Here is a 56061-nt window from a genome sequence, read left to right as displayed (position 1 = left end):
GCACCGGCCCTCCGACCTGATGCGGCTCCTCGTGGGCGTGCTGGGCATCGTGCTGCTGCTCGCGATCGCCGCGTTCGCGCACGGCACCACCTCGGGCCTCGAACAGGACATCAACAAGGGCACCGGCCAGGCGCCCGACGTGTTCAGCAAGATGGCCGGGCTCGTGTCCAGCATCGCGATCCTCCTGGTACCCGTCGCCTTCGCGATCGAGCGGCTCATCAAGCGCGACGGGCTTCGGATCGCCGACGGCGTCCTCGCGGCCGTGCTCGCGCACGGGGTGACGCTCGCCACCGACCTGTGGGTCGCGCGGGCCGCCCCGGAGTCCATCCGGGACGCCCTCACCCAGCCCTCGCCCGGCGACATCGGCTCCCTCACCGACCCGGTGCACGGGTATCTCGCACCGGTCATCGCGTACATGACGGCCGTGGGCATGTCCCGTAGACCCCGCTGGCGTGCGGTCCTCTGGGCGGTTCTGGTCCTGTACGCCTTCTCCATGCTGGTGACCGGCTACACCACGCCGTTCTCGATCCTCCTGACGCTGCTGATCGGCTGGGCCGTCGCCTACGGCACGCTGTACGCGGTCGGCTCGCCGAACGTCCGTCCCACCGGACGGACGCTGATGGCGGGCCTCCGGCACGTCGGCTTCCGCCCGGTGAGCGCGGCCCGTGAGGAGATCTCCGACACACAGGAGACCGGGGACCGCGGCCGGCGCTACTTCGTCACCCTTGAGGACGGTCCGCCGCTCGACGTGACGGTGGTCGACCGGGAGCAGCAGGCGCAGGGCTTCTTCTATCGCGCGTGGCGCAATCTGACGCTGCGCGGCTTCGCCACCCGAAGCAGCCTCCAGTCGCTGCGCCAGGCCCTGGAACAGGAGGCGCTGCTCGCCTACGCGGCCATCGCGGCCGGCGCCAACGCACCCAAGCTGATCGCCACCTCCGAGCTCGGCCCGGACGCCGTCATGCTGGTCTACGAGCACACCGGCGGCCACACCCTGGACTCGCTGTCGGACGAGGAGATCACCGACGAGCTGCTGCGCGACACCTGGCTCCAGGTCAAGGCGCTGCAGTCCCGGCGCATCGCCCACCGCAGGCTGGTGGGTGACGCGATTCTGGTGGATCGTTCCGGCAAGGTGATCATCACCGACCTGCGTATCGGCGAGATCGCGGCGAACAATCTGCTGTTGCGCATGGACATCTCCCAGCTGCTGGTGACCCTCGGCCTGCGCGTGGGCGCCGAGCGCGCCGCGGCCTCCGCGGTGAGCGTGCTCGGCCCCGACGCGGTGGCCGACTGCCTGCCGATGCTCCAGCCCATCGCCCTGAGCCGCTCCACGCGCGCGACGCTGCGCAAACTCGCCAGGGAACGGGCCCAGCGCGAACGCGAGGCGGTGTTGGAGGCGTCCAAGCACGCGAAACAGGCCCGCAGCGAGGAAGCCCCGAGCGACACCGAGTCGGTATTGGACAAGCCCGATACCCCAGGTAAGGCAGATAGGCCGGACAAGCCGGACAAGCCGGACAAGAAGACCGTACGGGCGCAGGCGCGGGCCGAGAAGCGGGCCATCGACGAGGCTCTGGACGAGGCGCGTGAGGAGGATCTGCTCACCCAGATCCGCCACGAGGTGCTGCGGATCAGGCCGCAGGCACCGGTCGAACCGGCCCGACTCGAGCGGGTTCGGCCGCGCACGCTGATCAGCTTCATCGCCGGCGCCATCGCCGCGTACTTCCTGCTGACGCAGCTCACGCACATCGAGTTCGGCCCGCTCATCGCCAACGCCCAGTGGGGCTGGGTCGCCGCCGCCGTGCTGTTCTCGGCGGCCAGCTACTTCGCGGCGGCGATGGCGCTGCTCGGGTTCGTGCCCGAGCGGGTGCCGTTCCGGCGGACGGTGGCCGCGCAGGTCGCCGGGTCGTTCGTGAAGATCGTCGCACCGGCCGCGGTCGGCGGGGTCGCCCTGAACACACGCTTCCTGCAGCGCGCGGGAGTGCGTCCGGGGCTCGCGGTGGCGAGCGTCGGCGCGTCGCAGCTGTTCGGGCTCGGCTGCCACATCCTGATGCTGCTGGCCTTCGGCTATCTGACCGGCACCGAGAAGACGCCGTCGCTTTCGCCGTCCCGAACGGTCATCGCGGGGCTGCTGACGGTGGCGGTGCTGGTGCTCGTGGTGACCTCGGTGCCGTTCCTGCGGAAATTCGTCGTCACGCGCGTGAGGTCGCTGTTCGCGGGTGTCGTGCCGCGCATGCTCGACGTGCTGCAGCGGCCGCAGAAGCTGGTCACCGGCATCGGCGGCATGCTGCTGCTGACCGCCTGCTTCGTGATGTGTCTGGACGCTTCGATCCGGGCGTTCGGCAGCGAGGGGACCTCCCTCAGCATCGCCAGCGTGGCCGTCGTCTTCCTGGCGGGCAACGCGCTCGGCTCGGCGGCCCCGACCCCGGGCGGCGTGGGCGCCGTGGATGTGACCCTGACCGTCGGTCTGATCGCCGTGGGCCTGCCCAGCGAGGTCGCCGCACCCTCGGTGCTGCTCTTCCGAATGCTGACGCTGTGGCTGCCGGTGCTACCGGGCTGGCTGGCCTTCAACCACCTGACCCGCAAGGGCGCGCTGTAGCGCGCCGACGAGCGGCGAGCCCTCGTCCTGTGGTGCGCGGAGCATGGCGTCGTACGTTGTAAGGGCACGGAACAGGCACGGAACAGGCACGGAGCGGGTGAGGCGCCGCCGTACCTCGTACGGCTCGCGCCCCGAGCGCCCCACCACGTACGACCGCAGGATGGGATCATGCCGAACCCGCCCCGGATGCGTGCTGCTGCCCTGACCGCCGCTGCCCTGCTGCTGTCCTCCTTGCTGGCGGGCTGTAGCGCCGACGACTCCGGGAACGAGGATCTGACGGCCCAGAAGCTGAGCTGGAAGGACTGCCCGGCCCCCTCCCAGGCGCAGGGCGGCGCGGGCAGCCCGTCGCCTCTGCCGGACGGCGGGTCATGGCAGTGCGCCACGATGAAGGCGCCCCGCGACTGGGACGCCCCCAAGGGCGACACGATCGACATCGAGCTGATCCGGGCGAGGACCAGTGGCGACGTGAACCGGCGGATCGGCTCGCTGATCTTCAACTTCGGCGGGCCCGGCGCCTCGGGCGTCACCACACTGCCCTCCTTCGGCGACGGGTACGAGAAGTTGCGCACCCGCTATGACCTCGTGAGCTTCGACCCGCGCGGGGTCGGCCGCAGCGCGCCTGTGCTGTGCGAGAACGACCAGCAGCTCGACGCCTACTTCCAGCAGGACACCTCGCCGGACGACGCCACCGAGCGGACCGAACTGCTGGACAACACCAAGGAGTTCAACGAGGCATGCGAGGAGAACTCCGAAGGGATGCTGCCGCATGTGCGCACCACCGACGCGGCCCGTGACCTGGATCTGATGCGCCAGGTCCTCGGCGACGACAGACTGCACTACTTCGGCATCTCGTACGGCACCGAACTCGGCGGCGTCTACGCCCACCTGTTCCCCGAGAAGGTGGGCCGCGCGGTCTTCGACGCGGTGGTCGACCCCACGCTGAACTCCGAACAGGGCTCGCTCGGACAGGTCAAGGGCTTTCAGGTCGCGCTCGACAACTTCGCCGAGGACTGCACGTCCAAGACCGAGGACTGCCCGATCGGCGACACCGCCCAGGACGTCAAGGACCGTATGGCGAAGCTGCTGAAGGACCTCGACAGCAAGCCGATCCAGGGCATCTTCCCGCGCGAGCTGACACAGAGCGCCGCGACCAACGGCATCGTGCAGGCGCTGTACTCGCAGGACCTCTGGCAGTACCTCACCGAGGGTCTGGAGCAGGCGTACGACGGTGACGGCAGGATCCTGATGCTGCTCTCCGACTCGTTGAACGGGCGCGGCGAGAACGGCGAGTACAGCAACATCACCGCCGCCAACATCTCGATCAACTGCGCCGACGACAAACCGCGGTACACCCCGGAATTCGTCGAGCAGAAGCTGCCCGAGTTCCGATCCGCCTCGCCCCTGTTCGGCGACACCTTCGCCTGGGCCATGCTCAGCTGCACCGACTGGCCCGTGGCGGGTGCTGCCGACCATCCCGACGTCAGCGCGCCCGGCTCCGCGCCGATCCTCGTCGTGGGCAACACGGGCGACCCGGCCACACCGTACGAGGGCGCGCGGCGGATGGTGGAGGCACTGGGCGAAGGGGTGGGCGTCGAGCTGACGTACAGGGGTCAGGGGCACGGGGCCTACAACAGCAAGAACAAGTGCGTGCAGGACGCGGTGAACGGATATCTGCTGGACGGCAAGGTGCCGACGGCCGGCACGGTCTGCTCCTGAGATGGCTGCGGGAAGCGGACGCACGGAAAGCGGACCAGCACGGAAAGCGGAACCAGCACGCGAAGCGGATCACCTCGGGAAAGCAGACCACCACGGAAGCGAATATTCGCAGGTCAGAGAGTTATCCACAGGCCGCAACGGCCTATTCGCAATCTGCCTACTATGGCCTGACCGCCATCCGCGGCACGGTGCGGACGGCCTGCGAGGGGGGAAGTGACATGGCGCGTCTCGTACGGTGGGCTGCACTGGCAGCGGCAGCTGCCCTGTTGGCGACGGGCTGCACCGGCGGCTCGTCGGACAGCGCGGATGCCGAGGGAGAGACGAACGGCACGAGTTCATCGGCCGATCCCGCCGGCTCGGCGACCCCACTGCCGTCCTCACTGACCTCGCAAAAACTCGACTGGGGGCGCTGCAAGGCCACCAGGGACTCCCCCGCGCCGGGCGACGAGTGGCGGTGCGCGACGCTCGAAACGCCGCTGGACTGGGCGAAACCGGCGGGCAGGACGATCGACCTCGCGTTGATCCGCTCCAAGGCCACGGGCGACGACCGCATCGGCTCGCTCCTGTTCAACTTCGGCGGCCCCGGCAGCTCGGGGACGTCCACGCTGCCGTGGTACGCCACCAGCGCGTCCGAGCTGGGCGAGCGGTACGACCTGGTGAGCTGGGACCCGCGCGGGGTCGGCGCCAGTGAGGGCGTCCGCTGCCGCGGCAACAAGGAGATCCAGGCCTCCGAGTCCGTGGACATCACGCCGGACACCCCGGCCGAGGAGACGGCGTACTTCCGGGACGCCGCCGCCTTCGGCAAGGGCTGCCAGGAGTCCGAGGGTGCCCTGTTGGCACATGTGTCGACCACCGACACCGCTCGCGACATGGATCTGATGCGCCAGGTCCTCGGCGACACGAAGACGCACTACTTCGGCATCTCCTACGGCACCGAACTCGGCGGCGTCTACGCCCACCTGTTCCCGAAGAACGTCGGACGGCTGATCCTTGACGCGGTCGCCGACCCGAGCGCCGACACCGCGGGGCACGCCGAGAACCAGACCCGAGGCTTCCAACGCGCGCTGAACAACTACCTCCGGTCCACCGGCCAGGGCCCGGAAGAGGGCACTCAGAAGATCGTGAACCTGCTGAAGCGGATCGATGCCGCTCCGCTGTCGACGTCGTCCGAGCGAAAGCTCACGGAGACACTCGCACTGACCGGCTTGATCCGGCCGCTGTACAGCAAGGCGAGCTGGCCGACGCTGACCAGCGCCCTGGAGGCGGCCGAGCAGGGCGACGGCTCGGAACTCCTGGCGCTCGCCGACAGCTACAACGAGCGCGACGCGTCGGGCCGCTACGGCACGGGGTCCCACTCGCAACGGGTCATATCGTGCCTGGACGACAAGCAGCGGCCGACGGTCGAGGAGACGAAGAAGCTGCTGCCGCGGTTCGAGAAGGTCTCGCCCGTGTTCGGCCCGATGCTGGGCTGGGACATCGGGGGCTGGTGTCACGACTGGCCGGTGGCCGGGCAGTACGACACCCCGGAGGTGAGCGCGCCGGGTGCGGCACCGATCCTGGTGGTCGGCACCACCGGCGACCCGGCAACGCCCTACGAGGGCGCGCGGAGGATGGCGACCGAACTGGGCAAGGGCGTCGGCGTGATGCTCACGTGGAAGGGCGAGGGCCATGGCGCGTACGGCAAGGGGAGCGGAGGCGGGGGGGGGGGCCCCCCCCCCCGGGGCAGGCCGCAACCCCCCGCCGTTGGAGCCGAGTTCGCCTTACCGGCGAGGCCGTCCGCTCAGTAGACCGGCAAGTCAGGCCACTTACGGCCTGACCTGCACGTTCACCCGATCCTCAAGCCGCCTGGGCCGCCGTGGGGCCGTCATCGGCATCCGTGCCGCCGTCGAAGGCCCGATTCACCGCCTCCCGCGTCCGCTTCTCACTGCTCGGCATCAGGTGCGTGTACGTCCGCAGCGTGAAGCCGGGGTCGTAGTGCCCCAAGTACTCAGACAGAGCTTTGACGCTCTCCCCTGCGTCCAGCAACACGGAGGCATAGAAGTGCCGGAGCGCGTGCATGCCGTTCTCACGGCCGCGTGGCACGCCTGCCGAGTCCAGAGCCGGGCGCCATGCTGAGCGGTTGAAGTCGTTGCGGTTCACCGCAGTTCCCTGTCCACCCTGAAAGAGCAGGGTTGCGGTGACCGGTGGGCCGTCGACGGCCCTCCACGGCAGCGTCACGGCGGCGGGCGGGTGCTGGGTGATGTGTTCCTCAAGCGACCGGGCAACAGCCTCCGGCAACGGGACGGTGCGCGTCTTGCTGCCCTTGGGTAGCGCGAACACGGGGCGGTTGCGGATCAACTTGACCTGTCGGACCACATGCACCACACCCTCGATGAAGTCCAGGTCGTCGACCGCCAGTCCGAGCACTTCGCCCTGCCGCATGCCGCACCCGCCGGCCAAGTCCACCATGGTCTGGTACTGCTCCGGCAGAGCCGATCGCACCGCGAATACACGCTCACGCTGCCACGGGATGATCCGGCGGGGGTCCAGCTTGGGCGCTTTCACGGACGACGACCGGCACGGATTGTGTGGGATCAGACGGTCATCGACAGCGGCCGTGAGCATGGTGCACAGGTTCGCGAAGATGACACGCTGATAGGTGGGGGCCACTCCCCCATCCTGGAGCTTCCGCAGCCACTCGCGAATGTGAACCGGCCTCAGCGAGCCGAGCGTGCGACTCCCCAGGTGCGGCAGCACGTGCAGGCGAATGCGTTGCTCGGTGCCTACGAACGTGCCGGGGTCCATGGTGAGGGACGCCAGCCACCGTTCCCCGTGCTGCCGGACCGTTAGGCGACCGGCGCTCGGGTCGATGTACTCCCCGCGCGTCATGTCCGCCTCGATCCCAGACAGCCACTTCTCTGCGATGCGCTTCTGTCCGTCGGGGAAGCTCTTCGACTTCTCGGTGCCGTCAGGGCCGACGTACCGGGCTCGATAGCGCAGGCCGGTGCCGTGGCGGTCGGACTTGACGCGGACGGTCTTGCCAGCGGAGTTGGTCTCGGTCTTGAACCAGCGGTCTTGGATGTGGCCTGCCATGTGGGGCGTGGTCCCTTCTGGACATGGGGCGGGGAGGGCCACGGTCGTGGCCCTCCCCGGTGGGTTGGGTGGTGCGGGGTGCGGCAGGCTCAGGCCGCGTCGTCGAGGGCGGTGCGTTCGGCCTCCCACGCCTGTACGGCGGCGGGGTTGAAGCGGATGTAGCGGCCGACGCGGAAACCGGGCGGACCGATGCGCTTGCGTCGCCACTGGTAGACGGTTTCAACGCTCGGGAGCTTGAACATGACGACCAGGTCTTCGGGGGTGAGATAGCAGTCCGGGAGGCCACCGCGTAGGAGGGCGCGCGGGTCGGTCGGCTCTTTGCTGGCCATGGTGGGGTGACTCCTCATGTCCGTAGTGGGGTGGGGTGAGGTGTCCTGCGGCGGGGTTCGGGTGCCGGGGCGAGGGCCGGTGGGGCGTGCGTCTGTCCGAGGCTCGGATTTCTGCGTCATCGCGTCACACCCGTCATTTAGGGCTCTGACCTGCGTCTATGTGGTGACGCGGGCAGTTGGGGGCGTGTCACAGGGCGGCGCGGGGCTCTGTCACCTGTGACACAGATGACGGGCCGTGACGCTGGGGTGGGCCGTCTGCGTCACGGCCGTAACCGCTGGTCAGCAACCGGAAGCAGGTGGCTGGTGACGTGAGTGACGCAGAGACTCTTCTCTTAGGAAAACGGGAGGGGTGGTGTCTGTGGTCGTGCGCGGCTCAGAACGTGAATGCGGAGCCGCGCAGCGGCACGACTAGCGGCGGCTGCCGCCAAACAGCAAGAGGAGCACCATGCGCCGCGCGGGGTGCTCCTCTTGCTTGTCCAGCCGATGCGGTCAGAACGCCGCTTCCTGCTGGTGGAGGGTGAGCGCGGCGGCCCGGGTCATCTCGATGTAGCGGGCGGCGCTGGTGCGTCCCCAGTCGATGAGCACGCCGCGTGCCGCGAGGGTGGGTTGGAGCCGCTTGAGACGGTCGGAGAGGACCTTGCCGGTGGTGGGCCAGCCCTTGGGCAGGGGACGGCACTCCTCCCCGCTGTAGAGGGTGGTGAGGCAGTGCAGCCATTCCGAGGACGTCATACGGACTTCCGCTCCCTCATCGAGCCCGGCCGCGTGCTTCAGGACCGTCTGCGCCAGCAGGTCTCCTTCGATGACGTCGTCGTTGAGGTCATCGAGGCTGGCCCGGTAGGCGGCCAGCGAGTTGAAGCCGGTGGCCGCGTCGAGCTGTGCGCACAGGTGGGCGAAGTCGGCCATCCGCAGGTCGGTGGGGGTGTCCGCCTGAGCGGCCCGCACCTTGACTGTCAGGTCCAGCAGGGAGCCGAGAACGACCGGCAGGATCTCCGCGTACTCCGCCCACAGCTCTGCCTCGGTCCGCCGCACCCTAGGTCGCACGAGACGCAGCGGCAGGAGGCGTTCGGCGAGGTCGGGCCGGATGACACCGACGTCGATACCGGTCAGCAGCATGGGGCGCCGGTAGCGGGAGCGCACGACGTCACCATCGGTGAACAACGCGCGCTTGATGCTCTCGGCACCGGTCACGATGCAGCACATCAGGTCGGACAGATCCGGGGGCAGATGGGAGAGGTTGTCCAGGGCGGTGACCCACCCGGCCGCCACCGCCGTGATCATGTTCTCCTCGTCCTTCGGGGCCCTGCGCAGGTCACCGCTCATCCCTTCGATGATGCGCACGAGCATCCGGCCGCCGGTGGACTTGCCCGCGCCCTGGGGGCCGGTGAGGAACGGTGCCGGGACGGGCACGGAGGGTTCCAGGCAGCCGATGAGCCAGGCGATGGCCAGGCATTGGGTCTCGGTACTATCGAAGTTGCACAGGCGCAGCAGGAGATCGATGCCCTTGCCGTTGGTGTCTTTGGCCGGCAGAGGCAGTTCCCCGGTGAGCTGGGTGCGCCGCCAGCACACTTCCTGCGGGTCGGGGGTGAGGACGTCCCAGCCGGTGGGGTGGATGCGGACGGACTTGCCGTCGGTCCGCCCCAGGTCGAGCCAGGTCGCCCCGTCGAACCCGGGGGCCACGCGGATGTGGGTGGGCTGTACGTCCTCGGTCAGGGCGAGTGCTTCGATCAAGTCGAGTGCCTCCTTGAGTGCCGTGCCGTTGAACACGCCGATGCCGTCCTTGAAGAGGCCGACCATGAGTTCCTGGCGGTGGCTTCCGGTGGTGCCCTGGGAGCGGATCGGGCGGGCGACGGGGTGGCCCTTCCTCTGCGCGTAGACGGTTCCGTCGATGGTGCGGAAGTACCGGAAGTGCGCTTGCGCGTAGTCGGTGATGACCTTGCGGGCGGGAGTCTTCTCGTCGTCGTCGGACACAGTCACATCCCCAGTGCGGTGCGGGCGTTGGTCCACGCGTCGGTGCAGTGCCGGGCGGTTTCACCCTTGGCCTGAGCAGCGGCGAACAGCCGGGCGACATGAGCGTCGGTGAGGCAGCCGCACCGGCCGTGCGTGGACAGCACGACGAGGAACGTGCGGTAGACCGTGGCGTGCACGCCGCTGCGGGCTTCGGTGATGCGCTGCTCCGCCATGGCGATGCCACGGTCCAGGAAGGCGGGCGTGCGGTGTCGGCATTCTCCGCTTTTGCCCCCCAGGGGCACTGTGAGCGCCTGTGGCGCCCTGCGGGCCACGGTCGGATCCTTTACTGCCAGAGTGCGCACAGCGTCCGGGAGAGCGGCCGTGGCACCCATGCCCGGACCGAGCCAACGGGCGTACTGCATAAGGGACTTGATGTCGACGCCGGGCCGTACCGCGTTGGCGGACGACATGGTGCCCCGGTAGATCCAGTGCTCACCCCGCGTCGTGGGCACGGTGCGGGTGGCGGGCAGGGTCTCGCGGGCCCATGCGATGGCTTCCGCGTTGTCGAGATCGACGACGGTCAGCCCGGCCCCGCCGGGGTGGTATGCGACCGTCACGGCGTGGCGCCATGCCGTCGACCACGCGGGCGAGCTGATCACGTGTGGGTCGGTGGTGGCGGCGGCCCATCCGTGGCACGGAGCAGGGCAGCGGCAGGGGCCCGGTACCTTCATGTTGGGCCGGTCCCCGCAGATGCTGTGCTTGCAGGAGGGGCAGTTCCCGAACGGCAGTTTCGCCGGCCGCAGCGGCAACACGGGGAGTCCGGCGGCGGCGAGGCTGAGTGCCACTCGCCGGATGGGGGTCTGTTGGGTCATGCTGGGAGACCTCCAACAGGTCTGTTGAGGACTGGAGACAAGGGCGGCCCCGCGTTCTTTGGCGAGAGGTGGGGGCCGCCCTTGGCGTAGCTAGAAGGGCGGTTCGTCGCTGTAGCCGCCTGGCGGGGTCCGGCGCGTCCAGCGCGGCAGGGGCAGCAGGACGATGCGCAGTTCGTCGTTCCAGCACGTGCAGAGTTCGAAGTCGGTGCCGTCGTACTCGCCGTCGTGGGTGACGCAGGTCCAGCTATGGCCGCCGTTGCCGTGACACAGCGGGCAGTCGGGGCGGGGAGTGTCGACTATGGCGATGGCCCGACGGGGCCATTCGATGACCTTGATGCGGAGTCGGAGCATGGGTGGTTGGTCTCCTGTCAGCCGTAGAACTTGTTGCGTTTGATGACGGCCTTGCGGATGTTGACCGTGGTTCCGCTCTTGTGGCCGCTCGCGCTGAAGACCTGCACGGCGATCCATCCGCCGAAGATCACGGCGGCGAGCGTGATGAGCTGAGTGATCAGTGCGGTCAGGGCGGTGATGAACGTGGTCAGCAAGAGCAGTCCGCCGCACACGGCGAGGAATCCGACGCCCCCGAGGGCGACGTTCACGGCCGCGCGGGAGACGGGCGGCTTGGCGACGGCCGGTTCGGGCTTGGCGGGCTCGATGGCGTATCCGGTGACGACACGGCCGTCCGGCAGGACCACACTCGCCACCGCCGGGACGGTGCCCGGCTGGACGGGAACGAGCGGCGCCGACGTCACGGCGGCGGGAGTGATGGGGGTGGGCTGGTGGACTTCCACGGCCCCGTGGGCGGGGGCGTGGCGGGCAGGCTCGGGGTACATGCGGAATCCCTTCCGAAGACGGGTCAGGGAGGCTGAGACACCCCCTTGCGGGAGGCGTCTGGAGGGGGTTTCAGGGGTCTGACCTGGGGTGCCTCCCTGCCTCCCTGAACGATCATTCATGCAGGTCAGGGCCAGGGAGGCGGGTCAGGGAGGCGTTCAGGGAGTTCTCCCTGCCTCCCTGACCCGGGCGGGGTCGGCTCCCTGTCATCCGGCGTCGGAAGCGGAACCGTCGGTGTCGCGGTTGGCGAGGGCGCGCAGGACGCGTTCGCGGGCGACGACCATGACGCCGTCGGACTTGTACGGCTCGGCTCCGGCGTCGTCCAGGACGCGCTTGAGGTCGATGAACGACCATGAGCCGTAGGCGTCCGAGTTCCGTGTGGCGAGCCGTGCCAGCACGTCCTTCGTCCGCACGCGGGGTGCGTCGCCGACGACGGCGGCGATGTCGGCGAGCGGGTCACGGTCCTCGCCGCGCTCGATGGCGTGCAGGGTGGTGACGCCGTCGCGCAGGGCCCTGGCGCGGGCGGTGATGGCCTTGGCCGCGTCGTCGTCGACGTAGTGCGTGCGCACCGTGATGGACGACTGTCCGGCCGGGATGTCGATACCGGAGGAGGCCAGGACCAGGGTTCCCTGATCCAGGCCGGGACGCAGCAGGTTCGGGGCGGCGCCGCCGTCGACGGCCTTGTCCCCGAGCGCCATGCGGGCCTGCGACTCCGTGCCCAGCGCGAGGGAGGCACGGGTGTGGGCGCCCTCGCGGACCATCTTGGGGAGGTTCTCGTTGGTGGGGTCCTGGGTGCCCTGCCACATCAGGACGTTGACCGCACGGCCTTGATTGTGGATCTTGCGGACGGCCATGAAGTACCGGGAGTTGGCCTTCGCCCCGCCGTACGGGCGCTTGTCCTCATCCTTGAGGGGGCACATGAACGCGACCTGCGCCTCGTCGACCAGCACGATCAGCGGCGGGAACTGCGTTCCGGGCGCGGCCATCAGACGCCGGTTCATCTCGTCGACCGCGCCCTCGACCATCTCGGTCACCTGGATCACGTGCTCATCAGTCGGCCCCTGGATCAGGGTGTCAGCGAGGCCGTCGAACATGCCCCAGTCGCCCACGCCCTTGAGGTCACCCATCAGGAACTGCACCGACTTGTCCAGCGACAGCCACAGGGCCAGGGAGCGTAGGGCGACGGTCTTGCCCTGGTTGGACAGGCCGGTGATGAGCAGGTGGCGCTGGTACAGGCTCAGCGCGGCGGCATCCCCGCGCAGGTCCTGGCCCCACGGGGCCTTGCCCTTGGTGTAGTCGGCGGTCATCGTCTCGTCGGTGACCAGCGGCGACGGGCCGATCGGCTCATCGAGCGCACCCGAGTCGGCCACCCACAACCGCACCGTGCGGGCGGCGGTGGGGATGGTGATGAACACCTCGTGCTCGTGCCGGGTGAGGTTCTCCGCGAGCTTGCGGCGGCGCTGCTGTACCTCGTTCGTCGACACCCCCGAGGGCAGGGTGACGTCGACCTCAACTCCGCATCCGGCGATCGTGATGGGTCCGAGCATGGACGCGCCGGCGTCGCCCATTTCCTTGATGGCGTTGCGCATCGCGGGGATGCCCAGGTCGCGCAGGGCCTTGACCACGATGGACGGGGTGATCGGCTCACCCTCGCCGGAGCGGACGTTCGCCGGGAGCGCCCACTGGGGTGCGGCTTGCTGCTTGCTGCCGACGGCCCACAGCGCGAGCAGGGCCAGGAACGGTCCGATCGTGAGCGCGGGACCCCACACGACCTGCACGATCCGGATCAGCAGGCCGATGAAGTCGATGGTGGCCGTGAGCGGCGTGATGACGTCCGCGACGTCCTTGGTGTTCAGCGCCATCACGACCCCGAGGGCGACCAGGACGCCGATGCCCATGCCGGTTCCGACGGCGGCGCCCTTGGCGACCTGGACCGGGGAGTGCAGCAGGTCCATGCGGCGGCGGTGGCGGGCGTCGCGGAAGCGCTGCAGCCGCTCCTCCCACTCTTCCGCCAGCTCGTTGTTCCCCGCGGCTTCAGCCGCGCGGATCATGCGCTCGTAGCGGGCACCAGTGCGGACGTCCCAGGTGCGGCGGGCCACGATCCGGCCCCCGTTGAAGGTGTAGAGGCCGTGGCGGGCTACCGCGCGGCCCACCGTCTTGGTGCGCTCGTGGGTGGCGGCGGTCTTGATGGCGCGGCCGGAGCGCACCCACAACGGCACCGGCCGCGTCGACGGGGCGTCCGGCACCACGGTCGGGGTGTTCTCGCCCGTGGGGGGATCGGTGGGCTTGTGGAGGTGGATGACGTTCTCGGTCATGCTGGGGGTTCTCCTGACTGCCCTGATCGGGGCGGGAGTTGAGGAGGAATCGCCGGGGTGGCCGTGTCCGTGGCAGGGGCGGCCACCCCGGGCGATTGCGGCTGGTCAGAACCAGCGGGAAGACTTCTTCGCGGCCTTGGCGCGGGCGGCCTCGGTGATGAGGCGCTGGCGCTCGCCGTACAGGGCGGTCAACTCCGCGTTCAGCCGGGTCTCGACAGCGGAACCGATGGAGTCCATCCGGTCCTCCGCACCGGCCGTGCTGTTGCCCCGGTGGATGCTGCGGGCACCTTGGGCCATCGCGCGGGTCATGGCGAGCCGTTCGCGGCTGGTCAGCGGCCACCACTCGCCCCGCTGCACGGCTTCCAGCTTGTTCGTGGTCCGCCGGATCTCCTTGTCCAGGCGGCGGATGTCCGAGTTGCCCATTACGCACTCCTAGGAGAGGTAGAAGGGAAGGCGCAGGGCACGCAGGTGCCGAGCGAGGTGGGGATGACGTATCCGGCATCGGTGCGGCAGGCTGGGCAGCGGCGGCGGGCGGCGTTGGCCTTGGCCAGAGCCGCCCACTTCGCCGGGGTCATCGGCCGTACCGGCTTCGCGCAGTCGATGCGGTACAGGTAGGCGACCAGCGGCCCCCGCCGTCGGCGTGGCCGTTCCAACTGAGCCGCCACACCCTGCCCACCAGGCCGTAGACCCCGTGCACGGAGTTGGCGGCGGGTGGCGTAGCCGTCCGGGGCCAGGCGCCACCGGAACACCGGCAGCGCCCCCATCAGGTCGCCTCGCTGCTCTGCTGCGGAGGCTCCACGGACACGGCAGTCAGACTGTCCAGCGCCCGGCGACAGTGCTCTTCAGTCGAGTTCTCGATCACCAACCGCCGGTCCTGGCGGTCCCACAGGGTGGCGAACACCCCATCTCGCCCGATCACGTAGCGGTCCGTCATGCCGCCACCCCCTTGGCGGCCCGTTCCGCCAGGAGTGTGTCCCGCAGCATCCGCGCGTTGGCCGGCGAAGTGTGGATCGCGCGGCGGATGCCCTCGCCGGTCACCTTCGCGTCCGGCCAGTCGGCCGTCGCCTTACGTGCCTCATCGAGCAACTGATCCGGCGTCCGCTTTGGCCGGGGCGATCGGGCCGCCTCGGGAAGGCGACCAGTCGCCCCGCGCGGCCGGGTCGACTCCGCCGGAACCGTCCGCCGCACCGCAGGCTCGATCGGAGCGGGAATCGCGGGCAGGGGCTTGAGCGGAGGAATCGACTTGCCCAGGTCGACTGCGACCGGTTCCGGCACCGGAAGTCGGGTGAGCGTCACTACCGGGTCTGGGGTCGATTCCCGCAGCTCAGCCATAGACCGTTTCATCACGGTCTCGGTAGATTCCTCCGCATTCGCGCCCGGGGTCGGATCGAGGGCGGCGGTGGGGATGACGCCGCCGAACATTGACGCGAGTGCGGCGTCCGCACCGGCCGTGACCCGATCGCGCTGGACGTCCAGCAGCCTCGATCCGAGCGCCACATCCCCGACACCGACCCTGCGGGCCAGACGCCATGACTTGAGCTCCGACCACTTCCTGACCCATTCAGTCGGGTGCTGGGTGGCGCGGGCTCGGTGGTAGGCGAGGGCCTGGACCAGGTCGGCGGTGCGCCGCTCGTGCTCCGCGTCACGGCCGTCGGTGTGCACCACGATCCGCCGGGCGAGAAACGCCATGCCCTCCGCCGACACGGACATCCCCATCGGGGTCAAGGCGTAGATGACCGTGCGGCCCAGGTCGGGAGCGGCCATCGCGCCCATGACAGCGGCAGCGGCCGGCAGAACCCACAACCCCGCCCGCACGATGCGCGGGGAGGACTGGCCCAGCATGGTCAAGCCCAGCAGGACCAGGGCGAGCACGGCCGTGGCACCCTCACCAGCCGCGAGCGCACCGAGCGCGGTGCCCTTGCCGTAGGAGTGACCGATATTGCTGTAGGTGCCGATCCCGCCGAACACGCCCGTGGCGAGCATCGGCACGAACGCGGCAGCCAGCACCCCGATCTGAACCTTCGTCAGCCTGGTGCGGTTCATCAGGCGCCCCCGGCGGTGAGCAGGGCGGCGAGGATGAGCAGGGCGCCGCCGGTCAGGGTGAGGTCGACCGCGCGGCGCAGGCCGGTGAACTTGGCGACCGCCAGCCGGGACAGCCCGGCGATATCGGCGGCGAGGTCGGTGGAGACGGTGGCGGTGATCTCCTCGGCCGTGAGGGTGGCCCACAGCGGGAAGCCGTGCGGGCCAAGCTTCGGCCGCGTCGAGCGCAGCAGCAGTCCGGCCGCGCCGACCAGCAGCGCCATACCGACCCCGCCCACCACGGCGGCGGGAACGGTCAGGGGCAGGTCACGGGCGATAGTCCAGGACCCGGCGAGGACGGCGCCGACGAACGCCAGCAACAGGCCCGTCTTGGTGTCGGTCCGCGCGAGTTCCGCCTTCACCTCAGCGTGGGCGTCCGTCAACGTCCGGTCGGTGGCGCTCACGCTCCCACCTCCGGCAGGAACGAGCCGTGCCCGGCGTGCCGGCGTACCGACGGGGGCACGTTCGCCAGGTCCCGGCGGGCGGCGAGCAGCCGACGGCGAGCCCGGCGGATGCGCTGCGTGTCCACCTCGTTCGGCGTGCGGTCCAGGGTGGTGATCTGCGCGTCGAGCAGGTCACGTTCCGCCAGGATGACGGGCATCTCCCACTCGATCGCGTTCAGCTCCGCGTCCGTCGGCTCGATGAAGTCGGCGAACGCGGTAACGGCGTCCTGAACAGTGACGATGGTCTTCATTGGGTCGTGTTCCTCTCACAGGGGTGGTGAACGGCCCGAACAGCACCCCCGGAGGGCCTAATCTCCGGGGGTGCGCGGGCAGCAGATGGATCAGCGGCGGAAGGCCCAGGAGATGAGGCCGCTCACCGTGTCGGTCACGTCGGTGACGCGGCCGGACTCCAGCTCGTCGGCGTAGGACTCCATCCGCCGCGCGCTGTCCTCGTTGCCGCGACTACGCACGACACGGGCGGCCTCACGGCTCTTCTCGGCCTGCTTCTTCATGCGCTCAGACATCGGGTTCCTCTCGACTGATGAGGGTGAATGCCGCACACAAGAGGTGCGAGGGGCCGCAATCGGCGGCCAGCGCCCCGGACCGGACTCGAACCGGTCAGGCTGCCTGCGGGGCTCCGCGATCTTTGCCCTTGTCTCACCGCACGTGTGGATCGCTTGTCCGCCCTGTAGGGACGGCATGGGAGAAGGTGCTTGCTGCTCGTGCGGCAGGGCCTACGGCTTGTCGCTGTTGCCTGATGCTTCTGACGGCCGCTCTCCCCATGTGCAGGTTGCGGTGCGTCCTCTGTTCAGTTCTCAACCAAATGGCGCTGCCTTCGTACTCACCCCTGCGGGCTTTCCTCCGGGCGCCGTTCATGCAGGTCAAACCCCACAAGAGGGCGCTCCCCCGTTTTGCTTAGGGGGGGTTGCCGTCTCGCTTGTTAGGTACCGTAGGCAAACCCGAGGCTGCGCGCAACCCCCTCTCGCGATACAGTTCGTTAGCCCCCCTAGGCGGAGATTGGAGAGGCGTGCACGACGACATGAAGCAGGTCGCTGACATCGCGGTCCCGGTCGAGCGAGCCAAAGCCGCAATCGACCTGATGGCGACCTATCAGAGGTGGGTGCTGGAGCTGTCCCGCATTCGCCGCGAGGCCATCGAAGAGGCGCAGGCGTCAGGCATGACGCAGGCAGAGATCGCCGGTCATCTGGGCGTGAGCCGAGGGCGAGTTGGACAACTGGCCTCCGCCGGGCCGCCTCCAGAGCGGGTGTTCTTCGGCACGGACATGGTGACGGTGTCACTGGGCGGCAAGGTTGAGGCAGGTAAGGGGCCGGACCAGAACCCGAGTGCGGTGGTAGTCCGGGAGGATCTCGACAACTTCGAGCACCTGCGCAAGCTTCTTGGCGGCATGAAGCTCGAAGCGCAGTACGAGGTGATCCCACCCTCCGGCATCGTCAATCTCAACCGTGACAACCACGTGGTCATCTGCGGTCCGCGATTGTCGCCCATCGTCGCCCAGGTGTTGGAGGGGGACCACAACCTGCGGTTTGAGAAGGACCGTGCCTGGCACCTGGTAGACCAGAAGACGGGCGAGACTTACCGGTCCCCGATGGATGAGGACGGCTCAGCAGGCGACTTCGGCTACATCGGACGGCTCCCGCGTCTGGACGGCCGTGGGACGTTTCTGTACATCGCAGGCATCCACGCAATCGGAGCGAACGGAGTCGTGCACTACTTGGAGCACCACTTGGCAGAGCTGTACCGAGAGGTTCGTACGCGACGCTTCTCCGCACTCATCTCCTGCCGCTACAACCCCGACACCCTGGAAGTGCTGGAGAGCCGTCGCGTCACCCCGCTGTACCGACACGAGAGCTGATCATGCGCGTCTGTGTTGAAACGCAAGCCGGCGGAGCCAATCCGAACGAAGATTGGGTGGCTGGCACTCCTACGCTCGCTGTGGTGCTCGATGGACTCAGTACGGCCGGGCTGACCACGGGATGCCGTCACGGCGTCCCGTGGTACGTCTCCCACCTCGGCGGGCACCTCGTGGCCGCTCTGGCAGATCTCGACCGGCCGCTCTCGGACGGGCTGGCGGATGCTCTCGAACGCGTGGCGGCGGCACACCCCGAATGCGACCTCCGCAACCCCGGGACCCCATCGGCGACGGTGGCGATCCTGCGACACCACTACGGCGTTCTTGACCACCTCGTCCTAGCCGATTCGCCCATTGTTCTTGACGGACCCCAGGGCCACACCCTGATCACGGACGTTCGTGTGGACGGAGTCCTGACAGACCTGCGAGCCGAAGTTGAGCGCCACCAGACCCACACGCCAGGGCACAGGGAGGCCCTACAGCGGCTCGTACTCGCGCAGCGGCAGGTACGCAACACTCCAGAGGGCTACTGGGTGGCCGCATCGAGTCCAGAAGCGGCTCAGCATGCCTTGACTGGCACGACATCGCAGACAGGCATCCACGCTGCGGCCGTCATGTCGGACGGCGTATCGCGGCTGGTCACGGAGTACAGCATGGCGACCTGGTCCGACGTCTTCACCACGCTTCAGACTGACGGGCCGCGCGGGCTGATCGAGACCGTGCGCAAGGTTGAGGCCACGGACCCGACGGGGGTTCGGTGGCCGCGCTACAAGTCTGGCGATGATGCAGCCGTGGCTTACTGCCGATGGTGAACGTGGGCCACCACGAACACCCTCCGGGCCGTGCGTTGCGCCAGGTCACACACCCGCTGCCGGGCCGTCTGTGGGCCGTTCGAGGGTGGCCAACGACGACAGATGACGACAAGCAACGACAGCGAAAGCCCAGCAAAATGGCGGGCCACGGAGTAACTCCGCAGCCCGCCAAGGGGGTTGTTCAGTAGACCGGCTTGTGCGGCTCGATCTGGTTGACCCAGCCGATCACACCGCCGCCGACGTGCACGGCGTCGGCGAAGCCCGCGGACTTCAGGACCGCGAGGACTTCCGCGCTACGGACACCCGTCTTGCAGTGCAAGACAATCTTCTTGTCCTGCGGGAGGGTCTCCAGGGCGGTGCCCATGAGGAACTCGTTCTTCGGGACCAGCCGGGCGCCGGGGATCGAGACGATCTCGTACTCGTTGACCTCGCGGACATCGATGATCTCGATGTTCTCGCCGTCGTCGATCCACTCCTTGAGCTGCTTGGGAGTGATCGTCGAGCCGGCGGCCGCCTCCTGGGCCTCCTCGGAGACGACGCCGCAGAAGGCCTCGTAGTCGATGAGCTCGGTGACGGTCGGGTTCTCGCCGCAGACGGCGCAGTTCGGGTCCTTGCGGACCTTGACCTGGCGGTACTGCATCTCCAGGGCGTCGTAGATCATCAGGCGGCCGACCAGCGGCTCACCGATGCCGGCGAGAAGCTTGATGGCCTCGTTGACCTGGATGGAGCCGATGGACGCGCACAGCACACCCAGCACACCGCCCTCGGCGCAGGAGGGGACCATGCCGGGCGGCGGGGGCTCCGGGTAGAGGCAGCGGTAGCACGGGCCGTGCTCGGACCAGAAGACGGAGGCCTGGCCGTCGAAGCGGTAGATCGAGCCCCACACGTACGGCTTGTTCAGCAGCACGCAGGCGTCGTTGACCAGGTAACGCGTGGCGAAGTTGTCCGTGCCGTCGACGATCAGGTCGTACTGGCTGAAGATGTCCATCACGTTGTCGGCCTCGAGCCGCTCCTCGTGAAGGATCACGTTCACGTACGGGTTGATGCCGAGGACGGAGTCGCGCGCGGACTCGGCCTTGGAGCGGCCGATGTCGGCCTGGCTGTGGATGATCTGGCGCTGCAGGTTCGACTCGTCGACCTCGTCGAACTCCACGATGCCGAGCGTACCGACGCCCGCGGCGGCCAGGTACATCAGCGCCGGCGAGCCCAGGCCGCCGGCGCCCACACACAGCACCTTGGCGTTCTTCAGCCGCTTCTGCCCGTCCATCCCCACATCGGGGATGATCAGGTGGCGGGAGTACCTGCGAACCTCGTCTACGGTGAGCTCGGGGGCCGGCTCGACCAGGGGTGGCAGCGACACGGGGACTCCGTTGGTCGGTCGATCACTACGGTTGTTCTCTCCGTAACAGTGCCATGGCCTTTTTCATTCCGAGACACCTGTTCCGATCCGCGAGACGATTTCGTCCCAGTAGCCGGGCATGGTCTCCCAGGGGTCGGTGCGCCCACCGTCCGTGCGGTCGGTGAACCAGATGGTCGCGGCGCCCTGCCAGCGGGCGATGCGCAGTGCCTCGTCGAGGTGGCCGAGGGGCACGCCGTGGACGAGGTGGCAGAAGCGCTCGGGCGGGTAGTCGGCCGTCCACTCGGCCACCTGCGACCAGCGGTAGTCACTCCACGAGCCGCGGAAGGTGACCAACTGGTCGGCGCACTCGGCGTAGCCCGGGTGGGGATGGGTGCCGTGGCCGAGGACGATGTGCACCTCGTCACGCAGCGCGCGCAGCGTGCTGACCGTGCGGCGGACCTCGGACAGAGCGGCGCGCTCGGTCGGACAGCGGTCGAGGAGGAAGCCGTCGACCCGGTACCAGTCGAGGTAGCGATGGGCCTCGGAGATCACCTCGCCGAAGGCACGGGCGCCGCGGGCCGTGTCGAGGCGAGCCGTGTCGAGGCGGGCCGTGTTCAGGTGAGCCGCGTCCAGGTGGCCGAGGACGCGGACTCCGGCGTTGCGGAGCATTCCGACGGCCTGCAGGCAGTGCGGGTCGGGGCGGGCGCCGGGGCCGTCGGCGACGTTGAGGACGACCCAGTGCACGGGGGTGCCGGGGCGGGTGAGTTCCCCCCACTCGGCCGGGGCGAGCAGGGGGTGTGCATAGCCGGGGACGCCGAGGCCGGTGCGGAAATCCGTGCTTGCTGTGGTGGGCGTGGTGCCGGTCAGATACGGCATGCCGCCTCCATCCAGATATCGCCCAGAGACTCTTCGAGGTTGATCCGCGGGCGCCAGCCGAGCCGGTCGCGTGCGGTGCGCACGTCGGCCTGCTGCCAGCTGCCGCAGCCGTCCGGGTACGGGTACACGACCGGGGCGGACTGGCCCGTGTGGGCGGTGTGGACCGCATGGGTCGCGTGCATCACGTGGTCCGAGTCGGCACGGGGGTGGCCGATGGACGGGCGCAATGGGCCGGGCGGGCCGTCGAGTTCATGGAGGGCGCCGCCGTAGCCGGCCACGCGGGCGAGGACGGCGGCGGCGTCGCGGAGGCGGACGGCACGGCCCGAGCCGATGTTGATGACGCCCTGAGCGGCGGACAGGGAGGCGGCATGGACGGCGCGGGCCACATCGCGGACGTCGATGAAGTCCCGCTGGGCGCCGAGGCCGGTGAGTTTGAGCTCACCGTCGCCCGACTGCATGGCGCGGCGCATGGCCTCGGCGAGTCGGCCGAGCGGGGAGCCGGCGGGGGTGCCGGGGCCCGCGGGCGAGAAGACCCGCAGGACCACGGCGTCCAGGCCGGAGCCCAGGACCAGTTCGGTGGCGGCGAGTTTGCTGACGCCGTACGGGCCACCGGGGCGGGGGACGGCGTCCTCGGCCGTGGAGGAGCCCGGCTGGCTCGGGCCGTACTCGGCGCCGCAACCGATCTGCACGAGGCGGGCCCCACAACCGCTGCGGCGCAGGGCCTCGCACACGGTGGCGACCGCGACGGTGTTGTGACGGGTGAGTTCGCGGGCACCACCCCTGGTGGCGCCGGCGCAGTTGATGACGACGCCGGGGTGGACCGCGTCGAGGAAGCGGGTGAGGGCGCCGGGGCTGCCGGACGCGAGGTCGAAGCGGACGTCCGCGTCATCACCACGACCGAGGGCGGTGAGCTGGACGGCGGGGTCGGCGAGGAGACGGTCGGCTACGAAGCGGCCGAGGTAGCCGTTGGCTCCGATCAGCAGGACTCTCATCGGGCGGCTCCCGCGGCCGAGGGGTGATCGGGTCGGGAGGTGATCATTTGGGGTTCTCCTTCAGGGGGTCTCAGACGGAGGGGTCGAGGTGGTGATGCCTCCGGTTGTGGCGCGGTGCGGGCTGTTGTGCCTGCGGCGGCGCGTGCGGTTGCCGGGCTTCACGGCTGGTTCTGGGTCGCATGGGCCGATGCCCTCGTGAGGGTGCGTGTCGCGTGCAGGAGGAGGGTCAGGGCGGCCGTGCCGCAGGCGATGGTCGGGATGGCGGCCTGGCCCCCGGTGTCGATGAGGGCCTGGACGGGGGTGGCCAGCCAGGCGCAGCCGGGGAGGCGGGCTGCGAAGAGGGCGGCCAGGGCGGTTGCCTCGGCCGAGGCCGCCGCGGTGAGGACGAGCACCGGGGCGTGGGTGAAGCCGTGGCTGGTGAGGAGGCGGCAAAGGAAGAGAAGCGCGCCAAGGGTGAGGGTCTGGGGGTAGGTGGACGGCTGGTCCAGGGCGGTGGTGGCGATGGCCAGGAGGGCTGCCAGGGCGCAGAGGTAGAGGGTGAACGCGCCCAGGAGCAGGGGCTTCGCGGAGGTGGCGAACTCCGCCAGGGCTCGGCTGGACGAGAGTTTGCGGCGGGCTCGTACGGCGAGGAGGTGGGCGCACCAGGCCGCAGGGACGCAGGACAGGGTGAGGGCCAGGACGGGGGCGGTGGTGAGGGGCCAGGGGCCTTCGGCGGCGCCGGTGGGGAGGGCGTCCGGGCCCCCGGTGGCGGCTGCCCGGAGGAGTCCGTCGCCGAGAAGGGCGTAGCCGACCAGCCAGGAGACCCGGGCGGTGGTCGGGTGTCTGCGGTCCGTAGGGGCGAGGGGGCCTCGGGACAGGGCCGCGCGCAGGGCCAGCGTAACGGCGAGGGCTCCCGAGGCGGCCGCGATCAGGCGGGACTGGCCGTGGGTGAGATGCAGGGCGGTCACGGCCGCCGCGCACAGGACTCCGGGGAGGAGGGTGAGGAGGATCCAGTCGGCCCGTGCGCGGGGAGTGGCGAGGGGCGCAGGGCCGGGCGCTGCTTCGGCGCCGCGGGACACTCGGGCGTACATCTCCTCCGCGAGCGAGAAGACGTCCCGGTGCAGGAAGCGGGAGGCGGTGCGGTCGCTGATGCCGTGGGCTTCCAGGCCGGCGGCGATCTCCAGCGGGTCCACCGCGCGTTCACACAGGTCCCGGTGACGGTGCATCAGCGCCTTGACGGGGTCCGCTCCGGTACGGCGGGTGGGGGTCGATCGAGGGCCGGTGGTGGGTTCCGACCGCTCGTCCCAGGTCCCCGGGCTGGTCGGAGCCCCGGGGCGGTCCAGTCCGCCCAGGCCGCTGCTCATAGCGCTCCCTCCGCCGCGGGCAGCGCGGTGGCGCGTACGGGGGCTCCCGGCGGTCGGGCCGGGCCGCCGCGGGCCACCAGGCGTGCCGTTCGCTCGGTCCAGCGGCCGGGGACGTGGGCCTCGGCGGGGACGGCGAAGGGCAGGGGGTCTCCGGCCTCGTCGAGGGCGAGGCGGCGGACCGGTGTGCGCGAGACGATCTCCAGGTAAATGCCGTGAAATGCTGCGACGTTCTGCTCGACGGTGAACAGTTCGAGCGCACGCGCGCGTGCGGCCGCGCCCAGACGCGCGCGGCGCTCGGGGTCGCGCAACAGCGCCACACAGGCCTCCGCGAGCGCCCGCGGATTGCGCGGCGGTACGACGAGACCGGTGCCGCCGATGACCTCCACGACCGCGCCGACGTCGGTGGACACCGTCGCGCGGCCGCTGAACATGGCTTCGACCAGGCCGATCGGGAAGCCCTCGACGACGCTGGACAGGACGGCCACGGCGCCCGAGGCGTAAGCGTCGGCGAGGGTCGGGATCTCCGGGCCGCCGATCTCCTCGAAGGAGACGGGGTTGTCGCCGACGGTGTGCGGCCCCTCGGCCTCGTCGGGGAACAGCTGGGCGGCCAGCGCCCTGCAGTGGCCGAGGTAGGCGGCGCCCTCGGCGCCTGACGGGGCGCCGACGATACGCAGGCGGGTCTTCGGCTCCTCCTTGCGTACCTCGGCGAAGGCGTGCAGCAACGACACGATGTCCTTGGCCGGTTCGATACGGCCGACCCAGACCAGCGAGTCCGGGTCCGAGCCCTCCGGGGCCTCGCCGACCTCCGCGAAGGGGGAGGCGTCCATGCCGGGGTAGACGGTGCGGAGCTTCGCGCGGTCGGCGCCGCAGCGCTCCTGCCAGCGGCGGGCGTGGCCGTTGCCGGGAGTGATGAGGGCGGCCCGGGCGTACGTCTCGGCGGCGAGCCTGCCGTGGAGGGCGGCGAGCAGGGAGCGTACGGCGGCCGAGGCCTCGGGGGCGGCCAGGTAGTGCGTGCGCAGGCGGACGCCGTACTCGGTCAACAGCAGCGGTACGCCGCAGAAGTGGTGGGCGAGCAGGCCGGGCAGGGCCGCGGCGCCACCGGACGTGGCGTGGCACAGGTCGACCGAGCCCAGGCCGTCGTCCTCGTACCAGTCGAGCGAGAGGGGGCGCAGTGCGCGTTCCAGATGCGCGGCGACGGCCAGGAGATCGGGGACGCGCGCCTCACGCGCCGTTCGCAGGGCGCCCGGAGCCCGACAGGCGCGCTCAAGGGCGCGTACGGCGGCCTCGGAGCGGAGCGCTCCCACCAGGCCGCCCTCGTCGCGGGCGAGTTCGGCGAGCCCGTACAGCGCGTTGCCGAAACGGTCCGCCTCAGTGGCCGACGCGTCCTCGGAAGCACCAGCAACCCCGGAAGCCCCGGATGCGCCTGTGGCGCCACCCGCGCAGAGCGCGGCCACCAGCTCGCCGTAGTACTCGGCGAACCTGCGGCGCACGCGGCGCCCGTACACGACCCCGTCGTCCTCGGCCGCCCACAGCGGCGCCGTGCGCACCCGGCTGACCTGCGGTGGCAGCGGGACCCAGCCCTCGTCCTCCTGGCGCTCGTTGCGGCTGAGCGCGTAGATGTCGAACTCGTGCTGCCCGAGCCCGCGCACGAGCCGGTCGCACCAGAGCCTGGCGTCACCGCTCACATACGGATAGCCACCCTCCGCAATCAGTCCGATGCGCACGAGCACACCCCCGATCTCCCTAAGGGGAGCCGCCGTTCCCCCGGCGGCTCACAGCGGGACGAACGTATGCGGACAAGGCTGTGGCGCGACGGACGGTTGTCCATCGCGCCACCAAAAGGGGTGAACGGTCGTAACTTTCCCGTGCAGGTCGCGTTCCGTCGCGCTAGGAGATCAAACGCGCACGCATCGTCACACCTGAACGGCTCGGACGGCCCGCAGGGCTCGGAGGGCTCAGAGGGTCACGCGGTGGCCAACTCCCGTCGCGCGGACCGCCGCTGTGCCGCGATCCGCGGGTCGAGTGCCGGTACGGCGGCCAGGAGCTGCTCGGTGTACGGGTCCCGCGGGTTGTCGTACACCTCGTCGGCGGGCCCCTCCTCGACGATCCGCCCGCGCCGCATCACCGCGACCCGGTCGCTGACCTGGCGTACGACGGCGAGGTCGTGCGCGACGAAGACGAGCGCGAGTCCGAGTTCGCGTTGCAACTCGCCCAGCAGGGCGACGACCTGGGCCTGTGTGGTCACGTCCAGCGCGGAGACGGGCTCGTCGCAGACGATGACGCGCGGGTCGGCGGCGAGCGCCCGCGCGATGCCCACGCGCTGGCGCTGGCCACCGCTGAACTCGTGCGGATAGCGGTCGTAATGCGCCGCTTCGAGCCCCACGCGCTCCAGCAGTTCCCGTACGCGCCCGCGGATGCGCCCCTCGTCCGACTCGCCACGCGCGCGGAGCGGGTCGGCGATCGACTCGCCCACGCTGCGGCGGGGGTTGAGGGAGGAGACCGGGTCCTGGAAGACCATCTGCACCGCGGGATTCACACCCACGCGCGCGTGGCCGTCGTCGCGGACCTCGCCGGCCGTCGGCTCCAGGAGCCCGACCAGCATGCGCCCCAGGGTCGTCTTGCCACTGCCGCTCTCCCCCACGACCCCGAGGGTCTCGCCGCGGTGGATCTTCAGCGACACGTCGTCCACCGCCGTGAACGCCCGTTTCCCGCGCCCGAATTCACGCCGGAGGCCGGTCGCTTCCAGGACGGGCTCGGCCCGGTCCTTCACGGAGACCTTCGCCGACACCTTGGCCAGGGCCTTGGCCGGCACCTCCGCCGGCTTCTCCACGGACGCCTCCACGGACGCCTCAGCCGGCCTTTCCGCCGCCCCCTCCACCAGGCTCTCCGCCACCGCGGAAACGGCTCGCGGCGCGTCCACGCGCGGGACCGCGCCGAGCAGTTCGCGGGTGTACGGCTGCGCGGGCGATCCCAGTACGGCGGTGACCGACCCGTGTTCCACCGCCCGGCCGTGCCGCATCACCAGCACCTGGTCGACGCTCTCCGCGGCCACCCCCACGTCATGCGTGACGAGGAGCAGCCCCATGCCGGTCTCCTCGCGCAGCGTGTGCAGCAGGTCGAGGATCTGGGCCTGGACGGTCACGTCGAGCGCCGTCGTCGGTTCGTCGGCGATGAGCAGGTCGGGCCCGCAGGCCAGCGCCATGGCGATGAGGGCGCGTTGGCGCATGCCGCCGCTGAACTCGTGCGGGCGGGAACGGGATCGCCGTGGCGCGTCCGGAATTCCAACCCGGTCCAGCACCTCCACCGCACGCGCGCGTGCCGCTCGCCGCGACGCACGCGTGTGCACGCGATACACCTCGGCGATCTGGTCGCCGATCGCGTAGTACGGGTCGAGCGACGACAGCGGGTCCTGGAAGACCATCGCGGCCTTCTTGCCACGCAGCCGCCGCAGTCCCTCGTCCGACACCTCCCGCACGTCGACACCGGCGACCTCGACCGCACCACCGACGCGCGCTCCCGTGCCCCGGTGCAGCCCGAGCAGGGCGGAGGCGACGGTGGACTTGCCGGAGCCGGACTCGCCGACGAGGGCGAGGGCGGCGCCCTGCTCCAGTCGGAAGGAGAGGCCGTCCACAGCACGCAGGGACCCGAACTCGACCGTCAGGTCCGTGACGTTCACCAGACTCATGTGAGCACCACCCGTCGGTCGGCCACCGCGTACAGGACATCTGCGACGGCGTTGGCGACGACCACGAAGAAGCCGACGACCAGGACCATGCCGACGACGACGGGAAGGTCGACCACGTCCACCGCATGGACCAGTTCCTGGCCGATGCCCGGCAGGCCGAAGAGCGTCTCGGTGAGTACCGCGCCCCCCACCGCGCTGCCGAAGTTGTTGGCGTTGAGCGCGATGACCGGCGCGAACGCCCCGCGCAGCGCGTGCCGCCCGATGACGGACCGCTCGCTCACGCCGTACGCCCGGAAGGTCCGGATGTGGTCCTCGGCGAGCGTCTCCAGCATCGCCGCCCGGGTCAGCCGGGCGAACGCGGCGGCCTCGATCAGGGCGAGCGAGAGCCAGGGCAGCAACAGGTTCCACGCCCACTGTTCCGGGTCGTCGGTGAAGGCGACGTACTGCGGGAACGGCAGCAGCCGCAGTTGTCCGCAGACGACGATCATCAGGACCAGGCCGATGACGAAGACCGGCGTGGCCACGCCCGCGAGCGTGATGCCGGTCAGCAGCCGCTCGGTGAGGCGGCCGCGCCGCCACGCGGACAGGACGCCGGTGCCGACGCCGAGGACCAGCCACAGCACCATTGCGCCGAACACGAGCGACAGGCTGACCGGCAGCTTCGCCAGGATCAACGCGGTGACCTGCTGGTCGCTCTGGTACGACAGCCCGAGGCACGGCGCGGAGCAGTGCTGCACCGCGGTGCCGGTCGAGTAGTCCTGGCCGGCGACCAGGCCCTCCAGAAAGTGCCAGTAGCGCACGTACAGCGGGTCGTCGAGGTGCAGTTGCTCCGCGACCTGCTGCACCTGGGCGGGCGAGCAGCGCGGGCCGCAGGTGATCTGGGCGACGTTGCCGGGGGTGGCGTAGAAGACGACGTAGACGATCACCGAGATGGCGAACAGGGTGACGACGGCGCCGACGAGGCGGCGCAGGGCGAACCCTCCGAAGCCGTTCATGCCTTGGCCTCCCTCTTGCGGCCCGTGCCGACGTGCAGCCGCGAGGCCGCACGCGGGTCGAGCGCGGTGCGCACGCCGTCGCCGAGGACGGTCAGCGCGAGGACGGTCACGAAGAGCGCCCCGGCGGGCAGCAGCAGGTACTGCGGGGCGGCCTGGTACCAGACGTCGGCCGCGGTCAGCATCTGTCCCCAGGACGGTGTCGGCGGCTTCACGCCGACACCGAGGAAGGACAGGGCGGCCTCGACGGTGATGTTGGCCGGGACGAGCAGCGCCGCGTACGTGATGACCGGTGCGGCGACCCCGGGCAGCAGTTCGCGGCGGGCGATCCGCCATGAGCCCCAGCCGCTGAGCCTGGCGGCGGAGACGTAGTCCAGCTCCTTGAGGGTGAGCGTCTGGGCGCGCACGATCTTCGCGATGCTGCCCCACGCGATCAGACCGATGACGAGGGCGACCAGCACGGGCCGCGGGAAGCTCGACGGCACGATCGCGAGCAGCGCCAACGACATGATCATCAACGGCATCGCCACGATGATGTCGGTGAACCGGCTCAACAGTTGATCAACCCATCGGTTCCCGAGCGCGGCCGCGACGCCCACGACGACACCGATGACGACCTGGACGACGGTCGCTGCCAGCGCGACCCCCAGGGAGACCCTGGCGCCGTACACCAGCCGTGCGAACAGATCCCGCCCGGTCTGCGGTTCGACCCCGAGCCAGTGGTCGGCGCTCACCCCGCCGAACGACCCGATGGGCACACCCCCGCGCGCGGAGTCCACCAGGGACGGGTGGTACGTGGTCGGGTCCTGGCCCTCGATCGCGGTAAGCAGCGGTGCGGCGAGCGCGACCAGGACGAGCAGCGCGACGACGGCCGCCGCGACGAGGGCGGCGCGCTGCGTCCGCAGCCGCCGCCAGAACTGACGAGCCCCCGAGGCCCCCGGAGCAGACACCCCGGGAGCCTCGACAACGAGAACTGCCTCACTCACGGCGCTACTTCACCGCGACCTGGGAGATGTCCAGAACGCCGGTCCAGTCACTGATCACGACGTTCTTGATGTCCTCCCCGTACAGCCGCTTGTAGACGGGGTGGAACAGCGGCACGGTCAGCGCCTGCTCGCCGATCTTCTTGTCCAGCGCACCCCACCGCTTGGCGGCCGCGTCAAGATCGGTCAACTTGTTGATCGCGTCAATCTCGGCATTGACCGACTTGTCATTGAGTAGACCCGTGTTGAAGTTCGCGCCGTCCTTGACGATCTGCCGGCCGTCGAAGATCGGGGCGAGGAAGGGACCGCCGGAGGGCCAGTCGGCACCCCAGTGCGCGAGGAAGAAGCCGGGCTCGGTCTTCACGTTGTGGATCTTGTCGGAGTAGTCGTTCTCCTCCAGCCCCTGCAGCTTGACCGTGATGCCGGCCTTCTTCAGCGCGTCCTGGACCGCGGTCGCGATCTCGGGGCTGGTCTCGAAGTCCTTGGCGTTGGAGTGGGTCAGGGTGACGGTCAGCCCGTTCGCGTAACCGGCCTCCTTCAGCAGCTCCTTGGCCTTCGCCGGGTTGCCCGCCTTACCGGCCGGGAACAGGTCGTACGGCTCGTAGCCGAAGGACTTCTGGTTCGGCAGGTAGGTGGTGGCGGGCTCGGCCAGTGCGGAACCGCCGGCCGCGTTGATCACGGACGACCGGTCGACGGCGTACGAGATCGCCTGCCGCACCTTGACGTTGTTGAACGGCTTGACCGTCGGGTTGAACGCTATGTAGTTCGTGTAGCCGAAGTGGCCGGTGCCGACGCGGGAGGCAAGGTCCTTGTCCCCGGTCACCTTGGCAAGTTCGGCCGGGCCGAGGTTGGTGTCCGTGGTGACCGCGGCGGCGTCCGCGCCCTGGGACGAGGACAGTCGCTGGTTGATCACGGACGAGTCGAGCCCGGACCGTACGTCGATCTTGTCGGGGTAGGCCTTGCGCTCGGCGTCCGTCGAGGCGGACCAGTAAGTGTTGCGCTCCAGGGTGAGCCGCTCACCGTCGTTCTCGTTCTTGACGACCTTGTACGGGCCGGAAGAGACCGGGTGCTGCTCGTACTTGGTGCCGTTGTCCTTGGCCTGCGGAACGGGCGTGAACTGCGTCTGCGTGGCCAGGTACGGGAACTCGCCCTCGGGCTTGTTCAGATGGAAGACGATGGTCAGGTCGTCCGGCGTCTCGATCGCGTCGAGGCCCTTCTTGTCCTTGTACGGCCCCTGGTAGTCGGCGGCGCCCACCAGCCAGTCCCGCAGGTACGGCGCACCGCCGGACAGTTCGGGGGCGAAGGAGCGCTCGATGCCGTACTTGATGTCGGCCGAGGTGATCGGGGTGCCGTCCTCGTACTTGAGGCCCTTCTTCAGGGTGTACGTCCACACGGTCGCGTCCTTGTTCGGGCGCCCGGTGTCGGTGGCGAGATCGGGGACGACCTCGGCGCCGGCCTCGCCGTTCTCGCGGTTGCGGGTGGTGAGTGTACGGAAGACCAGGGAAGGGACGTTTCCGCCGCCGGAGGTGTACAGACGGGCGGGATCGAAGTCCTGCTGCGGACCGGAGTTCAGGACCGTGAGCGTGCCGCCCTTGTGGGGCGTGGAGTCGCCGCCGGCACTCTTGGCATCGTTGTCCTCAGGCCCGCAGGCGGCGGCGCCCGCTGCCACGACCAGGCTGACGGATGCCGCGGCCACGCGGCGCGCAATGACGGACGGTTGACGCATCGGAGACGACCTCTCGAAAGGAATGAGTCTCGAATAGCGAGACGGATTGACGCGGAGTGAGACGGATTTGAACAGACGTCTGCCCTGGCGCCGGTCGTCGGAGGTCCACGAACGAGCCGCGGGCCGGGAAACCCGGCAGCGGCTCACAAGAAGGGAAGAAGATCGCGACGCGAACGCCCAGGGGCGAGCGTCAGCGACAGTGAATGTCGGCCACGCACAGTGCGGTCACGCCAATGAGCGCCAGCTCGATGGCGGCGCGAGAGGAGACGTGACGGGTCAACATGTACAGAAATATGTATGAACTCGCTGCACATGTCAATGTGACTCATGAGTCACCCGTCAACTCCCGGGGTAGGCCCAGGGGTTGGGTCGGCAGTGGATCCCGCCGTGGTCGAGGAACTTGGTCTGCTGCTGCATGACCGGGGCCAGATCGCCGTCCTTGTCGCAGGTCACGTGGGGGTAGCCGAGCCGGTGGCCGACCTCGTGGTTGATCAGCATCTGCCGGTACGCGTGGATGCGGTCCCCGTACGTCTCCGATCCCTGCGCCCATCTGTACGCATTGATCATGACGCGCTCGGTGGCGGCGGAGTCGCACGACACATTGTCGACGGTGGTGTCCAGACCGGACTTGGCGCACCATTCGGCCGTCGTGCCAGGGCTGGCCAGCGTGATCACGAAGTCCGGCTTGCCGGTGTAGATGCGCTCGAAGGTATTGGCCCCGTTGTGGGCCCAGCTCCGGTCGTCGTTGAGCGTCTTCTGCACGGCCTCGGCGAAGAGCTCGCCGTCGAGTCCGAGCCCCTGCTCCACATCCACGCGATAGGTGAACTTCTGCCCCGTGCCGGGCGCCTTGTCGACCCCCGGGATCGCCTCGAACTTCCCCGAGCCCTCGAGCGTGGCACTCAGCGCGTACCTCTCGCCCATCTTCTGCTCGTACGTCAGTGGCGTCGCGCTCGGCATACCGGACGGCGTCGGCCGCCCGTCCCCGCGCGAGGCCGAGTCACGGGCGTCCCGCGCCTGATCGGCGGCGGACTGCGACTGTACGTCGCCATCGTCCTGCCCCTTCGTGACCTGCCCGGCGACGACGACGGCGAGCACGGTGACGACGGCGGCAGCCGCGATGCCGGAGAAGGTCCGGCCCTTGCCGCCCTTCGCCGACACGGGCTCACCAGACGGCGGCGCGTCGTCGTCCAGGTCGGGATCGACGTCGTTCGCGGCCTCGTCACCGGCACCGGTCCGGGTGTCCCATTCGGTGACGGAGGCGTACGGGCCGGAGGTGTGCGCGGTCTCGGACGTACGGGGTGCGAAGACGTCGACGTCCCCGTCGAAGGCCTCCAGGTACTCCTGCCTGGGCCCTTCGGACGGCGATGCCCGCCGGGGCCGCGGCAGGGGAACGCCGGTCCGGGGCGGGGCGCCGACCGCCGGGGAAACGCCGTACGCGACCCCGGTACGCCCGCTCAACTCGCCCCAGCCGCCACCGGGTTCACGCTGCTGGGGATGGCCGCTACGGGCCTGCGGGGTGCCATGGGCCGGCGTGCCGCCGGGGAACGTCGGAAAGCCGTGCGCCGGCGTGCCGTCGGGCAGCCGCGGGACCCCCTGCGCGGGCGTGCCGTCCGGGAACCTCGGAAAGCCGTGCGCGGGCGTGCCGTCGGGCAGCCTCGGAACCCCTCGCGCGGGCGTGCCGTCCGGAAAGCCCCGCCCGCCGTAGGCCGGTGCCCCACGGGCAGGCATCCCCTGGCGAGGGGGATAGGCGCCCGGCGCCCGGCGACCACCGGGGCCGCCGGACTGCGGCCAACCGCTCTGGCCCGCGCCCGGAGCCGCACCCGGCCCGGACGGCCCCCACTGGGCCGCACCCGTCTCCGGCAGTGCTCCCCGGGAGTCCTGTCGTGCGGTCGTGTCCGCGGTGTCGCGTTTGGGCTTGGCGGCGGGCCCGCGGCGGCTGTGGCGTCCCACGTCGCGCCTCAGCTCCCCGCGTTCTCGGTCACGGCCTCGTCCTCGCCCGCGGCGGCGCTCCTGTCCCGGGCCCCGCCCCGAACACGCCCCACCGTCACCGCCTCTTCCGACTTCGCCAACTCCGCCGTCCCTTCCGACTCCGCCGCCTCCGCCAGGAGTTCACGGAACGCCCGCGCGACCACCTCCGGGTACTCCATCATCGCCACGTGCCCGGCATCCGGCAGGCTCAGCAGACGGGAGTCACGGAAGCTGCGCGCGGCCTTCCGGCACATGCGGTAGCCCACGAGCTGGTCGCGGCCGCCGTAGATGAGCAGCGTCGGTGCCAGCACCCGTTCGGCCTGGCGCCACAACGCGTGCTGGCCGCCCAGGGTATAGGCGTTGACCAGCCCGCGCGTGGAACGCGTCATCGCGTCCCAGAAGTACGGCAGTTGCAGCCGCCGGTCCATCTCCTCGACGGCGTTGGTGAATCCTTCCGGCGACACGCGCGCGGGGTCGCCGTAGCACAGGTGCATCACCCCACGGACCCGCTGCTCAGCCGTCCACTGCCTGGTCAGCCGGGTGAAGAGCGCCGTCACGCCGGGCACCGCCAGCAGCGCCGTGGGCACGACACTGCGCTGGACGCGGATCTCGGGAAGGGCGGGCGACACGAGCGTGAGCGTACGGACCAGGTCGGGACGTACCGCGGCGACGCGCGTGGTGACCGCGCCGCCGAGGGAGTTGCCGAAGAGGTGCACGGGCCCCCGGTCGGACGCGTCGAGATAGCGGATCACCGCGCGTGCGTGCGCGGTGATCGAGTAATCGCCGTCGTCCGGCGGCGGCGAGTCGCCGAAGCCCGGCAGGTCGACCGCCTCGCAGTCGACCTCTCCCTCGAGCAGCTCCATCAGCGCCGACCAGTTCTCCGAGGAGCCACCGAGTCCATGGACGTACAGCGCGGGCGGCAGCCCCCCACGCGCGGGCGGTCTCGACCGCACCGTCAGTGTGATCCCGGGCAGCCCGACCGAGCGCAGCCGCTCCCCCTTCGCGACCCTGACGGTCGACACCTTGGGAAGCACATTGGCGGCCGGCGCTGACGGGAGCTCGGTCGAAGACATGCGGCAATGTTACGAGACGATCACGCACTGGTTCATGTGTTCGCCGTCACAAGTCGACACGTACATGGCAGTTTCCGCACCGGGAACCCGGCCACCCGCACCACCATCACGGAAGCCGTCCGGAGCACGCCCGAATTGCCCGCAGATCCCCCACAGATCGCATAGCGTCCGGAACCGGCGTCTCCTAGGCTCGTACGCAGGGCACCCGTATGTGGACCCCTGCTTCACCCAGGGCCGTTGTGCCCCACGGGGACGTTCTAGGAAGGGAGCCCGCCATGACCGTCGACCCCAGCGACCCCGACACGTTCGTGGACGACGACACCGAACAGGCGGAGGAGTTCGACGTCGAGGCCCCCGTGGCCGACGCGGCCGAGCAGCACACCGACGTCAGGCCCGACCGCGACGACCGGCTGACCGACGCGGACCAGGACCGGGCCAGCGAGGCCGATCTGATCGAACAGGCGCGCGTGGTCTCCACCGACGAGGACGACTACCGGTGACCGCGGGCGGCGCAGAGGGCCGCCGGGCACGAACGCGGGTACCTCCGGGCACGGAAGAGAGTGCCGTTGAGCAGGAGAGAGGCAGTTTCTTGCCCGTTCCGACCGGATTTCAAACATTCTGCACGACTTTCGCCACTGTCCGGTCCGTGAAATTCTGCGCTCGCACCGCGCACAGCAGGGTTACCGAAAAGTACGATGGCGGCGCGGCGCATACCGCATGTGGACGACATTGGGAGGCGGCGTGACAGCCATCGAGCAGACAGAGGCGGCACGCCCGCGGGGCACTCGCCTGCCGCGCCGTGCCCGACGGAACCAGCTTCTGGGCGCCGCCCAGGAGGTTTTCGTCGCGCAGGGTTATCACGCTGCCGCGATGGACGACATCGCCGAGCGCGCCGGCGTCAGCAAGCCGGTGCTCTACCAGCACTTCCCGGGCAAGCTCGACCTGTACCTCGCCCTGCTGGACCAGCACTGCGAGTCCCTGATCCAGGCGGTACGGAACGCGCTCGCGTCGACGACCGACAACAAGCAGCGCGTCCGGGCGACGATGGACGCGTACTTCGCGTACGTCGAGGACGACGGCGGCGCCTTCCGGCTGGTCTTCGAGTCGGACCTGACCAACGAGCCGGCCGTGCGCGAGCGCGTCGACAAGGTCACGATCGAATGCGCCGAGGCGATCCGCGACGTCATCGCCGAGGACACCGGACTCTCCCGCGCGGAGTCGATGCTGCTGGCCTCCGGTCTCGGCGGCCTCGCCCAGGTCGTGGCCCGCTCCTGGCTGCACAGCGACCGCAGCGTGCCGCGCGACGAGGCGGTGCAGCTGTTGACGTCCCTGGCCTGGCGCGGCATCGCGGGCTTCCCGCTGCACGGCACCGACCACCACTGAGGCGTTTGTTCCCGCCCGCTGTTCGCTCCTGGCGTTCTTGGGCGGAGCGTGGACGTCCCCTCACCGGGCTAATGTGTGCTGGGTACGGCGCGGAAGGTCGCGCACTTCACTGACCGTCGGAGGGACAAAGCCGTGGAGGTCAAGATCGGCGTGCAGCACGCGCCCCGCGAGATCGTTCTGGAGAGCGGTCAGAGTGCCGAGGAAGTAGAGCGGGCGGTGTCCGAGGCGCTCGCCGGCAAGTCGCAGCTGCTGAGCCTCGTGGACGAGCACGGCCGCAAGGTCCTGGTCCCGGCCGACCGCCTCGCCTACGTGGAGCTCGGCGAGCCGGCCCCGCGCAAGGTGGGCTTCGGCGCGCTGTAAGAAGGCGCCCGGCAGACAGGCGAGACGGGAGGGGCCCGGTGACCACGGTCGCCGGGCCCCTCCCGTCCGTCCGCGCTTCTCGTCTGTCCGCGCTCCCCGTCCGCCCACGCTTCGCTTACCCAACCGGGATTCCTCCACGGACGGAGCACAAGTCGATCACAGAGGAGGATTGCATTCCGCAGGTCAGGGGTATGACGGGCTACGACCGTTTCGAGCAGGTCGGCCATGTGGGAGGGACCCCAGCATGCTCTTGGAAGCGCTCAGCTCCGCGATCCTCGGCCTGGCCCTGGCGTGGGCCGCCGCCCACCGCCTGCCGCACCGCCTGCCCACCCGTTCCCTGGTCCTGCCGACCGGTGTCGCCGGCTCCCTCTTCGGCGCCTTCATCACCCACACCGCACTGGACTTCGGCAACCTCTTCGTGATCCTCATCGGCTCGGCGGTCGTCTCCGCCGCCTCTCTCTCCCTGCTGGTACGCCCGGCGGGAAGACTCCGCCGCCACTCGGCGACCGCGTGAACTCCGAGAACGACCGGCCGCCGGAGAGCTGAGGCGTTTCTGCCCGTCCGGCGTCGTTTGAGGACGAGGTCCGAAGGGCCGACAGTGGGGCCTGGGGGCGCCAGCCCCCAGACCGAGCGGGGGCGCCCCCTAGGCAGCGAGCCCCAGCGCAGCCATCCGCTTCGTGTGAGCCTCGGTGATCCGCGAGAACATCTTCCCGACCTCCGCGAGATCGAACCCGTCCGCGACCCCACCCACCAGCATCGTCGACAGCGCGTCCCGGTCGGCGACCACCCGCTGCGACTGCGACAGCGCCTCCCCCATCAACCGCCGAGCCCACAACGCGAGGCGCCCGCCCACACGGGGATCCGCGTCGATCGCGGCCCGCACCTTCTCCACCGCGAACGACGCGTGCCCCGTGTCGTCGAGCACGGCCAGCACCAGCCCACGCGTGTCCGAGTCGAGCCGCGCCGCGACCTCCCGGTAGAAGTCGCTGGCGATCGAGTCGCCGACGTACGCCTTGACCAGCCCTTCCAGCCAGTCGGAAGGCGCCGTCTGCTTGTGGAACCCGTCCAGCGCGGCGACGAAGGGCTCCATGGCCTGCGTCGGCTCCGCCCCGATCTCGGTGAGCCGGTCCCGCAGCTTCTCGTAGTGGTGGAACTCGGCCGACGCCATCTTCGCCAGCTCCGCCTTGTCCGCCAGCGTCGGCGCCAGCTTCGCGTCCTCCGCCAGCCGCTCGAACGCCGCCAGCTCTCCGTAGGCCAGCGCGCCGAGCAGGTCCACGACAGCGGCCCGGTACTGCGGGTCGGCGGAGGCCCGCGCCCAGTCCTGGGCGGCGACCCCGGTGTGTTCGGCAGGGGAGTCGGAGGGGTCAGGGACGGCGGAGGTGTTGTCAGGCGTCGTCATGAAGCGCACAATAGCCCGCCCGCCGTGTCACGGAAGTCCCTGGTCAATCACTGTGACGCCGACTACGTGACCAATTCGGCCATCGCATGTGCGCGTTTCCGGGGTATGGTGGTAATGCGCCCGCTGAGTACCTTGACGTATTCGACGGGCCGCACGTTATGAGGATGCCCGGTCGGTGGCCCGATCGGCTCCGACCCGACAGCCCTCCCCGGTCGTACGGCACTCTGCGTACGACGACCGGAGGGACCCCCTCAGCGGTACGAGCGCTAGAGCGTCGGCAGTGGTCCCGTGCCCTACGGCCAAGCCCGTAAGGCAGCCGACGTCCCCGGCACGGTCCGTCAAGACCCCCGCGCTCGCCTCGCACCGCGTACACAGAAGAGGCAGCACCCTGACTACGACTTTCCGAGAGCTCGGAATCCTTCCCGAGACCGCCGAGGCCCTTGAGGCCGTCGGCATCGTCACCCCCTTCCCCATCCAGGAGATGACCCTCCCCGTCGCCCTCTCCGGCACGGACGTCATCGGCCAGGCCAAGACCGGCACCGGCAAGACGCTGGGCTTCGGTCTCCCGCTCCTGGAGCGCGTCACCGTCCCCGCCGACGTGGAGGCCGGGCGGGCCAAGCCCGAGGCCCTCACCGACGCCCCGCAGGCGCTCGTCGTCGTCCCCACACGCGAGCTGTGCACGCAGGTCACCAACGACCTGCTGACCGCGGGCAAGGTGCGCAACGTACGCGTTCTCGCCATCTACGGCGGCCGGGCCTACGAGCCCCAGGTCGAGGCCCTCAAGAAGGGCGTCGACGTCGTCGTCGGCACCCCGGGCCGACTGCTGGACCTCGCGGGCCAGAAGAAGCTCAACCTCAAGCACATCAAGGCGCTCGTCCTCGACGAGGCCGACGAGATGCTCGACCTGGGCTTCCTGCCCGACGTCGAGAAGATCATCAACATGCTGCCGGCCCGGCGCCAGACCATGCTGTTCTCGGCGACCATGCCGGGCGCGGTCATCGGCCTCGCGCGCCGCTACATGTCGCAGCCCACCCACATCCGTGCCACGGCGCCGGACGACGAGGGCGCGACGGTCGCGAACACCGCGCAGTTCGTCTACCGCGCGCACAACATGGACAAGCCCGAGATGGTCGCGCGCATACTGCAGGCCGACGGCCGGGGACTGGCCATGGTCTTCTGCCGTACGAAGCGCACGGCGGCCGATCTCGCCGACCAGCTCCAGCAGCGCGGCTTCGCCGCCGGCGCGGTCCACGGCGACCTCGGCCAGGGCGCCCGCGAGCAGGCGCTGCGTGCCTTCCGCAACGGCAAGGTGGACGTCCTCGTCTGCACCGACGTCGCCGCACGCGGTATCGACGTCGAGGGCGTGACCCACGTCATCAACTACCAGTCCCCCGAAGAGGAGAAGACGTACCTGCACCGCATCGGCCGCACCGGCCGCGCGGGTGCGAAGGGCATCGCGATCACCCTCGTCGACTGGGACGACATCCCGCGCTGGCAGCTGATCAACAAGGCGCTGGACCTGAAGTTCAACGACCCGCCGGAGACGTACTCCACGTCCCCGCACCTCTTCGAGGAACTGAACATCCCCGCGGGCACCAAGGGTGTTCTGCCGCGCTCGGAGCGCACGCGCGCCGGGCTCGGGGCGGAGGAGCTGGAGGACCTCGGCGAGACCGGCGGGCGCGGTGCACGCGGTCGCGGTGGCCGGGGCGGCCGGGACGAGTCCCGCTCGTCCTCGCCGGACCGCGAGCGCTCGGCACGCACGCCGCGTCGCCGCCGCCGGACCCGCGGCGGAGCATCGATGGACGGAACGTCGGCGGCGGCCGCCGGACCCGCGGCGGCGGACGAGACCGTCGAGGCCACCACGGCGGAGGCCGTGACCGCGCCGCGCACCCCGCGCCGCCGTCGCCGCACGCGCGGCGGGGCGACGGAGCCGACCACGGCCGTGACGGCCACGTCCGCGGCGCCCGAGCCCGCGGAGGCCGCAGAGGCGGCCGTCGCCACGGTTGAGGGCACGTCCCTGGACACCTCGTCCCTGAACACCACCGAGGAGGCGTCGGCCAAGCCGCGCCGCCGCCGGACCCGCAAGTCGGCGGAGCCGAAGGCGACTTCGGCGGAGGCGGGGACGACGTCCGAGGCCGAGGCCACCAAGCCTTCGGAGGCTACGAAGGTCACGGAGGCCGTGCAGCCGTCCGAGGCCGCTGCGGCTCCCCGGGTCGCGGAGTCCGAGGAGGCTCCCGCCGCCAAGCCGCGCCGCCGCACTCGCAAGGCGACGGTCCCGGCGGAGACCGCCGTCGACACGGCCGAGGGCACCACCGAGGCCGCCCAGGAGACCCCGGAGGCCGCGGAGGCCAAGCCGCGCCGCCGGACCCGTAAGGCAACGGCTGCCGCCGAGGCCGCCGTCGACACGGCCGAGGCCACCGAGGCCAAGCCCAAGACGCGCCGCACCCGCAAGACCGCGGCGACCGCCGAAGCCGCCGCCCCGGCCGCCGACATCCCGGCCCAGACGGCCCAGACGGCCCAGGAACCGGAGGCCGCCGAGGCCAAGCCCAAGGCACGCCGCACCCGCAAGACCGCGGCGACCGCCGCCGAGGCTGCCGTCGACACGGCCGAGGCCACCGAGGCCAAGCCCAAGACGCGCCGTACGCGCAAGGCCGCGGCCCCCGCCGAAACCGCCGTCGACACGGCCGAGGCCACGGAGGCGAAGCCGCGCCGTACGCGCAAGGCCGCGGCGACCGTCGCGGAGCCGGAAGCCGCGGAGCCGGAAGCCGCCGAGGCCAAGCCGCGCCGCGCCCGTAAGACGACCGCTGCCGCCGAGGCCGCCGTCGACACGGCCGAGGCCACCGAGGCCAAGCCCAAGGCACGCCGCACCCGCAAGACCGCGGCCCCCGCCGAAGCCGCCGCCCCGGCCGCCGACATCCCGGCCCAGGCGACGAAGGAGCCGGTGGCCACGGAGGAGCCCGCGCCTCGCCGCCGTACCCGCAAGGCCGCGGCGACCGCTGCGAGCGTGGCGGCTGCCGACGGTACGGCCGAGGTGAAGCCCAAGGTGCGCCGTACCCGCAAGACCGCGGCTGCCGCGGCGGCCACGGAGCCCGTGGAGAGCTGATCTCCCGTCCGACGGCCCGGTCCCGCCCAGCGCGGGGCCGGGCCGTCGGCGTTCCCGGGGCCTGCGGCTGGGGGTCTGGCGGTGCAGCGGCTACCCTCCCCCCGTGACCACCGAACCCGTCTTCACGCCGCCCCCGAACGCCCGCGCCTACCCCCTCCACACCTCCCGCGGCACGTTCGCCGTCGTCGACTCCCCCGCCGCCCCCGGGGTCGAGCAGCGAGGTGTCGCCCTGCTGCTCCCCGGGTTCACCGGCAGCAAGGAGGACTTCACGCTGATGCACGAGCCGCTGGCGGCGCGCGGCTACCGTACGGTCGCCGTGGACGGGCGGGGGCAGCACGAGTCGGACGGGCCGGAGCACGACGAATCGGCGTACGCGCGGGGCGAGTTGGCCAGGGACGTACTCACCCAGGCGGCAGCCCTCGGCAACCTCGACGGGCCCCTCCACCTCTTCGGTCACTCCCTGGGCGGCCAGATCGCCCGGGCCGCCGTTCTGCTCGACCACGCGCCGTTCCGCTCGCTCACCCTCATGGCGTCGGGCCCCGCGCAGATCTCCGACTCCCAGCAGCAGCGCGTGAAGCTCCTGCGGGACGCGCTCGCGGTGATGACCATGGCCGAGACGTGGGAGGCGATCCGCGCGATGGGGCCGCCCGAGGAGGTCGGCGGTCCGGCCCGCGGGATCGGCGGCGAGGACCTGCTGCGCCGCCGCTGGCTGGGCACGAAGCCCGCTCAACTCCTCGCCACAGGGCGCCAGTTGTGCACGGAGCCGGACCGCGTCGACGAACTCGCGGCCCTGCCGCTCCCCTTCCACGTCCTGTCGGGCGCCAGCGACGACACCTGGCCGGTCCCGGTCCTCGACGACATGGCCGCCCGGCTGAACGCCCGCCGCACGGTCATTCCCGGCGCCGAGCACTCCCCCAACGCCGACCAGCCACTGCGCACGGCCGAGGCCGTCGCCGACTTCTGGGACACCGTCGACAGCGCGGCCTCCCGCCCGGCGGAGGCCTAGTACTGCGTCTGCAGATGCTCCCAGAACCCGTCCCGCAGCGCCCGCCGCAGGTCCGCCTGCCCGCGCAGGGAGTACTGCAGCAGTCCCTCCGCCTCCACCAGCAGGTCCTGGTCGACTGACCCGGGCAGATACGGATGCCCGGGCAGCAGCTCCACGAGCGACTCCCGCCCGCGCGCCGCGAGCCACTTCGCCGCGATCTGCGCGCCGACGAACCGGACGTCCTCCCGGGTCGGCCGGGACCCCGCCGCCTCGTATGCGGCGGCCGTGCGCCGGGAGACGTACGGCTTGAAGAAGTCGAGGTCGAGGGTGCGCTGGCTGTCGACCTCCCAGAGCAGCGGTTCGGCCTGGTTGCGGCCTTCCGGTGCCTCGATGCCCCACAGGTGCACCCGCGCCCCGTACCCCTGCGCCGCCTCGACCGCCGAGACCAGGTCCTCGTCGCCGCCGAGCAGCGCCGCGTCGCTGATGGCGCGGTGTCTGGCCAGCGACTCCAGATCGGTCCGGATCAGTGAGTCGACGCCCTTTTGCTGGTTGTTGGCGTTGAGGTTCCCCAGCCGCACCTTCACGTCGGGAAGCTCGGCTATCGACTGCTGTTCCGCCGTGTGGATGCGGCGCCGCGCGCCGTCGTACCAGTAGACGCGCAGCAGCCGGCTGTCCGCGAAGATCGTGCGGGCCCGGTCGATGAGTGCCTCGATCAGCCCCTCGGCGTCCAGATCGAAGGCCCGGCGGTCCTCCGTCCCGGCGACCAGCCGCCCCGCGGCCGCGTAGAGATAGCCCGCGTCGACGAAGATCGCATGGGTGGAGGGCGTCTTCGCCACCTCGGCGAGCATGCGTTGCAGCAGCTCGTTGGTGCGGTCGATGCGGGCGGCGAGTGCCGCGAGGTCGTCGTTCATCGTCTCTATTGTCCCGGCGGTCACGCTGCGAACACAACCGGTCCCGGTCAGTCTCCTCTTGATCCCTCAGCGACCGCTTACCAGTGAGTAGTTAGTCGTTCGAAAAATTTCTTTAGCGTAGGGAATGTTTGTAACACGAAGCTCGTTGCATACGTGTGTAACCCAGTAGTTCTCCTCAGGAGGATGACCAGACGAAGGGAGAAGCCATGCGCTTCGAAATCATGCGACTCGACGAGTTCGACGGGACCCCCGTGGACAGCACCGTCGTGGACGCCGCCTCCGTCAACCGGATCGTTCAGCAGGCCGCCGCGATCGGGCAGCGGCTGTGGATCCGACCGGCCGAGACCACGGCCTCATAACAGACGCGGATCACCGCAGAAGCTTCGAAGCCCCCGTACGGCACCCATGCCGTACGGGGGCTTCGCGCATACGTCGGGCTCAGCCGCCCCGGATCACCTGCGTGACGCCGTTGATGATCTGCTGCACCGCGATCGCCGACAGCATCATGCCCGCGAGCCGCGTCACCAGGACCACGCCGCCGTCCTTGATGACTCGGATGATCAGCAGCGAGTACCGCATCACGAGCCACAGCACGACATGGATGGCGAGGATCGCCGTCCACACCGACACCTGCATGCCGATGCCGTCCGCCTTCTGCACGGCGAGGATGACCGACACGATCGCACCCGGCCCGGCCAGCAGCGGCATGCCCAGCGGGACGAGGGCGACGTTGACGTCCTTGGTCTGCTTGGGCTCGTCCGTCTTGCCGGTGAGCAGGTCGAGCGCGATCAGCAGGAGCAGCAGCCCGCCCGCGATCATCAGCGCGGGGACGGAGACATGCAGGTAGTTGAGGATCTGGTGGCCGAGGAGCCCGAAGACCGTGATCACCCCGCCCGCCACACAGACGGCCTGGAAGGCCATCCGCTTCTGCACCTTGGCCGGTCGGCCGGCGGTGAGCGCGAGGAAGATCGGGGTGATCCCGGGGGGATCCATGATGACGAAGAGGGTCAGGAAGAGGGAGCCGAAGACGGCGAGGTCGAACATGGGTGAGAGAGCCTTGTGCAGGGGGCCACCGCTGTGGGCAGTCGTTCCGCATGGCGGAACGGGTGGCCACAGCCTGCAGCGCCGGGTGAGAGGAAAGGGACCTGTGGGTGAGAGACCTCAGACTCCGCCGGCCCCCGGGACGGGAAACGCTCCGGTCGCCCGTCGCGTGATCTCGCCGTACACCTCGGGGTCCGTCGTGTACTCGCCGAGCACGCACGTCTTGCGGCTGCCGTGGTAGTCGCTGGACCCGGTCGCGAGCAGCCCGAGTTCCTTGGCGAGCCCGCGCAGCCGCGCACGTACGTCGGGGTCGTGGTCCATGTGGTCGACCTCGACGCCGTCGAGCCCGGCCGCGGCCATCTCCGCGATCGCGGACTCCGGCACCGTACGGCCCCGCTTGCTCGCGGCGGGATGCGCGAACACCGTCACCCCGCCCGCCGCCTTGACCAGCCGGATCGCCTCGAACGGATCGGTCTCGTGCTTCTCCACGAAAGCCCGCCCGCCGTCGGCCAGCCAGTCCTCGGTGAAGGCGTCCCCCACGGTCGGTACAACACCGAGCTCGACCAGCGCGGAGGCGACATGCGGCCGGCCGACCGAACCATCACCGGCGATCCGCAGCACCTGCTCCCAGGTGACGGGCACGCCCAGCTCGTTCAGCTTGGCGACCATGCCCTGGGCCCGGGGCACCCGATCGTCCCGCACCAGCTCCCGCTCGGCGAGCAGCGCCGGCTCCTCGGGGTCGAAGAGATAGGCCAGCATGTGCATGCTGATCCCGTCGATACGACAGGACAGCTCGGCACCGGTGACCAGGGTGAGCCCCTGAGGCAACGAGGCGATCGCCTCGGCGTACCCACGGGTGGTGTCGTGATCGGTGAGCGCCACGACGTCCAGCCCGGCCGCGGCAGCATGACGCACCAGCTCGGCCGGCGTGTCCGTACCGTCGGAAGCGGTGGAGTGGGTGTGCAGATCGATACGCACGACACGGACTCCAGTCAGGGGACGGCAAGCAGGGGACGCTCAAGGATAACCGCATTTTCAACGACCCCTGTCACACCCGCACAGCCATACGCCCCTTACACACACGCCCCCAGGGGCGCGGGGAACTGCGCGAGCAACCCACAACCACCCGCAGCCGCCCCCGAACCGAACCCCCCACCCCCGTAGGCGCTACGGCCCGAGCAAGCGCGGCGACAACGCTCCGCAGGGCACCAACTCCACCTCGGCCCCCGCATCCCGCAGATCCGTCAGCACCAGCTCGTCGTACATCAGCAACCCCGACTGCTCGGGCCACACGACCGCCCACAGCCACACCCCGAGCGCCTCTCCCGCGAACACGGCACGGTCGTCGGGCGTACCCGACACATGCCACAGCGGCGTCGGCCGCCCGGCGGCGAGAACCTTGGCCTGGGGTGGCTTCTCGACGTTCATGTACGACCCCGGATCCGGGCCGTCGATGCCGGCGTAGCGCGCACCGAGCCCGACGCCGAGCTCCTCGGCGACGAGGATCATCTCGCCCATACCGCCGAGCGGGCCAGGTCCGGAGCAGGCCACAGCCGTCGCACGGCCTCCGCTGCGGTCGTCGCCCGCACTCGCGACACCCGTGAACAGCCAGCCGATCGGCAGCGGCCACGGCATCCACACCGGCACCTGTGTGCGATGCACGACCACACCGAGGGCCTCGACGCTGGGCGGGATCACGGGCTGCACCGGATGCACGGTGCCGTGCACATCGCACTGCCAGGCGTCGGCGAAAAGTCCGGGAGCCCTGACCCGGCCACCACACTTCGGGCAACTGGGTTCGCCCCTCATAGGCCCCCACGGTCCTACCCCTTGTGCGTCACGTCAAGGACGATCACCCGTCCGGACGGAACCGGTCCACCTGGCCGATATAGATGTAGCTTGCATTAATTAGCCTAGCTAACATACTATGCGTAGCCGCCAGCTACCTCGGTGCGGATTGGAGAAACGTCATGGACCCCTTCGACGCGGGAGCGGGCAGCATCCTGCGGCAGCCGAAGGCCGTGTGGGCGACGGCCGGCGCGTCCGTCGTCGCCTTCATGGGCATCGGACTCGTCGACCCGATCCTGCCGTCCATCGCCGGCGGCCTGCACGCCACGGCCGGCCAGGTCTCCCTGCTCTTCACCTCGTACTTCCTCATCACCGCCGTGGCGATGCTGGTCACCGGCTTCGTCTCCAGCCGGATCGGCGGCCGCAGGACCCTGCTGCTCGGCCTCGCGTTCGTGGTCGTCTTCGCCGGGCTCGCGGGCACGTCCGGTTCGGTCGGCGAACTGGTCGGCTTCCGGGCGGGCTGGGGGCTCGGCAACGCGCTCTTCGTCTCCACGGCCCTCGCGGTCATCGTCGGCGCGGCAGCGGGAGGCAGCGCCGCGGCGATCCTGCTGTACGAGTCCGCCCTCGGCCTCGGCATGGCCTGCGGGCCGCTGCTGGGCGCGCTGCTCGGGGACGCCAGCTGGCGCTACCCGTTCTTCGGTACGGCCTTTCTGATGGCGGTCGGCTTCCTGTGCATCGCGGTGTTCCTGAAGGAACAGCCGAAGCCGGCCCGCAAGACCTCGCTGCTGGACCCGCTCAGGGCCCTCGGCCACGGCGGCCTCGCGTCCGCGGCGGCCTCGGCGTTCTTCTACAACTACACGTTCTTCACCGTGCTGGCCTTCACCCCGTTCGTGCTGAACATGAGCCCGTACCGGTCGGGTGCGGTGTTCTTCGCCTGGGGTGTCCTGCTCGCCGTGTTCTCGGTGATCGTGGCGCCGCGCCTGCAGAAGCGGTTCGGTTCGCTGAAGGTGCTGGGCGGCTCGCTGCTGCTACTCGCCGTGGACGTGCTGGTCCTCGGCTACGGCGACCACACCACCGCCGTCGTCTGCACGATCCTGTCCGGCGCGTTCATCGGCGTGAACAACACCGTCTACACGGAGCTGGCCCTCGGCGTCTCGGACGCGCCGCGCCCGGTGGCGAGCGCGGGCTACAACTTCGTGCGCTGGTTCGCGGCGGCGGCCGCGCCCTACTTCGCGCCGAGGATCGAGGAGTGGACCGGCAGCCTCCGCGTCCCGTTCGTGGTGGCGGCCGTCACGGCTGTCGCGGGCGCGCTCGTGGCCGTCGTACGACGCGGGGCGCTCACCCACGAGGCGGAGGAGCTGGAGACGCGGCACGCGACCGAGGACAGCGTCACCGTGTTCGCCAACTGACGGTTTTCAGCCACCGGTTGGTGAGGTTCCTCACTCCAGCGGGACGGACTTACGGGCGGGATCCCGGAGGTCCGTCCCGCTCGTCAGCCAGCGCTCCTGGAGGGCCTGGGCGCCGTGCACACGCTTCCAGGCGGCCTCGTTCGGCGTCATGGGGAGCAGCGGCAGGAAGTGCACGGGGTCGGCCGGTTCGTCGAGTTCCAGGTCCTCGACCAGGCCGCCCGGCTCGGCGACCAGGACGGATGTGAACGGGGCGCCGGGCCACAGCGGCTCACCGACGTCCAGGGAGGCGCCGGGGGCGATGATCACACCTTCCACCTGCGGAGACGCGGCGAGCACGGCGAGCGGGCGGAGCGCCTTGTCGGTGTCGGCGAGCCCGGCCCGTACGGAGAGGATCAGCTCGGCGCGGGGCCCCTTGACCGGGTCGGCGACCATCGCGGTGGGGTCGCTCATGGGCTGCGCGGACATGCCGAGCGTGGCGTAGCGGACGAGGTCGCCCTCCTGGAAACGGAGCACCTCGATGCGGTCCGTACCGAGGAAGGTGACCGCCGCGCGCGCGTCCGGTTCGCCCAGCGCGGTGCGCAACCGGGCCTCGACCAGAGGAAGAACATCAGCCATGCGGCGAGCATAGAACTCGTCAGTACCCGGCAAAGCAGCGCCTTGACACTTCAGTCGGCTGATACTCTTGCCCGGTGTTCGGGGCAGCACGCAGAAGCGTCGCGATCGAGTCCCGACGCCTGATGGACTCCCCTACGGGGAACCCCTGACGGGGTATGGAACGTCCCTTACGAGGGACCGGCCGGAGGAGGTGGGGCTGTCATGGATCGAAGTCGACCGTGCAGTACCACTCGCTCTTCCCGCCGCTGATGTAGCTGATCCGGCTGTTCCGCTCCGGCTGACCGCCGTCCTTTCACGCTTGCGTCCTCACACGGAAGAGCACTTCGTTTCGCTTTGCCTGATCGGCCCGATCTGAATCAGCAACGAAGCCCATCACCGCAACGGTGCGGTGCTCCCCGCTTTGTGGACGTGCCAAACATCCTGAGGCCAGGACGTCCCCATTCCGGGTAGTTCCAACCGTGCTGCGGTTCTTCACGCTTCGTTGCCCGTTGCGAAGGAGCCTGCTCATGTCGATGATCCGCGACCTGCGTGCCGTGGTCCGCCCCTCCCGCGTCTCGCTGCGCAAGGACAGCGGCGTGTACGACACCACCCGCGACCCCGCGACCCCCTCCGCCGTCGTCGACTGCGCCGTCTACCGCGACGGCCGCCGACTGGAGACCGACCAGCCGCTGACCCCGCACCAGGCGATGCGTCAGGTGCGACGCGACGGGGGCTTCGTGTGGATCGGCCTGCACGAGCCGACCGAGGCCGAATTCGCCGGTATCGCCAGCGAGTTCGGACTGCACCCGCTGGCCGTCGAGGACGCCGTGCAGGCGCACCAGCGCCCGAAGCTGGAGCGCTACGACGACTCCCTCTTCACCGTCTTCAAGACCATCCACTACGTCGAGCACGACGAACTCACCGCCAACAGCGAGGTCGTCGAGACCGGCGAGGTCATGTGCTTCACCGGCCGGGACTTCTTCATCACCGTCCGGCACGGCGGGCAGGGCTCGCTGCGGGCGCTGCGGCACCGGCTCCAGGACGACCCCGAGCTGCTCGCCAAGGGCCCGTCGGCCGTGCTGCACGCGATCGCCGACCATGTCGTCGACGGGTACATCGCCGTCGCCGACGCGGTGCAGGACGACATCGACGAGGTGGAGACCGAGGTCTTCTCGCCGGGCCGCAAGGGGACGCCGCGCGGCACGGACGCGGGCCGGATCTACCAACTCAAGCGCGAGGTGCTGGAGTTCAAGCGCGCGGTCTCGCCCCTGCTGCGTCCGATGCAGCTGCTGAGCGAGCGGCCGATGCGGCTGATCGACCCGGACATCCAGAAGTACTTCCGGGATGTCGCCGACCACGTCGCACGCGTGCACGAGCAGGTCATCGGCTTCGACGAGCTCCTCAACTCGATCCTCCAGGCCAACCTCGCGCAGGCGTCCGTCGCCCAGAACGAGGACATGCGGAAGATCACGTCGTGGGCCGCGATCATCGCCGTACCGACGATGGTGTGCGGTGTGTACGGCATGAACTTCGACTACATGCCGGAGACGCACTGGAAGTACGGCTACCCGGTGATCATGAGCATCACCGTGGCGATCTGCCTCGGCATCCACCGCACGCTGAAGCGGAACGGCTGGCTCTGAGCGGGCCGGATCCGGCTGGATAGGCTGGGGGCCATGACAAGCGAGCTGCTCGACCAGGCCCTCGTCGAGGAGGCCACCAAGAAGTCCGGCCTCATCTGGGTCAAGGGCCCCGGTGTCCCGGCCCGGGCGCTGTGGCACGCGTGGCACGAGGGTGCGGCGTGCGTCGTCGGCGACGGTCCGGGCGAGCAGCCGCTGCCGGGGCTGGCCGACGGGGGCGAGGCCGAGGTGACGGTCCGCAGCAAGGACAAGGGGGGCCGGCTGGTCTCCTGGACCGCGAGGGTCGTCGAGCTCGGGGCGGGCTCCGAGGCGTGGGAGGCGACGGTCGCCGAGCTGAAGGGCAAGCGGCTCAACGCCCCCGACGGCGAGGCGATGCCGGAGCGCTGGGCGCGTGAGTGCCGGGTGCTGCGGCTGGAGCCGACGGGTGCGACGGGGGCGTTGCCGGACGGGTCGCTGGCGGAGGCGCCGCTGCCGTCGCCGGCGACTACGCGTCAGCCGATCCCTGCGGGGTTGCCGCGGCTGCTGCTCAAGAGAAAGCGGCGTTGAGCGGTCCGCGATAGGCCGTCTTTCGCCTACTGCGCCGTTGTGGCCGGTCGCGCCCACGTGGCAGAGCCGCATATGTCACAGCCCCGCGCCCCTTCGGGGGCGCTGCTACGACGTCGGCAGCTGCTTGCCGTAGTCCACCGTGTCGTCCTTCTTCGGCTTCTCCAGGGCGAAGTCCTTGCCCCAGTCGGAGAAGGTCAGGGTGCCCCCACCGCCCGCCCGGGTCAGCAGCAGGGGGTACGGCTCGCCCTCCAGGGAGACGTCGAGGGTGCCGCCGGAGCCCTTGTCTCCGGTGATGCGGATGGTGCGGACGCCCGCCTGCTCGTGGTGGCCGTCGGTCGCCACCTTGCCGTGCAGCGTCAGAAGGCCGTCGAGGAGGACGTCCTTGTCCGTGAAGCCGCTGAACTTCTTGTACGCCGGGTCGCCCTGCGGCACCGTCACGTACTTGCCGTTCAGCTTGTCCACGGCCCCGGCGTCCGCCTTGCCGTCGTTGCCCGCGTCGCTCCAGAAACCGGAGTCGGCCTTCAGGTACAGCTGCTCGCCGATCCGCAGCAGCTGGAAGGTGGCCCCCTGCGCGGTGACCGACCCAGTGGCACCGTCGGCCTTCAGCCGCATGTCGAGCCTGTAGGTGCGCCCGCCGGCAGCCACGTTCCCGGACAGGTGCACCGCTTCGGCCGAGTCCGCCGCCGTACGGGTCTTGCGCTGGATCTCGGCGACCGGCAGCTTGCCGACCCCGTTCGTGCCCTCGTCCGGGTCCTCACTGCATCCCGTCAGCCCCGTTCCCGACACAACCAGGGCGCAGACGGCCGTCACCAGCGCGGCCCGGCGAGTACGACCCTGAGGAATCGCAGTCACAGGTGGGGCTGCCTTTCTGTTGTGGGACCCGAGCGGCGTACCGCAGCGTACCGGGGAGTCGGGGCCACGGCGGAGCCGGTCCGTCCGGACCGCTCACCAGGGCGTATCGGATCCGGACGGGCTAGCCTGAAGCTCACCCGAGCGGGCAATTCGGAAATGCGGCACGGCAGCGCAGCCGCGACAGCAACACTGCACACCCCGCACGCAAAGGAGCATCAGCCATGGCAGCCGGCGCTCCCCGGATCTTCGTCTCGCACCTCGCCGGCGTCGCCGCGTTCGACCCGAACGGCGACCAGGTGGGCCGGGTCCGCGATCTGGTCGTCATGCTGCGCGTCGGCAGGCGGCCCCCACGGCTGCTCGGCCTGGTCGTCGAACTCTCCACCCGGCGCCGCATCTTCCTGCCCATGACCCGCGTCACCAGCATCGAGTCCGGCCAGGTCATCACCACCGGCGTGCTCAACGTCCGCCGCTTCGAGCAGCGCCCCACCGAGCGCCTCGTCTTCGGGGAGCTCCTCGACCGGCGCGTCACCCTCGTGGAGACCGGCGAGGAGGTCACCGTCCTCGATCTGTCGGTCGGGCAGCTCCCGGCCCGCCGGGACTGGGAGATCGACAAGATCTTCGTACGGAAGGGCGGCCGCAGCGGCGCCTTCCGGCGGGCCAGGGGAGAGTCGCTGACCGTCGAGTGGTCCGCCGTCACCGGCTTCTCCGCGGAGGAGAAGGGGCAGGGCGCCGAGAGCCTCCTGGCCACCTTCGAGCAGCTGCGCCCCGCCGACCTCGCCAACGTCCTGCACCACCTCTCCCCCAAGCGCCGCGCCGAGGTCGCCGCCGCCCTCGACGACGACCGCCTCGCCGACGTACTGGAAGAGCTCCCGGAGGACGACCAGATCGAGATCCTCGGCAAGCTGAAGGAGGAGCGCGCCGCCGACGTCCTGGAGGCCATGGACCCGGACGACGCGGCCGACCTGCTCGGTGAGCTCCCGGAGGACGACCAGGAGCGGCTGCTGAGCCTGATGCAGCCCGCCGACGCGGCCGACATGCGGCGCCTGATGGCGTACGAGGAGCACACGGCCGGCGGTCTGATGACGACCGAGCCGATCATCCTGCGCCCCGACGCCACGGTCGCCGACGCCCTCGCCCGCGTCCGCAACCCCGACCTCTCCCCCGCCCTGGCCGCCCAGGTCTACGTCTGCCGCCCGCCCGACGAGACGCCGACCGGCAAGTACCTCGGCACGGTCCACTTCCAGCGCCTGCTGCGCGACCCGCCGTACACCCTGGTCAGCTCGATGGTCGACGAGGCCCTGGAAGCCCTGGAGCCGGACGCCGCGCTACCGGTCGTCGCCGGGTTCTTCGCGACGTACGACATGGTCGCGGCGCCCGTCGTCGACGAGTCCGGGTCACTGCTGGGCGCGGTGACCGTGGACGACGTACTGGACCACATGCTGCCCGAGGACTGGCGGGAGACGGAGTTCCACCTGGACGAGGACACGGGCGAGGGGGTGGCGGTCCATGGCTCCTGAGCGGGAAGGCACGCGCGAGCGCGTGGCATCGGGCGCCACCGCGACCACCCGTGCGCCCCGCGCACGCCTCGACCAACCCCGGCCGCCACGGCGCCGCATCCTGCCCGAGTGGGACCCGGAGGCCTTCGGACGGCTGTCGGAGCGGATCGCCCGCTTCATCGGCACCGGGCGGTTCCTCGTCTGGATGACGGTCGTGATCGTCGTGTGGGTGCTGTGGAACATCGCCGCACCGAGCGACCTGCGCTGGGACGAGTACCCGTTCATCTTCCTCACCCTGGTCCTGTCCCTGCAGGCCTCCTACGCCGCCCCGCTGATCCTGCTGGCGCAGAACCGGCAGGACGACCGCGACCGGGTCAACCTCGAACAGGACCGCAAGCAGAACGAGCGGTCGATCGCCGACACCGAGTACCTGACCCGGGAGATCGCGGCGCTGCGCATCGGCCTGGGCGAGGTGGCCACCCGCGACTGGATGCGCTCGGAGCTCCAGGACCTGACGAAAGAGCTGGAGGAGCGGCACAACGGTCACCGCGAGCCCGGGGTATTCCCGGCAGATCGGTCGCCGGGACGTGACGTAGACGACCGCTGACGGGCTTACCCGGGCATGGCTGCCGCGCCGTACCATCGTCCTTATGGCTACGGAAGACGCGGTGCGTGAAGCACTGGCGACGGTGAACGACCCCGAGATCAACCGCCCCATCACCGAACTGGGGATGGTCAAGTCGGTGGAGATCGGTGCGGACGGTGCGGTCGCGGTCACCGTGTACCTGACGGTCTCCGGCTGCCCGATGCGCGAGACGATCACGCAGCGCGTGACGGACGCTGTGTCCCGGGTCGAGGGCGTCACGCGTGTCGACGTCACGCTCGACGTGATGAGCGACGAGCAGCGCAAGGAGCTGGCGAACGCCCTGCGCGGCGGCACCGCCGAGCGCGAGGTCCCCTTCGCCAAGCCCGGCTCGCTCACCCGCGTGTACGCGGTCGCGTCCGGCAAGGGCGGCGTCGGCAAGTCCTCGGTGACGGTCAACCTGGCCGCGGCGATGGCGGCCGACGGCCTGAAGGTGGGCGTCGTCGACGCCGACATCTACGGCCACAGCGTGCCGCGCATGCTGGGCGCCGACGGGCGTCCGACCCAGGTCGAGAACATGATCATGCCGCCTTCCGCCAATGGCGTGAAGGTCATCTCCATCGGCATGTTCACGCCGGGCAACGCCCCCGTGGTCTGGCGCGGCCCCATGCTGCACCGCGCACTCCAGCAGTTCCTCGCGGACGTGTACTGGGGCGACCTGGACGTCCTGCTCCTGGACCTGCCGCCCGGTACCGGCGACATCGCGATCTCCGTGGCCCAGCTGGTCCCGAACGCCGAGATCCTGGTCGTGACGACCCCGCAGCAGGCGGCGGCCGAGGTCGCCGAGCGCGCGGGCTCCATCGCCGTCCAGACCCACCAGAAGATCGTCGGCGTGGTCGAGAACATGTCCGGCCTGCCCTGCCCGCACTGCGACGAGATGGTCGACGTGTTCGGCACGGGCGGCGGCCAGGTGGTCGCCGACGGCCTCACCCGCACGACCGGTGCGACGGTCCCGGTCCTCGGCAACATCCCCATCGACGTCCGCCTCCGCGAGGGCGGCGACGAGGGCAAGCCCGTGGTCCTGACCGACCCGGACTCCCCGGCCGGCTCCGCACTGCGCGCGATCGCGGGCAAGCTGGGCGGACGACAGAGGGGCCTGTCCGGCCTGTCCCTGGGCATCACGCCGCGCAACAAGTTTTAAGAGGCTCCGCAGAGCCCTACGGCGAAAGGGGCGCCGCACAACCCGCGGCGCCCCTTTGTCATGCGTACGCGTTTGTCATGCGTACTCGGAAATGTCCTTGATCTTGGCGAAGGCCAACCCGTACGCACTCATACCGCGTCCGTACGCCCCCACATGCACCCTCTCCTGGGTCGAGCCGGCCAGCACCCACCCGAACTCGGACTCCCGGTAGTGGAACGGCGTCGGCACCCCGTCCACCGGCAGGGACAGCGTCGACCAGTCCGGACCGTCCAGATCGTCGGCCAGCGCCCACGCCGTCTCCGTCTGCTGCTCCAGCCAGTCGTCGCGCAGCGAGTGATCCATCTGCCCCGGCCAGGTGAAGGACAGCAACCCCACCCCGGCTAGCCACGCCGCCGAGGACACCGACGTGGCCTCCAGCAGCCCGGTACCGTCGGCGCTCCGCCGGGACGGGTTCGCCGCGACGGTCACGACCACCGCGAACTTCTCCCGGTCCTCCGTCGCCTCGTTCCGTACGGAGGGCTCGTCACCGTGCCCGGTCGAACCGTGTTCGACGGACCCGTCGGCCGCCATGCCGACCTGCATCAGCCAGCGCGGCCCCGTGAAGGCCTCGTCGAGGCCGTACCACGGGAAAGGCGCCAGCAGGTAGCCGTCGACCGTGCGCCGGGCGGAGGGGAATTGCTGTCCGCTCTCCACGGCCGGTTCCTGCGCGACTGCCCGACTCGATGTCTGACTCGTCGTCTCCATGTGCCCGGACGCCTCCTCGTTCTCGCCGGACCAGCCCGGCCCGCCCCCCTTCGGGCGTACTCGTCCGGTCCGCACAACAACTCGGCAGCATAGCCACACCGATCCGAGCAGTATGGAAAGCGCCCGGCGCGCGAGGCGCACAGGGGGCGTGTTTCAGGCCGTGCGCGACCCGCGCGGAGTATGAGAAGCGTCACGTGCGGGCGGCGGCCCGCCCGTGTGTTCGTACGGCTCAGCCCGTACGGCTCAGGTGGCGTCCGCGTCGTAGGGCGGGCGCTCCTCGCGGGGGTTCTCGGGCTTCTTCGTCATGTCGATGGCGCCGCCGGGGGAACCCGCGGACGACGACGAAGAGGAGGACGAGGACGACGATTCCGCGTCACGGCCGTGGACGGCGTCGGCGACCTCGGCCATCTCCTTCTTCAGGTCGAAGCCGTTACGGATCTCCTTGATCCCCAGCTCGTCGTTGTCCAGCTGCTTGCGGATGAACGTCTTGGGGTTGAGGTCCTCGAACTCGAAGTCCTTGAACTCCGGGCCGAGCTCCGACCGGATGTCCGCCTTGGCGCTCTCCGAGAACTCGCGGATCTTGCGAATCGTCCGCGTGACGTCCTGAATCATCTTCGGGAGCTTGTCCGGACCGAAAACGAGCACGGCGAGGACGACGAGCGTCACCAGCTCGAGCGGTCCTATGTCATTGAACACCTGAAGCTCCTTGCGATGTCCTCGGTCCTCGGCCCTCAGTGGTCGATTGCGGGTCTTCCGTGGTCCGGGCCGGATCCACGGTACCCGGCGATCCGCTACGACCGGTACTGTCCCGAGGCCTCCGAATGCGGTGGGCGTGCGGTTTTCCGCGTTGTTTGCCTTGTCAGGGCATAAGCGGGGCGGCCGGGCGACGTTAGGTGTGATGTTTCTGTGAGTCTCAGGACCCGCTCGACGAGCCGAGCGTCAGCGAGATCCTGACCTCCTTGCCGCCGCGCTCCAGGGTCAGTTCCAGCCGGTCGCCGGGGCGGTGGGCGCGGGTCTTCACGATGAGTTCCTCGCCGGAGTGGACGCGCTGGCCGTCGACCTCGGTGATGACGTCACCCGGCTTGATGCCGGCCTTGTCGCCGGGGCCGCCACCGGTGACCGCCGAGCCGCCGTCGCTGCCCTTGGTGCCGACGCGGGCTCCGTCGCCGGTGTAGTCCATGTCGAGGGTGACGCCGATGACCGGGTGGGTCGCCCGGCCCGTGTTGATCAGCTCCTCGGCGACGCGCTTGGCCTGGTTGACCGGTATGGCGAAGCCGAGGCCGATGGAGCCTGCCTGGCCGCCGTCGAGTTCGGAACCGCTGCCTGCGGAACGGATGGCGGAGTTGATGCCCACCACCCGGGCCCGGGCGTCGAGAAGGGGACCGCCGGAGTTGCCGGGGTTGATGGGCGCGTCGGTCTGCAACGCGTCCACATACGACACATCACTCGCGTCGCCGCTCTCGCCGCCGGCCGTGATGGGCCGCTCCTTGGCGCTGATGATGCCGGAGGTGACGGTGCCCGCCAGGTCGAACGGGGCACCGATGGCGACGACCGGGTCGCCGACCTGGACGTTGTCGGAGTTGCCGAGCGGCAGGGGTTCGAGGCCGCTGACGCCGGTGACCCTGACGACGGCGAGGTCGTAGCCGCTGTCACGGCCGACGACGGTGGCCTCGGCGGTGTCCCCGCTGTGGAAGGTCACCGATATCTCGCCTTCGTCGCCCGCGGGTTCGACCACGTGGTTGTTGGTGAGGATGTGACCACGGTCGTCGAGCACGAACCCGGTCCCGGTGCCCTGCTCGTCGCTGCCGCTCACATGCAGGGTCACGACGCTCGGCAGGGCCCGCGCGGCGATCCCCGCGACACTGTCCGGCGCCCGCCCGGTGGGCTCGGCCGCGGCCTGCGGCAGCTCCACGTCCCCCACTCCACCGTTGCGCTCGAAGTACGCCCCCACGATCCCGCCGACGCCGCCGGACACGAGCGCGAGCAGCAGGACACCGACGAGGACGGCCTTCCTCCCCCGCTTGCGCCGCTGTTCGTCGGTGACGACCGCGGTGCCGGTCTGCTGGAGAGGGCCGGCGGGGTGGACCTCCCGGGACCAGGGGTCGTAGTTCTGCCAGGGGTTGCCGGGGGGTGGAGCGTCGGCGTAGGCGGGGGCGGGCGCGGCCTGGAG

54 protein-coding genes (1 of these 54 only partly in view) are annotated in these 56061 nt (G+C 70.3%); 18 read left to right on the top strand and 36 right to left on the bottom strand.

The genetic code is table 11. The annotated features are described in order from the left end of the window. The 3 genes from ADK36_RS11110 to ADK36_RS11100 all read left to right on the top strand — a co-directional run. A protein-coding gene (locus ADK36_RS11110) for a lysylphosphatidylglycerol synthase transmembrane domain-containing protein (RefSeq protein WP_053197178.1) crosses the window boundary here: on the top strand, positions 1–2593 show its 3' portion. The gene continues 200 nt to the left of window position 1, outside the view; only the last 2593 of its 2793 coding nucleotides appear in the window; the start codon falls outside the window, past its left edge; it ends in the stop codon at positions 2591–2593. A gap of 168 nt (positions 2594–2761) precedes the next feature. Continuing rightward, positions 2762–4309 (top strand): alpha/beta hydrolase, encoded by a 1548-nt coding sequence (locus tag ADK36_RS11105; RefSeq protein ID WP_048582139.1) that lies wholly within the window; start codon positions 2762–2764, stop codon positions 4307–4309. Positions 4310–4527: 218 nt separating this feature from the next. After that, positions 4528–6096, top strand: coding sequence for an alpha/beta hydrolase (locus ADK36_RS11100; RefSeq protein WP_078950825.1), 1569 nt, complete (start codon positions 4528–4530; stop codon positions 6094–6096). A 49-nt stretch (positions 6097–6145) separates the two neighbouring features. Here the strand turns inward: ADK36_RS11100 and ADK36_RS11095 are convergent, their stop codons facing one another. From ADK36_RS11095 to ADK36_RS11040, 14 genes are all read right to left on the bottom strand, one after another. Continuing rightward, the gene (locus tag ADK36_RS11095; protein ID WP_053197176.1) at positions 6146–7381 is read right to left on the bottom strand and encodes a tyrosine-type recombinase/integrase; all 1236 of its coding nucleotides are present in this window, start codon (positions 7379–7381) and stop codon (positions 6146–6148) included. An 89-nt stretch (positions 7382–7470) separates the two neighbouring features. Continuing rightward, positions 7471–7710, bottom strand: a complete 240-nt coding sequence (locus tag ADK36_RS11090) for a helix-turn-helix domain-containing protein (RefSeq protein ID WP_053197173.1) — start codon at positions 7708–7710, stop codon at positions 7471–7473. A gap of 489 nt (positions 7711–8199) precedes the next feature. Beyond that, on the bottom strand, positions 8200–9684 hold the full coding sequence (locus tag ADK36_RS11085; protein WP_053197172.1) for a hypothetical protein: 1485 nt from the start codon (positions 9682–9684) through the stop codon (positions 8200–8202). Beyond that, positions 9681–10529: a bifunctional DNA primase/polymerase gene (locus tag ADK36_RS11080; protein ID WP_053197171.1), complete on the bottom strand. Its 849-nt coding sequence runs from the start codon at positions 10527–10529 to the stop codon at positions 9681–9683. Before ADK36_RS11080 ends, ADK36_RS11085 begins: the two co-directional genes overlap by 4 nt. Positions 10530–10619: 90 nt before the next feature. Beyond that, the gene (locus ADK36_RS11075; protein WP_053197169.1) at positions 10620–10880 is read right to left on the bottom strand and encodes a hypothetical protein; all 261 of its coding nucleotides are present in this window, start codon (positions 10878–10880) and stop codon (positions 10620–10622) included. A gap of 17 nt (positions 10881–10897) precedes the next feature. Further along, the gene (locus ADK36_RS11070) at positions 10898–11362 is read right to left on the bottom strand and encodes a hypothetical protein (protein WP_053197167.1); all 465 of its coding nucleotides are present in this window, start codon (positions 11360–11362) and stop codon (positions 10898–10900) included. A 204-nt stretch (positions 11363–11566) separates the two neighbouring features. Further along, a complete protein-coding gene (locus tag ADK36_RS11065) occupies positions 11567–13675 on the bottom strand; it encodes an FtsK/SpoIIIE domain-containing protein (protein ID WP_053197165.1) in 2109 nt (702 codons plus the stop codon). Positions 13676–13780: 105 nt separating this feature from the next. Then, positions 13781–14098: a hypothetical protein gene (locus tag ADK36_RS11060; protein WP_053197163.1), complete on the bottom strand. Its 318-nt coding sequence runs from the start codon at positions 14096–14098 to the stop codon at positions 13781–13783. Next, positions 14098–14439 carry an RRQRL motif-containing zinc-binding protein gene (locus ADK36_RS46070; RefSeq protein ID WP_078942675.1) on the bottom strand — a complete coding sequence of 114 codons (342 nt, stop codon included), beginning with the start codon at positions 14437–14439 and terminating at the stop codon, positions 14098–14100. The genes ADK36_RS11060 and ADK36_RS46070 overlap by 1 nt, the downstream gene beginning before the upstream one ends. Further along, complete coding sequence (locus tag ADK36_RS48735; RefSeq protein ID WP_159391114.1) at positions 14439–14609, bottom strand: hypothetical protein; 171 nt, start codon at positions 14607–14609, stop codon at positions 14439–14441. The genes ADK36_RS46070 and ADK36_RS48735 overlap by 1 nt, the downstream gene beginning before the upstream one ends. Continuing rightward, positions 14606–15718: a conjugal transfer protein gene (locus tag ADK36_RS11055; protein ID WP_053197160.1), complete on the bottom strand. Its 1113-nt coding sequence runs from the start codon at positions 15716–15718 to the stop codon at positions 14606–14608. The genes ADK36_RS48735 and ADK36_RS11055 overlap by 4 nt, the downstream gene beginning before the upstream one ends. After that, a complete protein-coding gene (locus ADK36_RS11050) occupies positions 15718–16158 on the bottom strand; it encodes a Pycsar system effector family protein (protein ID WP_053197158.1) in 441 nt (146 codons plus the stop codon). The genes ADK36_RS11055 and ADK36_RS11050 overlap by 1 nt, the downstream gene beginning before the upstream one ends. Further along, complete coding sequence (locus ADK36_RS11045) at positions 16155–16448, bottom strand: DUF6284 family protein (protein WP_053197156.1); 294 nt, start codon at positions 16446–16448, stop codon at positions 16155–16157. Before ADK36_RS11045 ends, ADK36_RS11050 begins: the two co-directional genes overlap by 4 nt. Positions 16449–16538: 90 nt before the next feature. Continuing rightward, complete coding sequence (locus ADK36_RS11040) at positions 16539–16721, bottom strand: hypothetical protein (RefSeq protein ID WP_053197154.1); 183 nt, start codon at positions 16719–16721, stop codon at positions 16539–16541. Between the two features lie 503 nt (positions 16722–17224). Between ADK36_RS11040 and ADK36_RS11035 the strand changes: the two genes are divergently transcribed. After that, the gene (locus ADK36_RS11035) at positions 17225–18070 is read left to right on the top strand and encodes a sigma factor-like helix-turn-helix DNA-binding protein (RefSeq protein WP_053197153.1); all 846 of its coding nucleotides are present in this window, start codon (positions 17225–17227) and stop codon (positions 18068–18070) included. Between the two features lie 83 nt (positions 18071–18153). Beyond that, positions 18154–18879 carry a hypothetical protein gene (locus tag ADK36_RS11030; RefSeq protein WP_234329735.1) on the top strand — a complete coding sequence of 242 codons (726 nt, stop codon included), beginning with the start codon at positions 18154–18156 and terminating at the stop codon, positions 18877–18879. 181 nt (positions 18880–19060) lie between these two features. Here ADK36_RS11030 and moeZ read toward each other — a convergent pair whose 3' ends face one another. The 12 genes from moeZ to ADK36_RS10975 form a co-directional block, all read right to left on the bottom strand. Continuing rightward, positions 19061–20239, bottom strand: a complete 1179-nt coding sequence (gene moeZ, locus ADK36_RS11025) for an adenylyltransferase/sulfurtransferase MoeZ (protein WP_053197148.1) — start codon at positions 20237–20239, stop codon at positions 19061–19063. A gap of 63 nt (positions 20240–20302) precedes the next feature. Then, on the bottom strand, positions 20303–21094 hold the full coding sequence (locus tag ADK36_RS11020) for a spherulation-specific family 4 protein (protein ID WP_048582143.1): 792 nt from the start codon (positions 21092–21094) through the stop codon (positions 20303–20305). Then, entirely contained in the window at positions 21082–22086 is a 1005-nt protein-coding gene (locus ADK36_RS11015; protein WP_048582144.1) for an NAD-dependent epimerase/dehydratase family protein, read from the bottom strand. The genes ADK36_RS11020 and ADK36_RS11015 overlap by 13 nt, the downstream gene beginning before the upstream one ends. 158 nt (positions 22087–22244) lie before the next feature. After that, positions 22245–23429, bottom strand: a complete 1185-nt coding sequence (locus ADK36_RS11010; protein WP_053197146.1) for a hypothetical protein — start codon at positions 23427–23429, stop codon at positions 22245–22247. Further along, positions 23426–25153 carry a DUF3492 domain-containing protein gene (locus tag ADK36_RS11005; protein WP_048582183.1) on the bottom strand — a complete coding sequence of 576 codons (1728 nt, stop codon included), beginning with the start codon at positions 25151–25153 and terminating at the stop codon, positions 23426–23428. Before ADK36_RS11005 ends, ADK36_RS11010 begins: the two co-directional genes overlap by 4 nt. A 239-nt stretch (positions 25154–25392) precedes the next feature. Next, positions 25393–27114, bottom strand: a complete 1722-nt coding sequence (locus ADK36_RS11000) for a dipeptide ABC transporter ATP-binding protein (protein ID WP_053197144.1) — start codon at positions 27112–27114, stop codon at positions 25393–25395. Next, positions 27111–28109 carry an ABC transporter permease gene (locus ADK36_RS10995; RefSeq protein ID WP_053197143.1) on the bottom strand — a complete coding sequence of 333 codons (999 nt, stop codon included), beginning with the start codon at positions 28107–28109 and terminating at the stop codon, positions 27111–27113. The genes ADK36_RS11000 and ADK36_RS10995 overlap by 4 nt, the downstream gene beginning before the upstream one ends. Next, a complete protein-coding gene (locus ADK36_RS10990; RefSeq protein WP_048582148.1) occupies positions 28106–29092 on the bottom strand; it encodes an ABC transporter permease in 987 nt (328 codons plus the stop codon). The genes ADK36_RS10995 and ADK36_RS10990 overlap by 4 nt, the downstream gene beginning before the upstream one ends. Before the next feature lie 4 nt (positions 29093–29096). Continuing rightward, positions 29097–30815 (bottom strand): ABC transporter substrate-binding protein, encoded by a 1719-nt coding sequence (locus ADK36_RS10985; protein WP_048582149.1) that lies wholly within the window; start codon positions 30813–30815, stop codon positions 29097–29099. A 190-nt stretch (positions 30816–31005) separates the two neighbouring features. After that, the gene (locus ADK36_RS51205) at positions 31006–31098 is read right to left on the bottom strand and encodes an Ms4533A family Cys-rich leader peptide (protein WP_338060776.1); all 93 of its coding nucleotides are present in this window, start codon (positions 31096–31098) and stop codon (positions 31006–31008) included. A 56-nt stretch (positions 31099–31154) separates the two neighbouring features. Beyond that, a complete protein-coding gene (locus tag ADK36_RS10980) occupies positions 31155–32765 on the bottom strand; it encodes a DUF3152 domain-containing protein (protein ID WP_053197141.1) in 1611 nt (536 codons plus the stop codon). A gap of 8 nt (positions 32766–32773) precedes the next feature. After that, a complete protein-coding gene (locus tag ADK36_RS10975; protein WP_053197139.1) occupies positions 32774–33856 on the bottom strand; it encodes an alpha/beta fold hydrolase in 1083 nt (360 codons plus the stop codon). 275 nt (positions 33857–34131) lie between these two features. Here ADK36_RS10975 and ADK36_RS10970 point away from each other — a divergent pair, with 275 nt between their 5' ends. The 4 genes from ADK36_RS10970 to ADK36_RS10955 all read left to right on the top strand — a co-directional run bounded on the left by ADK36_RS10970 (position 34132) and on the right by ADK36_RS10955 (position 36113). Then, the gene (locus ADK36_RS10970; protein ID WP_048582152.1) at positions 34132–34356 is read left to right on the top strand and encodes a hypothetical protein; all 225 of its coding nucleotides are present in this window, start codon (positions 34132–34134) and stop codon (positions 34354–34356) included. Positions 34357–34597: 241 nt separating this feature from the next. After that, positions 34598–35239, top strand: a complete 642-nt coding sequence (locus ADK36_RS10965) for a TetR/AcrR family transcriptional regulator (RefSeq protein WP_030053079.1) — start codon at positions 34598–34600, stop codon at positions 35237–35239. A 132-nt stretch (positions 35240–35371) separates the two neighbouring features. After that, complete coding sequence (locus ADK36_RS10960; RefSeq protein ID WP_019754243.1) at positions 35372–35599, top strand: DUF3107 domain-containing protein; 228 nt, start codon at positions 35372–35374, stop codon at positions 35597–35599. A gap of 244 nt (positions 35600–35843) precedes the next feature. After that, positions 35844–36113 (top strand): hypothetical protein, encoded by a 270-nt coding sequence (locus ADK36_RS10955; RefSeq protein WP_048582153.1) that lies wholly within the window; start codon positions 35844–35846, stop codon positions 36111–36113. A 129-nt stretch (positions 36114–36242) separates the two neighbouring features. Here ADK36_RS10955 and ADK36_RS10950 read toward each other — a convergent pair whose 3' ends face one another. Then, positions 36243–37007 (bottom strand): ferritin-like fold-containing protein, encoded by a 765-nt coding sequence (locus ADK36_RS10950; protein ID WP_048582154.1) that lies wholly within the window; start codon positions 37005–37007, stop codon positions 36243–36245. 472 nt (positions 37008–37479) lie between these two features. On the opposite strand from ADK36_RS10950, the gene ADK36_RS10940 reads away from it, so the two are divergent. Further along, positions 37480–40101 carry a DEAD/DEAH box helicase gene (locus tag ADK36_RS10940; protein ID WP_053197135.1) on the top strand — a complete coding sequence of 874 codons (2622 nt, stop codon included), beginning with the start codon at positions 37480–37482 and terminating at the stop codon, positions 40099–40101. Positions 40102–40204: 103 nt separating this feature from the next. Continuing rightward, positions 40205–41107, top strand: coding sequence for an alpha/beta fold hydrolase (locus tag ADK36_RS10935; protein WP_053197133.1), 903 nt, complete (start codon positions 40205–40207; stop codon positions 41105–41107). On the opposite strand, the gene ADK36_RS10930 is transcribed toward ADK36_RS10935, so the two are convergent. Then, positions 41104–41997: an NYN domain-containing protein gene (locus ADK36_RS10930; protein ID WP_048582157.1), complete on the bottom strand. Its 894-nt coding sequence runs from the start codon at positions 41995–41997 to the stop codon at positions 41104–41106. The two genes, ADK36_RS10935 and ADK36_RS10930, sit on opposite strands and share 4 nt — an antisense overlap. 206 nt (positions 41998–42203) lie before the next feature. Between ADK36_RS10930 and ADK36_RS47835 the strand changes: the two genes are divergently transcribed. Then, on the top strand, positions 42204–42356 hold the full coding sequence (locus ADK36_RS47835) for a hypothetical protein (RefSeq protein WP_107083726.1): 153 nt from the start codon (positions 42204–42206) through the stop codon (positions 42354–42356). 79 nt (positions 42357–42435) lie between these two features. On the opposite strand, the gene ADK36_RS10925 is transcribed toward ADK36_RS47835, so the two are convergent. The 3 genes from ADK36_RS10925 to ADK36_RS10915 form a co-directional block, all read right to left on the bottom strand. Beyond that, positions 42436–43041 (bottom strand): MarC family protein, encoded by a 606-nt coding sequence (locus ADK36_RS10925; RefSeq protein ID WP_048582158.1) that lies wholly within the window; start codon positions 43039–43041, stop codon positions 42436–42438. Between the two features lie 117 nt (positions 43042–43158). Continuing rightward, positions 43159–44016 (bottom strand): PHP domain-containing protein, encoded by an 858-nt coding sequence (locus ADK36_RS10920; protein ID WP_053197131.1) that lies wholly within the window; start codon positions 44014–44016, stop codon positions 43159–43161. 189 nt (positions 44017–44205) lie between these two features. Beyond that, positions 44206–44847 (bottom strand): DUF6758 family protein, encoded by a 642-nt coding sequence (locus ADK36_RS10915; RefSeq protein ID WP_048582160.1) that lies wholly within the window; start codon positions 44845–44847, stop codon positions 44206–44208. A 161-nt stretch (positions 44848–45008) separates the two neighbouring features. Between ADK36_RS10915 and ADK36_RS10910 the strand changes: the two genes are divergently transcribed. Beyond that, positions 45009–46235 carry an MFS transporter gene (locus tag ADK36_RS10910; RefSeq protein WP_053197129.1) on the top strand — a complete coding sequence of 409 codons (1227 nt, stop codon included), beginning with the start codon at positions 45009–45011 and terminating at the stop codon, positions 46233–46235. A gap of 30 nt (positions 46236–46265) precedes the next feature. On the opposite strand, the gene ADK36_RS10905 is transcribed toward ADK36_RS10910, so the two are convergent. Continuing rightward, complete coding sequence (locus tag ADK36_RS10905; RefSeq protein WP_053197128.1) at positions 46266–46850, bottom strand: suppressor of fused domain protein; 585 nt, start codon at positions 46848–46850, stop codon at positions 46266–46268. A 506-nt stretch (positions 46851–47356) separates the two neighbouring features. Here ADK36_RS10905 and ADK36_RS10900 point away from each other — a divergent pair. Further along, positions 47357–48472: a magnesium and cobalt transport protein CorA gene (locus ADK36_RS10900; protein WP_030053067.1), complete on the top strand. Its 1116-nt coding sequence runs from the start codon at positions 47357–47359 to the stop codon at positions 48470–48472. Between the two features lie 33 nt (positions 48473–48505). Continuing rightward, positions 48506–49015, top strand: coding sequence for a hypothetical protein (locus ADK36_RS10895; RefSeq protein WP_048582163.1), 510 nt, complete (start codon positions 48506–48508; stop codon positions 49013–49015). A gap of 105 nt (positions 49016–49120) precedes the next feature. Here ADK36_RS10895 and ADK36_RS10890 read toward each other — a convergent pair whose 3' ends face one another. Further along, positions 49121–49867, bottom strand: coding sequence for a hypothetical protein (locus ADK36_RS10890; protein ID WP_048582164.1), 747 nt, complete (start codon positions 49865–49867; stop codon positions 49121–49123). Positions 49868–50088: 221 nt separating this feature from the next. On the opposite strand from ADK36_RS10890, the gene ADK36_RS10885 reads away from it, so the two are divergent. The 3 genes from ADK36_RS10885 to ADK36_RS10875 are packed head-to-tail and all read left to right on the top strand — an operon-like array spanning position 50089 to position 53147. Next, positions 50089–51384, top strand: a complete 1296-nt coding sequence (locus ADK36_RS10885) for a magnesium transporter MgtE N-terminal domain-containing protein (protein WP_048582165.1) — start codon at positions 50089–50091, stop codon at positions 51382–51384. Then, on the top strand, positions 51374–51970 hold the full coding sequence (locus tag ADK36_RS10880) for a DUF1003 domain-containing protein (protein WP_048582166.1): 597 nt from the start codon (positions 51374–51376) through the stop codon (positions 51968–51970). The genes ADK36_RS10885 and ADK36_RS10880 overlap by 11 nt, the downstream gene beginning before the upstream one ends. Before the next feature lie 43 nt (positions 51971–52013). Further along, the gene (locus ADK36_RS10875; protein WP_048582167.1) at positions 52014–53147 is read left to right on the top strand and encodes an Mrp/NBP35 family ATP-binding protein; all 1134 of its coding nucleotides are present in this window, start codon (positions 52014–52016) and stop codon (positions 53145–53147) included. Between the two features lie 75 nt (positions 53148–53222). Here ADK36_RS10875 and ADK36_RS10870 read toward each other — a convergent pair whose 3' ends face one another. The 3 genes from ADK36_RS10870 to ADK36_RS10860 form a co-directional block, all read right to left on the bottom strand. Then, positions 53223–53891, bottom strand: coding sequence for a hypothetical protein (locus ADK36_RS10870; RefSeq protein ID WP_053197126.1), 669 nt, complete (start codon positions 53889–53891; stop codon positions 53223–53225). Between the two features lie 243 nt (positions 53892–54134). Further along, on the bottom strand, positions 54135–54587 hold the full coding sequence (locus tag ADK36_RS10865; RefSeq protein WP_048582169.1) for a sec-independent translocase: 453 nt from the start codon (positions 54585–54587) through the stop codon (positions 54135–54137). A gap of 217 nt (positions 54588–54804) precedes the next feature. Further along, positions 54805–56061: S1C family serine protease (locus ADK36_RS10860; RefSeq protein ID WP_053197123.1), on the bottom strand; the 1257-nt coding region annotated here is incomplete at its 5' end.

The sequence above is a fragment of the Streptomyces viridochromogenes genome (assembly GCF_001270495.1).
Lineage (GTDB): Bacteria > Actinomycetota > Actinomycetes > Streptomycetales > Streptomycetaceae > Streptomyces > Streptomyces viridochromogenes_A.
The sequence above is the reverse complement of the archived record's forward strand: the minus strand, read 5'-3'. Positions and strand labels throughout refer to the sequence as shown.

What these genes read in the sequence shown, in the direction of transcription:
- ADK36_RS11105 (WP_048582139.1), top strand. Translation starts at nt 2,762, where the DNA reads ATGCCGAACCCGCCCCGGATGCGTGCTGCTGCCCTGACCGCCGCTGCC.
- ADK36_RS11100 (WP_078950825.1), top strand. Translation starts at nt 4,528, where the DNA reads ATGGCGCGTCTCGTACGGTGGGCTGCACTGGCAGCGGCAGCTGCCCTG.
- ADK36_RS11095 (WP_053197176.1), bottom strand. Translation starts at nt 7,381, where the DNA reads ATGGCAGGCCACATCCAAGACCGCTGGTTCAAGACCGAGACCAACTCC.
- ADK36_RS11090 (WP_053197173.1), bottom strand. Translation starts at nt 7,710, where the DNA reads ATGGCCAGCAAAGAGCCGACCGACCCGCGCGCCCTCCTACGCGGTGGC.
- ADK36_RS11080 (WP_053197171.1), bottom strand. Translation starts at nt 10,529, where the DNA reads ATGACCCAACAGACCCCCATCCGGCGAGTGGCACTCAGCCTCGCCGCC.
- ADK36_RS11075 (WP_053197169.1), bottom strand. Translation starts at nt 10,880, where the DNA reads ATGCTCCGACTCCGCATCAAGGTCATCGAATGGCCCCGTCGGGCCATC.
- ADK36_RS11070 (WP_053197167.1), bottom strand. Translation starts at nt 11,362, where the DNA reads ATGTACCCCGAGCCTGCCCGCCACGCCCCCGCCCACGGGGCCGTGGAA.
- ADK36_RS11065 (WP_053197165.1), bottom strand. Translation starts at nt 13,675, where the DNA reads ATGACCGAGAACGTCATCCACCTCCACAAGCCCACCGATCCCCCCACG.
- ADK36_RS11060 (WP_053197163.1), bottom strand. Translation starts at nt 14,098, where the DNA reads ATGGGCAACTCGGACATCCGCCGCCTGGACAAGGAGATCCGGCGGACC.
- ADK36_RS46070 (WP_078942675.1), bottom strand. Translation starts at nt 14,439, where the DNA reads ATGGGGGCGCTGCCGGTGTTCCGGTGGCGCCTGGCCCCGGACGGCTAC.
- ADK36_RS48735 (WP_159391114.1), bottom strand. Translation starts at nt 14,609, where the DNA reads ATGACGGACCGCTACGTGATCGGGCGAGATGGGGTGTTCGCCACCCTG.
- ADK36_RS11055 (WP_053197160.1), bottom strand. Translation starts at nt 15,718, where the DNA reads ATGAACCGCACCAGGCTGACGAAGGTTCAGATCGGGGTGCTGGCTGCC.
- ADK36_RS11045 (WP_053197156.1), bottom strand. Translation starts at nt 16,448, where the DNA reads ATGAAGACCATCGTCACTGTTCAGGACGCCGTTACCGCGTTCGCCGAC.
- ADK36_RS11040 (WP_053197154.1), bottom strand. Translation starts at nt 16,721, where the DNA reads ATGTCTGAGCGCATGAAGAAGCAGGCCGAGAAGAGCCGTGAGGCCGCC.
- ADK36_RS11020 (WP_048582143.1), bottom strand. Translation starts at nt 21,094, where the DNA reads ATGCCGTATCTGACCGGCACCACGCCCACCACAGCAAGCACGGATTTC.
- ADK36_RS11015 (WP_048582144.1), bottom strand. Translation starts at nt 22,086, where the DNA reads ATGAGAGTCCTGCTGATCGGAGCCAACGGCTACCTCGGCCGCTTCGTA.
- ADK36_RS11010 (WP_053197146.1), bottom strand. Translation starts at nt 23,429, where the DNA reads ATGAGCAGCGGCCTGGGCGGACTGGACCGCCCCGGGGCTCCGACCAGC.
- ADK36_RS11000 (WP_053197144.1), bottom strand. Translation starts at nt 27,114, where the DNA reads ATGAGTCTGGTGAACGTCACGGACCTGACGGTCGAGTTCGGGTCCCTG.
- ADK36_RS10995 (WP_053197143.1), bottom strand. Translation starts at nt 28,109, where the DNA reads ATGAACGGCTTCGGAGGGTTCGCCCTGCGCCGCCTCGTCGGCGCCGTC.
- ADK36_RS10985 (WP_048582149.1), bottom strand. Translation starts at nt 30,815, where the DNA reads ATGCGTCAACCGTCCGTCATTGCGCGCCGCGTGGCCGCGGCATCCGTC.
- ADK36_RS51205 (WP_338060776.1), bottom strand. Translation starts at nt 31,098, where the DNA reads ATGTTGACCCGTCACGTCTCCTCTCGCGCCGCCATCGAGCTGGCGCTC.
- ADK36_RS10975 (WP_053197139.1), bottom strand. Translation starts at nt 33,856, where the DNA reads ATGTCTTCGACCGAGCTCCCGTCAGCGCCGGCCGCCAATGTGCTTCCC.
- ADK36_RS10970 (WP_048582152.1), top strand. Translation starts at nt 34,132, where the DNA reads ATGACCGTCGACCCCAGCGACCCCGACACGTTCGTGGACGACGACACC.
- ADK36_RS10955 (WP_048582153.1), top strand. Translation starts at nt 35,844, where the DNA reads ATGCTCTTGGAAGCGCTCAGCTCCGCGATCCTCGGCCTGGCCCTGGCG.
- ADK36_RS10940 (WP_053197135.1), top strand. Translation starts at nt 37,480, where the DNA reads ATGACCCTCCCCGTCGCCCTCTCCGGCACGGACGTCATCGGCCAGGCC.
- ADK36_RS10930 (WP_048582157.1), bottom strand. Translation starts at nt 41,997, where the DNA reads ATGAACGACGACCTCGCGGCACTCGCCGCCCGCATCGACCGCACCAAC.
- ADK36_RS47835 (WP_107083726.1), top strand. Translation starts at nt 42,204, where the DNA reads ATGCGCTTCGAAATCATGCGACTCGACGAGTTCGACGGGACCCCCGTG.
- ADK36_RS10925 (WP_048582158.1), bottom strand. Translation starts at nt 43,041, where the DNA reads ATGTTCGACCTCGCCGTCTTCGGCTCCCTCTTCCTGACCCTCTTCGTC.
- ADK36_RS10915 (WP_048582160.1), bottom strand. Translation starts at nt 44,847, where the DNA reads ATGAGGGGCGAACCCAGTTGCCCGAAGTGTGGTGGCCGGGTCAGGGCT.
- ADK36_RS10910 (WP_053197129.1), top strand. Translation starts at nt 45,009, where the DNA reads ATGGACCCCTTCGACGCGGGAGCGGGCAGCATCCTGCGGCAGCCGAAG.
- ADK36_RS10905 (WP_053197128.1), bottom strand. Translation starts at nt 46,850, where the DNA reads ATGGCTGATGTTCTTCCTCTGGTCGAGGCCCGGTTGCGCACCGCGCTG.
- ADK36_RS10900 (WP_030053067.1), top strand. Translation starts at nt 47,357, where the DNA reads ATGTCGATGATCCGCGACCTGCGTGCCGTGGTCCGCCCCTCCCGCGTC.
- ADK36_RS10895 (WP_048582163.1), top strand. Translation starts at nt 48,506, where the DNA reads ATGACAAGCGAGCTGCTCGACCAGGCCCTCGTCGAGGAGGCCACCAAG.
- ADK36_RS10885 (WP_048582165.1), top strand. Translation starts at nt 50,089, where the DNA reads ATGGCAGCCGGCGCTCCCCGGATCTTCGTCTCGCACCTCGCCGGCGTC.
- ADK36_RS10880 (WP_048582166.1), top strand. Translation starts at nt 51,374, where the DNA reads ATGGCTCCTGAGCGGGAAGGCACGCGCGAGCGCGTGGCATCGGGCGCC.
- ADK36_RS10875 (WP_048582167.1), top strand. Translation starts at nt 52,014, where the DNA reads ATGGCTACGGAAGACGCGGTGCGTGAAGCACTGGCGACGGTGAACGAC.
- ADK36_RS10870 (WP_053197126.1), bottom strand. Translation starts at nt 53,891, where the DNA reads ATGGAGACGACGAGTCAGACATCGAGTCGGGCAGTCGCGCAGGAACCG.